This window comes from Cupriavidus consociatus, assembly GCF_017814975.1.
GTDB classification, from domain to species: Bacteria; Pseudomonadota; Gammaproteobacteria; order Burkholderiales; family Burkholderiaceae; genus Cupriavidus; species Cupriavidus consociatus.
This window is the reverse complement of the sequence record NZ_JAGIQA010000003.1, coordinates 115,344-171,349: the sequence shown is the minus strand read 5'-3', so window position 1 is coordinate 171,349 and position 56,006 is coordinate 115,344. Positions and strand designations below refer to the sequence as shown.

At 66.3% G+C, this 56,006-nt stretch carries 52 protein-coding genes (2 of these 52 cut by a window edge); 21 read left to right on the top strand and 31 right to left on the bottom strand.

What is annotated here, in order from left to right:
* Positions 1-517, bottom strand: the 5' end (the start) of a protein-coding gene (locus tag J8I82_RS05915) for an AraC family transcriptional regulator (RefSeq protein ID WP_209755289.1). The gene continues 518 nt to the left of window position 1, outside the view; 517 of the gene's 1,035 nt are visible here — the first part of the coding sequence; it begins with the start codon at positions 515-517; the stop codon falls past the left edge of the window.
* A 192-nt stretch (positions 518-709) separates the two neighbouring features.
* Between J8I82_RS05915 and J8I82_RS05910 the strand changes: the two genes are divergently transcribed.
* Genes J8I82_RS05910 through J8I82_RS05900 form a run of 3 tightly spaced genes read left to right on the top strand, consistent with a single transcriptional unit; the run spans position 710 to position 4,221 of the window.
* Positions 710-1,690 (top strand): quinone oxidoreductase family protein, encoded by a 981-nt coding sequence (locus J8I82_RS05910; RefSeq protein WP_209755288.1) that lies wholly within the window; start codon positions 710-712, stop codon positions 1,688-1,690.
* 12 nt (positions 1,691-1,702) lie between these two features.
* A complete protein-coding gene (locus J8I82_RS05905; RefSeq protein WP_209755287.1) occupies positions 1,703-2,551 on the top strand; it encodes a TauD/TfdA dioxygenase family protein in 849 nt (282 codons plus the stop codon).
* 23 nt (positions 2,552-2,574) lie between these two features.
* Complete coding sequence (locus tag J8I82_RS05900; RefSeq protein WP_209755579.1) at positions 2,575-4,221, top strand: fatty acid--CoA ligase; 1,647 nt, start codon at positions 2,575-2,577, stop codon at positions 4,219-4,221.
* A gap of 75 nt (positions 4,222-4,296) precedes the next feature.
* Here J8I82_RS05900 and J8I82_RS05895 read toward each other — a convergent pair whose 3' ends face one another.
* Together J8I82_RS05895 and J8I82_RS05890 are read right to left on the bottom strand one after the other, a co-directional pair.
* Entirely contained in the window at positions 4,297-4,758 is a 462-nt protein-coding gene (locus J8I82_RS05895; protein ID WP_209755286.1) for a carboxymuconolactone decarboxylase family protein, read from the bottom strand.
* A gap of 9 nt (positions 4,759-4,767) precedes the next feature.
* Positions 4,768-5,184: a cupin domain-containing protein gene (locus tag J8I82_RS05890; RefSeq protein WP_209755285.1), complete on the bottom strand. Its 417-nt coding sequence runs from the start codon at positions 5,182-5,184 to the stop codon at positions 4,768-4,770.
* An 87-nt stretch (positions 5,185-5,271) separates the two neighbouring features.
* Between J8I82_RS05890 and pdxR the strand changes: the two genes are divergently transcribed.
* Positions 5,272-6,687 carry a MocR-like pyridoxine biosynthesis transcription factor PdxR gene (gene pdxR, locus J8I82_RS05885; RefSeq protein ID WP_209755284.1) on the top strand — a complete coding sequence of 472 codons (1,416 nt, stop codon included), beginning with the start codon at positions 5,272-5,274 and terminating at the stop codon, positions 6,685-6,687.
* Between the two features lie 162 nt (positions 6,688-6,849).
* On the opposite strand, the gene J8I82_RS05880 is transcribed toward pdxR, so the two are convergent.
* The 4 genes from J8I82_RS05880 to J8I82_RS05865 all read right to left on the bottom strand — a co-directional run bounded on the left by J8I82_RS05880 (position 6,850) and on the right by J8I82_RS05865 (position 10,048).
* Positions 6,850-7,827, bottom strand: coding sequence for a tripartite tricarboxylate transporter substrate binding protein (locus J8I82_RS05880; protein WP_209755282.1), 978 nt, complete (start codon positions 7,825-7,827; stop codon positions 6,850-6,852).
* A gap of 124 nt (positions 7,828-7,951) precedes the next feature.
* Positions 7,952-8,650 carry a DsbA family oxidoreductase gene (locus J8I82_RS05875; RefSeq protein ID WP_209755280.1) on the bottom strand — a complete coding sequence of 233 codons (699 nt, stop codon included), beginning with the start codon at positions 8,648-8,650 and terminating at the stop codon, positions 7,952-7,954.
* A gap of 57 nt (positions 8,651-8,707) precedes the next feature.
* Positions 8,708-8,908 carry a DUF1289 domain-containing protein gene (locus J8I82_RS05870; protein ID WP_209755278.1) on the bottom strand — a complete coding sequence of 67 codons (201 nt, stop codon included), beginning with the start codon at positions 8,906-8,908 and terminating at the stop codon, positions 8,708-8,710.
* Between the two features lie 84 nt (positions 8,909-8,992).
* Positions 8,993-10,048: a beta-keto acid cleavage family enzyme gene (locus tag J8I82_RS05865; protein ID WP_209755276.1), complete on the bottom strand. Its 1,056-nt coding sequence runs from the start codon at positions 10,046-10,048 to the stop codon at positions 8,993-8,995.
* A gap of 270 nt (positions 10,049-10,318) precedes the next feature.
* Between J8I82_RS05865 and J8I82_RS05860 the strand changes: the two genes are divergently transcribed.
* Positions 10,319-11,317, top strand: a complete 999-nt coding sequence (locus J8I82_RS05860; protein ID WP_284182958.1) for an AraC family transcriptional regulator — start codon at positions 10,319-10,321, stop codon at positions 11,315-11,317.
* A 95-nt stretch (positions 11,318-11,412) separates the two neighbouring features.
* Here the strand turns inward: J8I82_RS05860 and J8I82_RS05855 are convergent, their stop codons facing one another.
* The 6 genes from J8I82_RS05855 to ilvC form a co-directional block, all read right to left on the bottom strand.
* Positions 11,413-11,586 (bottom strand): hypothetical protein, encoded by a 174-nt coding sequence (locus J8I82_RS05855; protein WP_209755272.1) that lies wholly within the window; start codon positions 11,584-11,586, stop codon positions 11,413-11,415.
* A gap of 214 nt (positions 11,587-11,800) precedes the next feature.
* A complete protein-coding gene (locus J8I82_RS05850; RefSeq protein WP_209755270.1) occupies positions 11,801-13,177 on the bottom strand; it encodes a CitMHS family transporter in 1,377 nt (458 codons plus the stop codon).
* 221 nt (positions 13,178-13,398) lie between these two features.
* On the bottom strand, positions 13,399-14,439 hold the full coding sequence (locus tag J8I82_RS05845) for an isocitrate/isopropylmalate dehydrogenase family protein (RefSeq protein WP_209755268.1): 1,041 nt from the start codon (positions 14,437-14,439) through the stop codon (positions 13,399-13,401).
* A 264-nt stretch (positions 14,440-14,703) separates the two neighbouring features.
* Entirely contained in the window at positions 14,704-15,696 is a 993-nt protein-coding gene (locus J8I82_RS05840) for a PDR/VanB family oxidoreductase (protein ID WP_209755267.1), read from the bottom strand.
* Between the two features lie 73 nt (positions 15,697-15,769).
* Positions 15,770-17,326 (bottom strand): Rieske 2Fe-2S domain-containing protein, encoded by a 1,557-nt coding sequence (locus J8I82_RS05835; RefSeq protein ID WP_209755265.1) that lies wholly within the window; start codon positions 17,324-17,326, stop codon positions 15,770-15,772.
* A gap of 127 nt (positions 17,327-17,453) precedes the next feature.
* A complete protein-coding gene (gene ilvC, locus J8I82_RS05830) occupies positions 17,454-18,470 on the bottom strand; it encodes a ketol-acid reductoisomerase (RefSeq protein ID WP_209755263.1) in 1,017 nt (338 codons plus the stop codon).
* A gap of 177 nt (positions 18,471-18,647) precedes the next feature.
* Here ilvC and J8I82_RS05825 point away from each other — a divergent pair, with 177 nt between their 5' ends.
* On the top strand, positions 18,648-19,331 hold the full coding sequence (locus J8I82_RS05825; RefSeq protein WP_209755260.1) for a GntR family transcriptional regulator: 684 nt from the start codon (positions 18,648-18,650) through the stop codon (positions 19,329-19,331).
* A gap of 17 nt (positions 19,332-19,348) precedes the next feature.
* Here the strand turns inward: J8I82_RS05825 and J8I82_RS05820 are convergent, their stop codons facing one another.
* Both J8I82_RS05820 and J8I82_RS05815 read right to left on the bottom strand, forming a co-directional pair.
* Positions 19,349-20,668 carry an MFS transporter gene (locus J8I82_RS05820; protein WP_209755577.1) on the bottom strand — a complete coding sequence of 440 codons (1,320 nt, stop codon included), beginning with the start codon at positions 20,666-20,668 and terminating at the stop codon, positions 19,349-19,351.
* A 124-nt stretch (positions 20,669-20,792) separates the two neighbouring features.
* Positions 20,793-21,635, bottom strand: a complete 843-nt coding sequence (locus J8I82_RS05815) for a class II aldolase/adducin family protein (RefSeq protein ID WP_209755258.1) — start codon at positions 21,633-21,635, stop codon at positions 20,793-20,795.
* A gap of 165 nt (positions 21,636-21,800) precedes the next feature.
* Between J8I82_RS05815 and J8I82_RS05810 the strand changes: the two genes are divergently transcribed.
* The 5 genes from J8I82_RS05810 to phaZ all read left to right on the top strand — a co-directional run bounded on the left by J8I82_RS05810 (position 21,801) and on the right by phaZ (position 26,746).
* Entirely contained in the window at positions 21,801-22,700 is a 900-nt protein-coding gene (locus tag J8I82_RS05810; RefSeq protein WP_209755256.1) for a LysR substrate-binding domain-containing protein, read from the top strand.
* Positions 22,701-23,158: 458 nt separating this feature from the next.
* A complete protein-coding gene (locus J8I82_RS05805) occupies positions 23,159-23,623 on the top strand; it encodes a MaoC family dehydratase (protein WP_209755254.1) in 465 nt (154 codons plus the stop codon).
* 48 nt (positions 23,624-23,671) lie between these two features.
* Positions 23,672-25,342: an alpha/beta fold hydrolase gene (locus J8I82_RS05800; RefSeq protein ID WP_209755251.1), complete on the top strand. Its 1,671-nt coding sequence runs from the start codon at positions 23,672-23,674 to the stop codon at positions 25,340-25,342.
* Between the two features lie 79 nt (positions 25,343-25,421).
* Positions 25,422-25,853 (top strand): phasin family protein, encoded by a 432-nt coding sequence (locus J8I82_RS05795; protein ID WP_209755249.1) that lies wholly within the window; start codon positions 25,422-25,424, stop codon positions 25,851-25,853.
* A 59-nt stretch (positions 25,854-25,912) separates the two neighbouring features.
* The gene (gene phaZ, locus J8I82_RS05790; RefSeq protein WP_209755247.1) at positions 25,913-26,746 is read left to right on the top strand and encodes a poly(3-hydroxyalkanoate) depolymerase; all 834 of its coding nucleotides are present in this window, start codon (positions 25,913-25,915) and stop codon (positions 26,744-26,746) included.
* A 128-nt stretch (positions 26,747-26,874) separates the two neighbouring features.
* Here the strand turns inward: phaZ and J8I82_RS05785 are convergent, their stop codons facing one another.
* The 3 genes from J8I82_RS05785 to J8I82_RS05775 form a co-directional block, all read right to left on the bottom strand.
* Complete coding sequence (locus tag J8I82_RS05785; RefSeq protein ID WP_209755245.1) at positions 26,875-28,041, bottom strand: porin; 1,167 nt, start codon at positions 28,039-28,041, stop codon at positions 26,875-26,877.
* A 92-nt stretch (positions 28,042-28,133) separates the two neighbouring features.
* Complete coding sequence (locus J8I82_RS05780) at positions 28,134-28,703, bottom strand: RBBP9/YdeN family alpha/beta hydrolase (protein ID WP_209755243.1); 570 nt, start codon at positions 28,701-28,703, stop codon at positions 28,134-28,136.
* A 9-nt stretch (positions 28,704-28,712) separates the two neighbouring features.
* The gene (locus J8I82_RS05775) at positions 28,713-30,053 is read right to left on the bottom strand and encodes an MFS transporter (protein ID WP_209755241.1); all 1,341 of its coding nucleotides are present in this window, start codon (positions 30,051-30,053) and stop codon (positions 28,713-28,715) included.
* Positions 30,054-30,341: 288 nt separating this feature from the next.
* Between J8I82_RS05775 and J8I82_RS05770 the strand changes: the two genes are divergently transcribed.
* A complete protein-coding gene (locus J8I82_RS05770) occupies positions 30,342-32,069 on the top strand; it encodes a SulP family inorganic anion transporter (RefSeq protein WP_209755239.1) in 1,728 nt (575 codons plus the stop codon).
* 75 nt (positions 32,070-32,144) lie between these two features.
* The gene (locus J8I82_RS05765) at positions 32,145-32,546 is read left to right on the top strand and encodes a hypothetical protein (protein WP_209755237.1); all 402 of its coding nucleotides are present in this window, start codon (positions 32,145-32,147) and stop codon (positions 32,544-32,546) included.
* 21 nt (positions 32,547-32,567) lie between these two features.
* Here the strand turns inward: J8I82_RS05765 and ppk2 are convergent, their stop codons facing one another.
* Positions 32,568-33,335 (bottom strand): polyphosphate kinase 2, encoded by a 768-nt coding sequence (ppk2, locus tag J8I82_RS05760; protein WP_431831531.1) that lies wholly within the window; start codon positions 33,333-33,335, stop codon positions 32,568-32,570.
* A gap of 489 nt (positions 33,336-33,824) precedes the next feature.
* Between ppk2 and J8I82_RS05755 the strand changes: the two genes are divergently transcribed.
* From J8I82_RS05755 to J8I82_RS05745, 3 genes are read left to right on the top strand one after another with little or no spacing between them, the layout of a single operon-like run.
* The gene (locus J8I82_RS05755) at positions 33,825-35,246 is read left to right on the top strand and encodes a DUF3300 domain-containing protein (RefSeq protein ID WP_245179466.1); all 1,422 of its coding nucleotides are present in this window, start codon (positions 33,825-33,827) and stop codon (positions 35,244-35,246) included.
* 15 nt (positions 35,247-35,261) lie between these two features.
* Positions 35,262-36,173, top strand: coding sequence for a DUF2950 domain-containing protein (locus tag J8I82_RS05750; protein WP_209755230.1), 912 nt, complete (start codon positions 35,262-35,264; stop codon positions 36,171-36,173).
* A 54-nt stretch (positions 36,174-36,227) separates the two neighbouring features.
* The gene (locus J8I82_RS05745) at positions 36,228-36,482 is read left to right on the top strand and encodes an RNA-binding protein (protein ID WP_209755228.1); all 255 of its coding nucleotides are present in this window, start codon (positions 36,228-36,230) and stop codon (positions 36,480-36,482) included.
* 63 nt (positions 36,483-36,545) lie between these two features.
* Here J8I82_RS05745 and J8I82_RS05740 read toward each other — a convergent pair whose 3' ends face one another.
* Genes J8I82_RS05740 through ligD form a run of 3 tightly spaced genes read right to left on the bottom strand, consistent with a single transcriptional unit; the run spans position 36,546 to position 40,828 of the window.
* The gene (locus J8I82_RS05740) at positions 36,546-37,364 is read right to left on the bottom strand and encodes a tetratricopeptide repeat protein (RefSeq protein ID WP_209755226.1); all 819 of its coding nucleotides are present in this window, start codon (positions 37,362-37,364) and stop codon (positions 36,546-36,548) included.
* Positions 37,361-38,257, bottom strand: coding sequence for a non-homologous end joining protein Ku (ku, locus tag J8I82_RS05735; protein WP_209755224.1), 897 nt, complete (start codon positions 38,255-38,257; stop codon positions 37,361-37,363). Before ku ends, J8I82_RS05740 begins: the two co-directional genes overlap by 4 nt.
* A gap of 30 nt (positions 38,258-38,287) precedes the next feature.
* Positions 38,288-40,828, bottom strand: a complete 2,541-nt coding sequence (ligD, locus tag J8I82_RS05730) for a DNA ligase D (RefSeq protein WP_209755222.1) — start codon at positions 40,826-40,828, stop codon at positions 38,288-38,290.
* Between the two features lie 298 nt (positions 40,829-41,126).
* Here ligD and ilvD point away from each other — a divergent pair, with 298 nt between their 5' ends.
* The 3 genes from ilvD to J8I82_RS05715 all read left to right on the top strand — a co-directional run bounded on the left by ilvD (position 41,127) and on the right by J8I82_RS05715 (position 44,763).
* Positions 41,127-42,986, top strand: coding sequence for a dihydroxy-acid dehydratase (gene ilvD / locus J8I82_RS05725; protein WP_209755221.1), 1,860 nt, complete (start codon positions 41,127-41,129; stop codon positions 42,984-42,986).
* Positions 42,987-43,178: 192 nt separating this feature from the next.
* Positions 43,179-44,231 (top strand): alpha/beta fold hydrolase, encoded by a 1,053-nt coding sequence (locus tag J8I82_RS05720; protein WP_209755219.1) that lies wholly within the window; start codon positions 43,179-43,181, stop codon positions 44,229-44,231.
* Between the two features lie 82 nt (positions 44,232-44,313).
* Positions 44,314-44,763, top strand: a complete 450-nt coding sequence (locus J8I82_RS05715) for a DUF3574 domain-containing protein (RefSeq protein WP_209755217.1) — start codon at positions 44,314-44,316, stop codon at positions 44,761-44,763.
* On the opposite strand, the gene J8I82_RS05710 is transcribed toward J8I82_RS05715, so the two are convergent.
* Positions 44,760-45,182: an NUDIX hydrolase gene (locus J8I82_RS05710; protein ID WP_209755215.1), complete on the bottom strand. Its 423-nt coding sequence runs from the start codon at positions 45,180-45,182 to the stop codon at positions 44,760-44,762. The genes J8I82_RS05715 and J8I82_RS05710 overlap by 4 nt on opposite strands.
* Before the next feature lie 568 nt (positions 45,183-45,750).
* On the opposite strand from J8I82_RS05710, the gene J8I82_RS05705 reads away from it, so the two are divergent.
* Both J8I82_RS05705 and J8I82_RS05700 read left to right on the top strand, forming a co-directional pair.
* Positions 45,751-46,323, top strand: a complete 573-nt coding sequence (locus tag J8I82_RS05705) for an AraC family transcriptional regulator (RefSeq protein WP_245179464.1) — start codon at positions 45,751-45,753, stop codon at positions 46,321-46,323.
* Between the two features lie 320 nt (positions 46,324-46,643).
* Positions 46,644-47,546 carry a LysR family transcriptional regulator gene (locus J8I82_RS05700; RefSeq protein WP_209755211.1) on the top strand — a complete coding sequence of 301 codons (903 nt, stop codon included), beginning with the start codon at positions 46,644-46,646 and terminating at the stop codon, positions 47,544-47,546.
* Positions 47,547-47,567: 21 nt separating this feature from the next.
* On the opposite strand, the gene J8I82_RS05695 is transcribed toward J8I82_RS05700, so the two are convergent.
* From J8I82_RS05695 to J8I82_RS05660, 8 genes are all read right to left on the bottom strand, one after another.
* Positions 47,568-49,100 carry a class I adenylate-forming enzyme family protein gene (locus J8I82_RS05695; RefSeq protein WP_209755209.1) on the bottom strand — a complete coding sequence of 511 codons (1,533 nt, stop codon included), beginning with the start codon at positions 49,098-49,100 and terminating at the stop codon, positions 47,568-47,570.
* Positions 49,030-49,644, bottom strand: a complete 615-nt coding sequence (locus J8I82_RS05690; protein WP_209755207.1) for a hypothetical protein — start codon at positions 49,642-49,644, stop codon at positions 49,030-49,032. The genes J8I82_RS05695 and J8I82_RS05690 overlap by 71 nt, the downstream gene beginning before the upstream one ends.
* Before the next feature lie 50 nt (positions 49,645-49,694).
* Positions 49,695-50,993 carry a CaiB/BaiF CoA transferase family protein gene (locus J8I82_RS05685; protein ID WP_209755206.1) on the bottom strand — a complete coding sequence of 433 codons (1,299 nt, stop codon included), beginning with the start codon at positions 50,991-50,993 and terminating at the stop codon, positions 49,695-49,697.
* A 76-nt stretch (positions 50,994-51,069) separates the two neighbouring features.
* The gene (locus J8I82_RS05680; RefSeq protein WP_209755204.1) at positions 51,070-52,227 is read right to left on the bottom strand and encodes an acyl-CoA dehydrogenase family protein; all 1,158 of its coding nucleotides are present in this window, start codon (positions 52,225-52,227) and stop codon (positions 51,070-51,072) included.
* 59 nt (positions 52,228-52,286) lie between these two features.
* Positions 52,287-53,273, bottom strand: a complete 987-nt coding sequence (locus tag J8I82_RS05675) for a Bug family tripartite tricarboxylate transporter substrate binding protein (RefSeq protein ID WP_209755201.1) — start codon at positions 53,271-53,273, stop codon at positions 52,287-52,289.
* 109 nt (positions 53,274-53,382) lie between these two features.
* Positions 53,383-54,591, bottom strand: coding sequence for an acetyl-CoA C-acetyltransferase (locus J8I82_RS05670; protein WP_209755199.1), 1,209 nt, complete (start codon positions 54,589-54,591; stop codon positions 53,383-53,385).
* Between the two features lie 46 nt (positions 54,592-54,637).
* On the bottom strand, positions 54,638-55,954 hold the full coding sequence (locus tag J8I82_RS05665) for an acetyl-CoA hydrolase/transferase family protein (RefSeq protein WP_209755197.1): 1,317 nt from the start codon (positions 55,952-55,954) through the stop codon (positions 54,638-54,640).
* A gap of 14 nt (positions 55,955-55,968) precedes the next feature.
* Positions 55,969-56,006, bottom strand: the 3' portion of a protein-coding gene (locus tag J8I82_RS05660; protein ID WP_209755195.1) for a MaoC/PaaZ C-terminal domain-containing protein. Its footprint extends 856 nt past the window's final position; 38 of the gene's 894 nt are visible here — the last part of the coding sequence; its start codon lies beyond the right edge, outside the window — the gene reads right to left on this strand; its stop codon occupies positions 55,969-55,971.

The following is a 56,006-nucleotide window of genomic DNA, read 5'->3' as shown; positions in this document are numbered from 1 at the left end:
CCCGCAGGTCATCTGGCGCCGCGTGCGTGAAGTTGATGCTCAGCGGGCGCCAGTGCGAGCCGAGCAAGGCCCGGCACAGGCGGAACACCACGCCCAGCGCCAGTTCGGTGCCCTGGCGCGAAGGCTGGTCAAGCACGATTTCCTGGCGGATGATGACCGCGCCGCCAGCCTCTTCCAGCAGGATCGACACCGATTCGTTGACCAGGTGCCGGTAGCGGATGATCGTGGCGAGCGCGGCGCGCAGCGTGGGCTGCTGGCTGATCAGCAGGCTCATCACGCCAAAGTCCGACAGCTGCCGTGATTCCGCCATGCGCAGGCCAAAGGTCGGGCAGTCCGCGGCCTTGGCGGCGGCTTCCAGCAGCGTGGCGCAGGCGCCCACCGGGATGCGCTGGTCCGGCTCCGCCAGCAGCGCCCGGCTGAGCCTGGCGGTGCGCAGCAAGGGCTGCGTATTGAGGCCGAGCGCGCCGGCCACTTCAAAGAAGTTGGTCAGTGCAGCCGCACGTACCAGGGTGTCCAAGGTTGTCTCCCGCTTATGGCGGCTGGCCCTCGGTAAGGCCGCCGCATTGTCTTTGCAGCGGCATGATAGGCGGGCTTGGCATGAAATGCAAAGCCGCTGGAGCCTATTGCAAAGCCAACGGGGCCGCTGCGACCTACATTGCATGCATGCGCGGCACACACCGGTGCCGCAGTGATCCAAGGAGACAAGTGCATGGCAAAGATCGTCCGCATGTATGAGACTGGCGGCCCCGAGGTATTGCGTTATGAAGACGCGTCGGTGGGAGAGCCCGGCGCAGGGCAGGTGCGCATCCGCCACGTGGCGGTGGGCCTGAACTACGCGGACACCTACTTCCGCAATGGCACCTACCCGGTGCCGCTGCCGTCCGGCATGGGCGTCGAGGCCGCGGGCGTGGTCCAGGCCATCGGTCCGGGCGTGACCAACGTCGCCGTGGGGGATCGCGTCACGTATACGGGCTTCATCAACACGCTGGGCGCCTACAGCACCGAGCGCCTGGTGCCGGCGGCACCGCTGATCCGCCTGCCGGATACCATCGGCTTCGAGACCGCGGCGGCAATGACCATGCGCGGCCTGACCTCAGCGTACCTGATGCGCCGCATCCATGCGTTCAAGGCCGGCGACGCCATCCTGCTGCATGCCGCGGCCGGCGGCGTCGGACTGATCGTCTCGCAATGGGCCAAGCTGCTGGGCCTTACCGTGATCGGCACGGTGTCGAGCGAGGCCAAGGCCGAAGTGGCGCGCGCCCATGGCTGCGACCACATCATCAACTACAGCCATGAAGACGTGGCCAAGCGCGTGCGCGAACTGACCGACGGCGTCGGCGTGTCGGTGGTGTTCGACAGCGTCGGCAAGAGCACCTTCGCGGCATCGCTGGATTCGCTGCGGCGCCGCGGCACCATGGTCTGCGTCGGCACCGCCTCCGGCCCGATCCCGCCGTTCGACCCGGTGCTGCTGGCCATGAAGGGTTCGCTGTTCCTGACCCGGCCGGCACTGGCCGACTACATCTTCGATCCGGCAGAGAAGGCACAGCTGGCCGGGGAACTGTTCGATCACGTCGGCTCGGGCCGCATCCGGATCGAGATCAACCAGCGCTACGCGCTCGAAGACGCGGTGCAGGCGCACCACGACCTGGAGTCGCGCAAGACCACCGGTTCGTCGATCTTTGTCATCTGAGGAGCCAATGCCATGCGAGTCCAACAACTCACTTGCGCGCTGGGCGCCGAACTGAGCGGCGTCAACCTGGCCGATGCCGTGCGCGACGACGCCTTGTTCGCCGAGATCCGCGCATTGCTGCTGCAGCACCGCGTGCTGTTCCTGCGTGACCAGAAGCTCAGCCGGGCCGAGCATGTTGCCTTCGCCAGCCGCTTCGGCGAACTGGAGGATCATCCGGTGGCCGGCAGCGATCCGGAACACCCGGGCCTGGTGCGCATCTACAAGACGCCCGACCAGCCGAACGACCGCTACGAGAACGCCTGGCACTCCGACACCACGTGGCGCGAGGCGCCGCAGTTCGGCGCGGTGCTGCGCTGCGTGGAATGCCCGCCGGTGGGCGGCGACACCATGTGGGCGAACATGGCGCTGGCCTACGAACGGCTGCCCGACCACGTCAAGGCAGAGATCGCCGACCTGCGCGCGCGCCACAGCATCGAAGCCAGCTTCGGCGCGGCCATGCCGATCGAGAAGCGCCTGGCGCTGAAGGCGCAGTATCCCGATGCCGAGCATCCGGTCGTGCGCACGCACCCGGACACCGGCGAGAAGGTGCTTTACGTCAACGCCTTTACCACGCACTTCACCAACTACCACACCGCCGCGCGCGTGCGCTTCGGGCAGGACGCCAATCCGGGCGCCGCCGACCTGCTGCGCTACCTGGTGAGCCAGGCCTATATCCCCGAGTATCAGGTCCGCTGGCGCTGGGCGCCCGACAGCATGGCGATCTGGGACAACACCGCGACGCAGCATTACGCGGTGATGGATTATCCGCCGTGCCACCGCAAGATGGAGCGGGCCGGCATCATCGGCACCAGGCCGTACTGAACCCTGGATTCGAGCAAATGAACATGCAAGACAACCTGATCACACCGGCCAAGTCGGCCTACGCCTATCCGCTGCTGGTCAAGCAGCTGCTGACCAATGCCCTGAGCCTCTACGGCGACCAGGAGATCAGCTACCGCGGCGAGATGCGCTACACCTTCCGCGATTTCCGCCACCGCATCGGCAAGCTGGCCTCGGCGCTGGCTGCGCTGGACATCCGCCACGGCAGCACCGTGGCCGTGATGGACTGGGACAGCCACCGCTACCTGGAATGCTATTTCGGCGTGCCGATGATGGGAGCGACGCTGTTCACCGTCAATGTGCGGCTGTCGCCCCAGCAGATCCTGTACACGCTCAACGATGCCGGCGCCGCGATCGTGCTGGTGCACCCGGACTTCCTGCCGGTGATCGAGCAGATCCGCCCGCAGCTCACCGGCAACCCGCGCTTCGTGCTGCTGGCCGATGGCCAGGACGTGCCCAAGTCCAGCGTGCCGTTCGCCGGCGAGTACGAAGCGCTGCTGGCGCAGGCGCCGGCAGACTTCGAGTTCGCGGACTTCGACGAGAACACCAAGGCGGCCACCTTCTATACCACCGGCACTACCGGCGATCCGAAGGGCGTCTGCTACAGCCACCGCGAGATCGTGCTGCACACGCTGGCATCGGCGACGAGCCTGTGCTCGCCGCGCGAAGGGCAGCGCATGCATCGCGAGGATGTCTACATGCCGATCACGCCGATGTTCCACGTTCTGGCGTGGGGCATTCCGTATGTTGCCGTGATGCTGGGGCTGCGCACGGTGCTGCCGGGCCGCTACGTGCCCGACCAGCTGCTGAAGTTGCGCGACACCGAGAAGGTCACGTTCTCGCACTGCGTGCCGACGATCCTGCAGATGCTGCTGCAGGCCTGCGCCGACGGCAAGCCGGACCTGTCCGGGTGGAAGATCATCATCGGTGGCTCGGCGCTGCCGCCCGCGCTGTGCGAGGCGGCGCTGGCTCGCGGCATCGACATCTTCGCCGGCTACGGCATGTCGGAGACCGGCCCGATCGTGTCGCTGGCGCAGCTGCCGCCCGGCTGCGTGCCGAAGGACCGAGCCGAGGAAGTCCGCATGCGTTGCTCCACCGGCCGTCCGGTGACGCTGGTGGACTACCGCATCGTCAGCGAAGACATGGAGGACCTGCCGCGCGACGGCAAGAGCCGCGGCGAGATCGTGCTGCGCGCGCCGTTCCTGACCAAGGCGTATTTCGGCAAGCCGGCGGCATCGGAAGACCTGTGGGCCGGCGGCTACCTGCACACGCAGGACGTCGCGGTGATGGGACAGGACGGCTTCGTGCAGATCGTCGACCGCATCAAGGACGTGATCAAGACCGGCGGCGAGTGGGTGTCGTCGATCGAGGTGGAGAACCTGATCACTGAAGTGCCCGGCGTGCTCGAATGCGCGGTGATCGGTGTCCCCGATGCCAGGTGGGGTGAACGGCCGATGGCATTCGTGGTGCGCAAGCCGGGCGCCAACGTGGATGCGGAACAGGTCCGCGGGCACCTGCTGGGACACGTCGAATCGCAGCGTATCAGCAAGTACGCAGTGCCCGAAGCCGACCGCATCACGTTCGTCGAGGCGATCCCGAAGACCAGCGTCGGCAAGATCAACAAGAAGCAGCTGCGGGAAGACGTAGCCTGAGAGGGAAGGTAAGGAGCTTGGCGCCAGTCCTCAGGCGGGGACTGGCGCTTTTTTTTATTCAATGCCGGAAGGACGTCAGGCCTCGGTCTTCGAAGCCAACGCGGAATCCGGTGCGCGGCGGAAGCTGATGGCAAGCCGGTTATAAGCGTTCATCAGGCTGATCGCCATGGTCAGGTCAGCGAGTTCCTTCTCGCTGAACACCGCGGCCGCGGCTTTGAAGTCCTCCTCGGGCACATGTGTGTCCGCCACCAGGGTGACCGACTCGGCCCATGCGAGCGCGGCTTTCTCGCGGTCACTGAACAATGGACCTGCTTCATGCCAGGCTTGCACGAGCGCGAGCTTTGCAGGCGTGACGCCCTTCTTGGCAAGGTCACGCGTATGCATGTCGAGGCAATATGCGCACCCGTTGATCTGGCTCACGCGCAGATAGACCAGTTCGACGAGCACGTCTTCAAGGCCTGATTGCATGACATAGCCGTACACGGCGCCAAATGCCTTGACACCGCCCGGCGATGCCTTGGTGTAATCCAGTCTCATTTCAAACTCCTAGTGGTCGTTGATCGTCAGTGCCTTGTCGGCCGAGTCGACTACGAACACGGCCAGCAGCTTTGCCGGCTTGGTCTTGCTCGCATTGCGGCTCACCGGATGGCGGGAGCCGGGCGTCTCGAAGAAGCTCTCCCCCGCCTTGTACACACGTTCCGGCTCGTCATTCACCTTGCTCGCGATGCTGCCCGAGACAACGTATGCATAGATGAACGACGACTTGGCATGGGTATGCGGCAGCGAAGCGCCGCCAGGCGGATAGAGAACCTCCACGGCAATGAGCGACTTGCCCGGGATATTCGGAATCTCCCTTGAAAAATTCGGCTTGACCGTGTCGCCAGTACCGTGAGCCGCGGCGACCCCGGTGAAGGCTATCCCCGTCGCTGCCAGCAGGGAGAGAAGAATGCGTTGCAGTTTCATGATTGGCTCCTTGGAGGCTAGAATCATGCGCTCCACCTGGTTCACAAAAAAGAACCAAAAACGCAATTTCTGAATGCACCAGCGGCGATGACGAAGATCCTGGGCCTGAAACTGGACCGTGCGTCCAAGACTTCACTGGCAGATCAGATACGGCTTGGTATTACCGGTGCTATCGAGAGTGGCGTACTCGTTCCGGGTGCCCGATTGCCGTCGTGGATAGACCTTGCCGCGCAGCTTGGCGTGTCGCGAGGCACCGTCAAGACCGCGTACGAGCGGCTGACCGATGCGCAACTGGTCGTTTCGTCGCGTGCCGGCGGGACCAGGGTTTCCGACCATACCGCGGTCGCAAGGCCCGTCGCGGTACCGGCGCGCTCGGTCGAGACGGATCTGCGCTCGGAGTTGTACCAGCACTTCCTGCCCGGCCCCGCGGTCTTTCAGATGGGCGTGCCGGCATCGGACTGCTTCCCGGCCACCTTGTTCGCAAGGCTGCGATCGCGTGCGGCACGTGATGAGGTGGAGGCGCCAGCGGCCTACCCGGATCCGCGCGGCGAACATGAACTGCGGCGGGAAATCGCGGCGCACCTGGCCTTGTCACGGGGTATTGAATGCCAGCTCTCGCAGGTCTTCATTACCGCCGGCTTTTCGGGGGCGCTCGGTGTCGCGCTGCGGGTGATTCAGGCGGAAGGCCGAAAAGCCTGGGTCGAGAACCCGGGATTCCTGCCCAGCCGCAGGGCCATGGCACTGTGCCAGCTCACGACGGTTCCCGTCCCGGTCGACGAAGATGGCATCGACGTCAGCTATGGCGAAGAGCATGCACCGGATGCCGCGGTGGCCCTGGTCACCACAGGACAACAGGCGCCCCTGGGTCCGACGCTATCGCTCGGTCGTCGCGTGCAACTCCTCGAATGGGCAAACCGCGCGGGTGCCTGGATCATCGAAGACGACTACCTCGGCGAACTCCAGCTCAGGCGCCGGGCGGCTCCCGCACTGGCATCACAGGATCGGGCGGGACGGGTCATCCACATAGGGTCTTTCAGCAAGACGCTCAGCCCGACGCTGCGGCTCGGCTTCGTCGTCGTGCCGACCGGCCTGGTGTCGCGCTTCGAAGAAGTCGTCGCCTGCCTTGCTTCCGCGCCCGGCCCCGCGGTGCAGAGGGCGACGGCCGAGTTCATGCGGGATGGGCACTATATGCGGCATCTGCGTCGTATGAAACGCATTTATGCAGCCCGGAGCGATGCGCTTCTGGCAGCGCTCGGTGTCCGGGGATTCCACGCCTATCCGGCGGGCCTTGCCGTCGTGGCGAGGCTGCCGGACGGCGCCGACGACAAGCGGATCGCTCGGGAAGCCTATGCCTACGGGCTGGCGCCCGCACCGTTATCCGGCTGGTATTGCTCTGCCGCCACGCAGCGGTCTGGCCTGCTTCTTGGTGTCGCCACAGCGATTGAACAACAGGTTCCGGCTGCCTGCGATCGCTTGCGACAGCTGATCCGCAAGTTTTCCTAGCGCAGCCTCACTGGCAGCGCCCTGGGACTGGTGGTACAGCGTTTCTCCCGGTTCCTGGTGCATGGCTGGCCAGGGCGCAGGCGACCGATTGGACTGTGAAGACCTTGCGAAACGCAATGAAGAACGCCTCCCGAAGGAGGCGCGAGGCGCTGCCAGGCAAGGTCAAGGCTGGATATTGAACGCCTTCACAATCGCCCCATTGCGCTCGAACTCGTCGTGCAGCGACTGCCCGAGCTGCTGCAACGACTGCGCCGCCATCGGCTCGTAGCTCAGCGCCTGCATCCGTTCCTGCATCTTGGGCGTCGCCGCGGCCTTGTAGGTGGCGGTCTGGATCTTCTGCGCCAGTTCGACCGGCACGCGCGCGGAGGCGAGCACGCCGACCCAGTTGCTGAATTCCACGTCGGGATAGCCCAGTTCCGCGAAGGTCGGCACCTGCGGCAGCAGCGGCGAGCGGTTCTTCGACGCCACGGCGTATGGCTGCAGCTTGCCGGCCTTGATCATCGGCAGCGATGTCACCATGCCGTCGTACATCACGGCGATCTGGCCGCCCATCACCTGGGCCAGCGCCGGCGCCGAGCCGGCGAACGGCACGTGCTGCAGGTCCATGCCGGCCTTCTGGTTCACGATCACGCCCGCGTAGTGCGACGCCGTGCCGGCGCTGTAGGAAGCGAAGCTCAACTTGCCGGGATTGGCACGCGCGTAGCTCACCAGGCCGGTGAAGTCCTTGGCGGGCAGTGTGGGCGAGCCCACCAGCAGCAGCCGCGACCGCGCCACCGCGGCCAGCGGCCGGATGTCCTTCATGGTGTTGTAGGGGGTCTTCAGCACGTGCGGCACTTCGGTCAGCACGTTGCTCGCGGCCACCATGATGGTCTGGCCGTCGGGCGGCGCGGCCAGCATCGCGCTGATCGCGATGCCGCCGCCGGCGCCTGGCTTGTTGTCGACCACCACGGGCGTGCCGAGATCGGCCGAAAGCTGGTCGGCCAGCAGGCGTGCGATCACGTCCATGGTGCCGCCGGCAGGCGCCGGCACCAGCATGCGCACGGGCTTGCTGGTCCAGGCCATCGCAGCCGGCATCGCCAGCGCGAGCATGGCGGCAACCGCCGCGTGGCGGGGACGGAACAGGGTGGGGCGGGTTGGCATGGTTGTCTCCGTTTAAAGATATGTGATGGAACTGGCCCATGCCAGCCTTCTCGCCGGGATAGTCATGGGATCAGGTTGAAGAGATCGGTGGCGCGCGCCGGTTCGTGTACCGGCGCGGGCAGGTTCAGCCGGCAGCCAGGGTGGCGCGCTGCTTCGCGCGCGCAAGGGCCCGCTGCATGGCTTCGACCAGCACCATCGGCGGCCGGGCGCCCGACACGCTGTGCGTGCCGTTGAAAACCACATGCGGCACGCCGAAGCCGGCGCGCAGCGCCCGCTGCTCCGGATCGTGGAGCGGCGGCAGCCAGTCAAGGTCAGGCGGGCCGTCATTGGCGCTTGCGTCAGGCAAGGCGATGCCGCACGCTGCCGCCGCGCGCCGCAGGACCTGCGGGTCGCCGATGTTCTCGGCGCCGACGAAGTAGCGCGTGAACAGCTCGTCCAGCAGTGCCGAAGCGGTATCGGGGCCGGCTTGATTCACCGCGTGGCGTACCAGCCGGTGGGCCAGCAGCGTGCTGGGAAAGGTCTCGATGCGGTCCAGCGCCAGCGTGATGCCGGCTTCGCGTGCCGCGGCGCAGACTTGCGCCTGCCGCGCTGCCAGGGCCTCGGGTCCTCCCAGCCGTGCCAGGTAGAACTCGCGGTAAGGCCGGCCTTCAGGTGGCGTGGTCGGGATCAGCGGGTAGGAGTGCCAGGCCACCCGGACGGCAACGTTCGGGTGCTCCCGGGCAAGCCATTCGATGGCGGTTTCCAGGTGCTTCTTGCCGATCATGCACCAGGGGCAGATCAGGTCGAAGTAGGCATCGACCGTAAGCGTCGTGGGGTTGTTCATGGCAGCAGCTTGATGACGCCCGCCGGCGCGTGCGTGCCTGCGGCGGGCGAGGGGGAATCAGGGCGCGGACGCGGCTTGCGCGCGGCGCCAGGGCTGGCGGGCCGGCAGCTCGGCCAGCACCTCGGCGCGCCAGGCCTCGGTCATGCGGTCCCAGGTGCCGATTTCCAGTGGTGTCCTGCCGCAGCCCTGGCAATACTTGCCGGCCACGTCGAGGCGGCAGATGTTGAGGCACGGATTGGCGGCGGGGGCAGGAGTCATGACTTCAGCGGTGTCGTGGTTTGCTAGGTGCGCGGGCGGCGAACGCCCGGCCGGAGCGGGACGCCCGCGGCCAGGCGATGCGCGTCAGGCTGCGCGCTGCGGCAGGTTCTTCTGCCCGGCCTTGCGGTTGGGCGCCATGCCGTGCGCCGCCAGGGTTTCCTCGGCGCTGTCGTACCACGTGCCGATGCGGTAGATCTCCCGCGCTTCCTTGCCCGAGGCGATCTCGCGGCCGAGTTCCCTGGCCACGCGCACGCACTGCTCGATCTGCTGCACCGACGTCATGCGGTTGCCGTGCTGGTCGATGATGGTGTCCTCGATGCCGCAGCGCGGGTGCAGGCCCATGGACATCGCCATCATGTTGAACGGCAGCACGTTCTTCAGCAGCGATTCCGCGGTCAGGGTGCAGCCATCCGGCGCACGATGGATGAAGTTGAAGAAATTGAACGGGTTGGGGCCGTCGAAGCCGCCGCCGATGCCGATCCAGGTCAGGTTCAGCGGGCCCATGTAGGTGCCGTTGCGGACCAGGCGCTCCAGCGTTTCCAGCGCGTGGATGCCGGTGAGCTGGAAGTGCGGCTGGATGCCGGCCGCCGACAGGCGGCGCAGGTGCTCGGCCACCCATTGCGGGCCGGCCGGCACGGTCATCTCGCTGTAGGCCGCCTGGTAGGCCGGATTCTCGAGCGACGTACCCTTCAGGTATTCGGGGTACAGCAGCTCCATGATGTTCATCTGCGTGGTGTTGATCGCCACGGTCACCTGGTCGGGCTTCGGTGTCAGTTCGGCCAGCATGTGGCGGGTGTCGTCCGACAGCCACTTGGCGGCTTCGCCATCGCTTTCCGGGGCGAACGAGATCGAGCCGCCCACCTGGATGATCATGTCGGGCACCGCGGCGCGCACGCCGGCGATCAGTTCGTTGAACTTCGACAGGCGCTTGGAACCCTTGCCGTCCAGTTCGCGCACATGCAGGTGCAGCACGGTGGCGCCGGCGTTGTAGCAGTCCACGGCCTTCTGCACCTGCTCTTCCATGGTGACCGGAATATCTTCCGGGAAATCCTCGGGCATCCACTCCGGGCCATAGGGGGCCACGGTGATAACGACCTTGTCCATGTTCTCGGGATGCAGGGAATCGTCGAGGAATTGCATGCTATTGCTCCTGGGTGTAGTCGGCAAGCGGTCCAGCCAGAACCTGCTGGTTCGCGGTCCGTCAGCCTGTTTTCATCGTCATTCGGATGTCCCGAAGTATCGGCGAACGGCATGAATCAATTTGACGATCCGGGACGATCGCTTGACATTTCGGGACAGTCAGGGAAAACACGATGTGCGCGGCCGGGGCAACGTTGCACAGTGTCGGAGCGATGGCGCAGAAGCGCCGTATTTTCGTTCCCATCCGCGGCATCCGATGCCGGTTTTCCAGTGAATTTCCTGTCTCCCACCGTCCCGGTTTCCTTCGTCCACGGCTTCCTGCCCGGTGCCGATCCCGCCTTGATCGCGCAGCTGGCGGCGCGCTCGGGCATTGCCGCGGAGCTGATGGACGAGCCCGCGGCGCGCGTGACGCAGGAGCAGTTCTCGACCTTGTACCGGCTGCTGGCGCACGAGCTCGACGACGAGATGCCCGGCATCTTCAGCCGTCCGCTGCGCAACGGCACGCTCAAGTACCTGTGCCTGAGCTTGCTGGATGCGCCACGGCTCGAAGTGGCGCTGCATCGCTTCGGCCAATTCTTCCGCCTGCTGCTGGACGAATTCCGCGTGGAGTCGCGGCGCGAAGGAAACGCCGCGCATGTGGAACTGGTGGAGGCCGCGGCGGGGCCGGCCGTGAGCCCGATGGCGCGCGAGCTGATGCTGAAGCTGGTGCATGGCGTGGCGTCATGGCTGATCCGCCACAAGATCCCGCTGGAGGCGGTGCAACTGCCGTCGGGGCGGCCCGCGCGGGCCGGTGACCATCTCTACCTGTTTCCCGGCCCGGTGCATTTCGGCGGCGAGCGCGGCGGCATTGTCTTCGACGCGTCATTCCTCGACATGCCGGTGCGGCAACGCAAGGCCGACCTGGAGAAATTCCTCGCACGCGCGCCCGAGGACTGGATCTTCGTCACGTTCGCCGAGCCCATGACCTGCCATCGCGTCAGGCAGTACGTGGCGGATTGCCTGCCCGTAGCGCCGACCATCGAAGCCGTGGCCGCGGCGCTGCACTGCTCCGTGCGCACCCTGTGCCGCCGGCTGTCGGCGGAAGGCACCACCTTCCAGGCGATCAAGGACAGCGTGCGGCGCGACATCGCCATCCAGCGCCTGACGCGCTCCAATGACGCGATCACGGCTATTGCCTTCGACGTGGGCTTCGACAATCCCACAGCCTTCCACCGGGCGTTCCGGCACTGGACCGGCAGCACGCCCAACGCCTACCGCCGCACACCGTAGCGCCTGCGATCGGAATTCGCGAGACCAGGTTTTCCAAAAAAACAAGGACCTGGCATGCATTTGCACAGCCAGGCCCCTTGCGCCAATATCCGGGACTAGCGCACGCGTCCGGCGCGGTCTTCGCCTGCTTGATTTGCTGACTGGACGACGGCACTGATGGCATTGATGCCGGCAGTCACCTTCTCATAGAGCGGCACACCACCGAAAAACAGGTAGCCCAGGAACACAATCACCCCAAGTGCGGCAAAGAGCAAGTCACGATCGTACACGGCCTTCCCTCACAGTTCATTACAGCACTGTTCTAAGTTTCATTTAAGAAACGTAGCGGGAGAAGGTAGAAATGTCTGCGGCATAACGGAACCTTTGCGTGCTTCGTCGGAAGCAGGTTTCGAGCAGCGCAGCGAACGCGTTCTCGTCAAGCCCAGCGGCACAGGGAATGGCACAGGGAATGGTGCGGATGGCCTCGTCCATGCGCGCTTTGTCTCAGGCCGCCTGGCCAATAACGGGGATCACGCCGAAGGCAACGGTGGCCAACATCATGACTGCCGCAGCCGACAGCGCCCATAGCAAGGTGTAGCGCTGGTGATCGCCAAACTCGACCTCGGCCAGGCCGACCAGCAGATAGGTCGATGCGACCAGCGGGCTCAACAGGTGGACCTGCTGGCCGATCAGCGATGCGCGGCCGATCTCGGCGGCACTGATGCCATAGACGGCGGCGGCTTTGGCCAGGATCGGCAGGATGCCGAAGTAAAAGGCGTCGTTCGAGATGAAGAACGTGAACGGAATGCTCAGCACGCCGGTCACGACAGCCATGTACGGGCCCATCCAGTCCGGCACCGCGCCGATGACGCTGTTTGCGATCGCGTCAACCATCTTCGTGCCCGACAGGATGCCGACGAAGATGCCGGCGGCGAAGATCAGCGACACCACCGGCACGACGTTGGCCGCATGCGCGGCGATTCGCTCCTTCTGTTCGTGCAGGGTCGGGTAGTTGAACATCAGCGCGATGGCGCTGGCCACGATAAACAGCGCAGGCAGGGGAAAGATGCCGAGGATCAGCAGCGCCATCAGGCCGATGGTCAGCAGGAAGTTGAACCACAGCAGGTTCGGCCTGGCGATCTGCGGATCGCCGGCGCCAGGCTCCTGCATGTCATGACCCGCAGGACCCGAATCAACCGAAGTGCCCGAATGAACCGAAGTCACCGAATGAACCGGCGGAGCGGTCCCGGCGCTCATCAGCGCGATGCTGCCGAGCCGGTCGCGTTCGCGGCGGCCGAGCAGGAAGGCCACGAACAGACCCCACATGCCGGTGACAATCATCGGCAGGATCATCGGCACGAAAAGCGCGCCCACGTCCACGCCCAGTGCGCTGGCGGCACGCGCGGTCGGGCCGCCCCAGGGCAGGATGTTCATCAGCCCGCCTGCCATCATGATCACGCAGGCCAGCACCAGCCGGCTGATGCCCAGCCGCTTGTAGAGCGGCAGCATGGCGGCGCAGGTGATCATATAGGTGGTCGAGCCGTCGCCGTCGAGCGACACCAGCACGGCCAGCATGAAGGTGCCAATAATGATCTTGACCGGATCGCCGCCTACCATCTTGAGGATGCAGCGCACCACCGGATCGAACAGGCCGGCATCGATCATCACGCCGAAATACAGGATGGCGAACATCAGCATCACGCCGGTCGGCGCCAGCTTCTTGACTCCATCCAGCATCATCGGGCCGAGCTCCGGGCCAAAGCCGCCGATCGCGCCGAACGCAATCGGGACGAGGATCAGCGCCACCATGGCGGAGAGCCGCTTGGTCATGATCAGTGCCATGAACACGACCACCATCGAATAGGCGAGCAGGGTCAACATCGTCTTCTATATCTCTTTGCCGGCCAGGCCGCGTGGGTGGCTGGACGGACGTGCGTGCGCCTGACTGGCGCACTAAGTTCAGGGCGCGGTCATCCCGCCGGCGCGGCAGTGCGTGCCGGAGCATGAAATGACCCTGGAGGATGGCAGTCCTGAACGCGGGCCGCCGCGCTGGCGGCTTGTCGCGTTCCGCAGGGGATGCCGCGTGCTGCCGGGGCGGGAAGTCAGCCGGCGGAAGCGATGCGTTTCACTACCGCGTCCGCGAACTGCAGCGTAGATGCCGAGCCATGCAGGTCGCCGGTCTTCACCTGGTCTTCCCTGACGGTGAGCTCGATGGCCGAGCGCAGCCGCGTGGCAAGGTCCTGGCGTCCGACGTGGTCAAGCATCAGCCCCGCCGCCAGCATCAGCGAGATCGGGTTGGCAATGCCCTTGCCCGCGATGTCGGGTGCCGAGCCGTGGACTGCTTCGAAGATCGCCACGTCGTCGCCGATGTTGGCGCCCGGTGCCATGCCGAGCCCGCCTACCAGGCCGGCGATCTGGTCCGACAGGATGTCGCCGAACAGGTTGGTACAGAGCAGCATGTCGAAGCGCCACGGATTGAGCACCAGCTGCATCGCGCAGGCGTCTACGATGATGTCGTCCATCTCGACGCGGCCGGCGTAGTCGCTGGCGACTTCCCGCGCCGCTTCCAGGAAGATGCCGGTGAGCGCCTTCAGGATATTGGCCTTGTGCACTACCGTGATCTTCTTGCGGCCGTTCGTGACGGCGTACTCGAACGCAAAGCGGGCAATGCGGCGGCAGGCGTCGCGCGTGTTGGTGCCCGTGGACACCGCCACCGCATGCGGGTCGTCGCCGACCGGGATGTAGTAGTCGTGCGCCACGTAGAAGCCGCCGACGTTCTCGCGCACCAGCACCAGGTCGATGTTGTCGAAGCGGCCGGGGACGATCGTTCGCACCGGGCGCACATTGGCGTAAAGGTTGAACGCTTCGCGCAGGCGCACATTGACTGAGCGGAAGCCACCGCCCACCGGGGTGGTCAGCGGCCCCTTCAGCGCAAGGCCGGTGCGGCGGATGCTGTCGAGCGTGTCTTCCGGCATGGGCTCGCCGCTGTATTCGACGCCGGCCATGCCTGCGCGCCGGATGTCCCAGGCGAACGGGGCACCGAGCGCGTCCAGTACCCTGACGGTGGCGTCCACTACTTCGGGACCGATCCCGTCACCGGGGATCAGCGTGGCCGGGATCCGTTCGCGTGCACCGTCTTCCATTTGCATCTCCTGTCGTAGAGTGAGAGTCGCTGGCCGGCGTCGCCTGATCCAGCTGATCAGGGCCCAGATTCTAGGAGGGGAAGGCTGTCAGCAAACTGTCAAAGTCACGGATTTCTTATCAGGGTTAACGCGGAAGCCGAATTGGCGGCACGTGCAAGTGCGGGGGCCACCACGGGTGCGGCCGCGGAAGCCAGGCCACAGAAAAGAAGAACAAGTGCGAATGTGCTGCTGTCGCTTCGCATGGCCGGGCTCCGTCGAACATGACTACAGATCCAGGACAAGGGTGCCGCCGCAACCTCGTGACACGCATGGCGTCATAAAGCTTTCACGCTCGCCATCATCCAGGATGAAGTCCTGGTGGTCGACTTCACCTGAAAGATGCCGCACCTTGCAAGTGCCACACAGGCCGGATTGGCACGAAGTCTCTACGGGCGCACCGGCTTGCTGGAGAACTTCGGCCAGGTTCTGGTCCGGTGCGACAGTCAGCGTCAGGCCCGAGCGAGCCAGTTCGACTGCATAGCCTTCCATGGGAGGACTGCCTTCACTGGGCGCCTTTTGCACCGGGGCCTTGAAGTGTTCGCAATGTACGGAAGCCGGCGGCCAGTGCGCCGCAGCCTGCTTGCAGGCCTCCATAAAGCCGCCGGGCCCACAATAGTAGACATGGGTATCGGGCTCTGGGTGTTCGAGCAGCTTCGCAATATCCAGACCGTTCTTTGGATTGCCACCGTCAAAGTGGCATTGGACCGTGCCAGTCCTCGCCATGCCCCGCAGCTCGGCTTCAAAGGCGGCGTACTCGGGGCCTTTGGCGCAATAGTGCAACGCATAATCCCTGCACTCGGCCTCGAGCTGGTGAACCATGGCTTTAAGCGGGGTGACACCGATGCCACCGGCGATCAGGATGACCTTCCTTGCGCCCTCGGCGAGCGGGAAATTGTTGCGAGGCACGCCCACCCTGACCCGGTTGGGAACACGCAGGGTTTCGTGCATTCCGCGGGATCCGCCGCGTCCAGACTCATCGCGCAGGACAGCCACGACATAGCGATGGCGTTCTTCAGGACTGTTGCACAGCGAGTATTGCCGGATGACACCCGGGGCGATGTGAACATCGATGTGAGCGCCGGGTGTGAAGGCGGGCAGCTCGTTCCCGTCGGGATCAACGAACTCGAAAGAATTGATCCCGGCGGCTTCCATGCGAACCTGCCGGAGGACCAGTTCAAGGTGGGTCAGCGCTTCGCGCTCATTGGTGGGGGCGTTCATGTGGAACCTCAAGTCTCCAGGTACACCTGCCGGGCGGTTCAGTGCCGCCCGGCGATTTCAGTCAACGGCTCGTTCAAGCCTTGAGGCTTTGCTCCAGTTCATCGAACTTCGCCTTGACGAACGCCGCGCGAGCCTCGCCTTTGAGACTGTCGGCCTCGGTCAGGATGGCGACCGCCTTGCGCGCCAGCAGGCGCCGGTTGGCGACCTCTTGCTCCATCGTGTCGGCCTGAGGCAGCTCGAAGACGTTGCCCGAGCAGTAGCTGTTCGGGGCGCCGTTGACCGCTCGCAGCCATTCCGCAAAGCCCTGGGCCGCGGCGGCGGCGTTGTTGCCGCGCACGGCATCGCGCAGCATCTTGCGGAAGGCAAACAGGCCAGCGTCGAACTTGGTCGGATTTTCCAGGGAATGCACCGCGATCGGACGCTGGCTGATGATGGCTTCATAGTCGCCCGGGGCATACTGCGCATTCTTGTAGTTCTCGCGTTCGCGGTGGTTCGACGGAATCGGCGGCATGTCCTCGAGCGTGTACTTGCCGAAGCGTTCAGGGCGGCGCATCGCGACCTGGCCGTCAAGAAAGTCGATGCTCTCGTAGCCGACCAGGCGTTTGTCGCCCACGCCGCGCGTGTCGATGCCAGGCCCCATCACGCGCCAGCCGATCATCTTGCTGTTCTCGTCGTCGACGGGCACCGTCCAGCGGATGATGTGGAACCGGCTGAACAGCTTCTTCTGCGAGCCGTCCTCCGATGTGTACGCGTGCAGGCTGAGATTGGGCAGCACCTGGTGCTGGATGCGCAGGAACATCTTGTCCTTGTCCACGCGGCGCGCGCCGGCGCAGGCCAGGCCGCGGCCGCCGTGGACGGGAATGAACTGCATGTCGGGCGCGACTTCCATCGATGCGGCGCCGACCTCGTCGAAGGTCGTGCTCTGGAACTTGCCACCCACCACGTTCTTCGCGGCGTGCAGCGCGGTCGGGTGGAAGTTGTCGGCGGCGTTGTCCTGCACCTGGAGCCAGTTGCAGTGCTGGAAGTTGCTGTAGGCCACCAGCTCATCCGTCGGCAGCACCGTGAAGTCCTGCTCCCACTCCGGGAACGGCGGCTCTTCTTCGGGCGGACCCATGTAAGCGAACACCAGGCCGTTGCGCTCGATGGCCTTGTACGCGCCCTGGCGGATCGAGCAGGCGTATTTCTCCGCTTCCTTCTCCTCGCCTTCGGGGAAGGGCACATGCAGGCAGGCGCCGTCGACATCGAACACCATGCCGTGGTAGCAGCACTTGATGCCGCGTTCCTGGATCGCGCCATATTCGAGCGATGCGCCGCGATGGCAGCAATGCGCATGCAGCAAGCCCACGCGGCCGCTGCCGTCGCGGAATGCGACCAGTTCCTCGTTGAGGATCTTCAGGAAGCGCGGCGTGTCGGTCAGCTCCATCGACATGCAGACCGGATGCCAGAAGCGGCGCATGTATTCGCCCATCGGTGTCCCGGGGCCGGTTTCGGTCAGTTCCGGGTCGTGGTCGGGCACACGGTTGGTGTAGTAGCCGCCGAAGGGGATCAGCTTCTTGACGACGGGGGTGTTGGCGGCATTGCCTCCCGTGGTCTTGCCGGCGTCATGCTTGTCGAAAGGTGTGGTGGGCATGGTAAGTCTCCTGTGGGTTTCGGACTATCTTTGACTACTGAGTTCTGAACTCTGTATACAGAGTTTAGTGGCGTGGTTTCGCCGTGTAAGTTGGGGTATACGTTGAACCGGGGCCCTTATTGAGTGATCAGTTCCTGGCTTTGTCGACCATGGCAGACTTGCGAATCCACGGCATCATCTCGCGCAGCTTTTCGCCAACGACCTCGATCGGATGCGCTGCCGTCAGCCGCCGGCGGGATTGCAGAGTCGGGCCTCCGGCGTGGCTCTCGAGGATGAATGATTTTGCGTACTCGCCCGATTGAATTGATGCGAGCACGGCCTTCATGGCGGCACGGGTGTCATCGGTGACGATGCGCGGGCCGGTCAGGTATTCACCAAACTCGGCGTTGTTGGAAATGCCGTAGTTCATCGTGCCGATGCCGCCTTCGTAGATCAGGTCGACGATCAGCTTGAGTTCGTGCAGGCACTCGAAGTAGGCCATCTCCGGGGCATAGCCCGCTTCTACCAGCGTATCGAATCCGGCCTTGATCAACTCCACCGTACCGCCGCACAGCACCGCCTGTTCACCGAAGAGATCGGTCTCGGTCTCCTCCCGGAAATTGGTTTCGATTACGCCAGAACGCCCGCAGCCGATGGCCGCGGCATAGGCCAGAGCGATATCCCGCGCGCGGCCGGAGCGGTCTTGCGCGACGGCGATCAGGCCCGGGACGCCGCCGCCTTCCGCGTATGTCGCGCGTACCGTGTGACCCGGCGCCTTGGGCGCGATCATGACGACATCGAGGTCCGTGCGCGGTATCACCTGCCCATAGTGGATGTTGAAGCCGTGCGCGAATGCCAGCGTGGCGCCAGGGCGCATGGCCGGCTCGATGACCTCCCGATAGACCTTGCCAATGGTCTCGTCGGGGATGAGAAGAATGACAAGGTCAGCGGCGGCGGCCGCTTTCTCCATCGTGGCGACCTGCAGGCCTGCAGAGGCTGCTTTTCTCCAGGACTCGCCCCCCTCGCGCAGCCCGACCACAACGTTGATGCCGCTGTCCTTCAGGTTCAGGGCATGGGCATGGCCCTGGGAGCCATATCCGATCACGGCGACCTGTTGATCGCGCAGAAGTGACATATCAGCATCTTTCTCGTAGAAAACGTTCATGGGTCTGTTCCTGTCGATTACTATACTTTGAAATCTGAACTCTGTATTCAGAGTTCAGATTGTTGGTGCCAAGGCTTCGCAAAGTCAAGGAGGTTGTTGGAAGCCAGCACGATGGCATTGCATGGAGAGCGCCGTTCAACCAGAATGCACTGAATACAGAGTGCAAAGGGCAATGCCATGGCAACCACTTTTCCAAAGATTCAATCCCGTCCCGACTTTGTGGATGAGGTGTACAAGATGCTTCTTGATGCCATCAGCGATGGCACGCTGGCACCCGGAACCCGCCTCACGCAAGAGGAAATCGCCGAGCAGATGCAGGTGTCGCGTTCCCCGGTCATCCAGGCGCTGAGGATCCTCAAGAAGGATGGTTTCGTTCAGGACGCGCCTGGCCGCGGGGTACTGGTCACGCCGCTCGACGCGGTCTCGATCGGGCATCTGTATGAAATCCGCGGTTCGCTGGACGCGCTGGCTGCGCGGCTGGCGGCACAGCGGCATTTCAAGGTCGATCCAAAAATCATTGCGAACGGCCGTCGCGCGGCGCAGGGCAAGGATGTGAAAGCCATGATCGATGCGGATATGGCCTTCCATCACGCCATTTACCGCGCGGCAGGCAATCCATTCCTGGAGCAGAGCGCCCAGAACTACTGGGTGCATCTGCGGCGGGCCATGGGAGCCGTTCTGCAATCCTCGGCGCAGCAACGCAAAACCATCTGGGACGAACACGAAGCGATTGCGGAGGCCATTGCCGCGGGCGATCCCGCCCGTGCCGCCGAACTGACTGATCTGCACACCACCCGCGCCAGGGAAAACCTGGCCAGCCGCCTGGACGAGTATCTGGGCGACACGCGCCAGACGGCATAGTCAGGGGGGCGCCAGCGTTACCGGTTGTCCCGCCTGCCGATATTTACGAGGCGCGCGGGCACCGTGAACACCAGCAGGCCGCCGATCACCAGGCTTCCAGCCAGTACCAGCACGCCGTTGCCCGTCGTGCCGGTGTTCGTTTGCACCCAGCCGATAAGGTAGGGGCTGATGACACCGGAGATGCTGCCCACGGAATTCGCCAGCGCGATACCCGCTGCAGCGGCCGCGCCGCCGAGAATCGCCGGGGGCAGCGTCCAGAACTGCGAGATGGTGGTCATGATCCCCATCGTGCCGATCGTCAGTGCCAGCATTGCCACGGCCGTATTGGTTGCGTATGCCACACTGACGCACAGGCCGAGCGCACCGATTGCCCCGGGCAGGGCCAGATGCCAGCGACGCTCACCGCGGGTATCCGAACTTTGGCCGACCAGAATCATCGCGGCGGTCGCCGCGGCATAAGGAATTGCGGATAGCAAGCCAATGTCGAGGGGATCCGAGACGCCACTGGCCTTGACGATGGTCGGCAGCCAGAAGCTCACCCCATATAGCCCCATGGTGAAGAAGAAATAGATCAGGCTGAGCAGCAGGATGCGGGGGTTGGTCAGGCCGTCCCGTATGGAATGCAGCGCATGCCCTTTGCTTTCCGCTGCAAGGTTCTTCTCGATCATCGTGCGCTGCTCGGCACTGAGCCATCTGGCATCCGCGACCTTGTCATCCAGGTAGAAGTAGGCCATGACGCCGACGAGCACCGTGGGAATACCCTCGAGCAAGAAGAGCCATTGCCATCCAGCCATGCCGTGCGAGCCGTGCATGGCGCTCATGATCCAGCCAGACAGCGGGCCGCCGATGACGCCGGACATCGGAATGCCGGTCAGAAACAGCGCGGTGACCTTGCTTCGGCGCGATGCCGGAAACCAGTAGGTCAGGTAAAGCAGAATTGCCGGGATGAAGCCCGCTTCCGCCACGCCTAGCAGGAAGCGCATGATGTAGAAGCTTGTCGGGCTCTTCACGAACATCATGGCCGCGGAGATCAGGCCCCAGGTCACCATGATGCGTGCGATCCAGCGTCGCGCGCCCACGCGCAGCAGGATCAGGTTGCTGGGCACTTCGAACAGAAGGTAGCCGACAAAGAAGATGCCCGCCCCAAGCCCATAGATCGCGTCGCTTAGGCCAAGGTCCTGCATCATCTGCAGCTTGGCGTAGCCGACATTGATGCGGTCAAGGTACGCGCACATATAGCAGAGGAACAGGAACGGCAATAACCGCCACATGACCTTTGCATAGGTAGCCGATTCGGTGGCGACGTAAGGCGTCACCACGGTGGTTGTGGTTTGCATGGGGTGTCTCCTTGGGGCTGTATTTATCGATCTGGAGGGAAGCCGGCCCTGGCATTGCGCCACGGTGGGTTGGGGCCGGTTGCCGAGTCCGCGCGGACGCGGACCCGGCGTGCGATGCCGGTGCTTAATCGAACATGTCTGGCTGGGTCACGCGCAGGTGGTCCCAGATCGGCTGGAAATGCAGCCAGCCGATGTAGTCGCTGCCGACGTGCTCGCGGCTGTAGCGGGCGCGCTCGGGCGTTACCAGGCGGGGCGTGATGCCCGTCGCCTCGATCATCAGTTGCTGCTTGCAGCAACGTTCCAGGGCGATGAACCAGAAGGCCGCCGCTTCAATGCTGTGGCGGCTCGCCGTGAGCAGGCCGTGATTCTGGTGAATCGCCGCCTTGACGCCCTTGAAGGCGTTGGCCACCTTGTGGCCGCCTTTGACTTCGACGGCAACCTTGCCGGCCTCGTCGCCGATCACCACGTGATCCTCGTAGAAGGCCGCTGCGTCCTGCGTGATCGGGTCCAGTCCCTTGCCCAGCGAGGCAAACGCCGTGCCGTACTCGGTGTGCGCGTGGCACATGGCAACGATGTCCTGGTGCATCTCGTGCACCGCGGCGTGCAGCACGAAGCCGGCGCGATTGATGGCATAGTCGCCTTCGACCACACGGCCCTCGTGGTCGGCGCAGATGAGGTTCGAGATATTCACCTGTGCAAAGTGAACCGCCATCGGGTTGGTCCAGTACAACTCCGGATGCTCGGGGTCGCGCACCGTCAGGTGGCCGGCGAAGCCGTAGTCGAAACCTTCCAGCGCAAAGGCGCGGCAGGCCGCGACCAGGCGCTCCTTGCGATGCTGCCGCGCTTCGGCGGGCGTGGCAAATGTCGGAACGCAGGGATAGATCAGCCCCATCTGTTCCGGCTGGTAGATGGAGGTGCGCTCCGTGTCGTTGAAGACCTGCGGGGCGCGCTCAAGTACTGCTGCCATGTCGACTCCTCGGTAGAAATGTGTAAGGACTGGTTGGTGTTCGCAAGACGCGCGTTTCATGGCGGGACGCCTGCGGTACGCCTTCATAGTCGTCGCGAGGAAGTTGATTGACAAACGATGGGTGTTCATGAAAGCATGAACCACACTCATGTATAAAGCTCTGCGATGAGACGTGTTCCAAACTTTGTGCTGCTTCGCGCCTTCGAGGCTGCAGCACGACTGGAGAGCTTCACGCTCGCCGCCAAGGAGCTTTGCCTGACGCAATCGGCGATCAGCCACCAGGTCAAGGAATTGGAGGAGTACTTCGGACGAAGGCTTTTTGACCGGCGCACGCGCCGCGTTGAGCTGACACCGGAAGGCAAGCGCCTGCAGGAAAGCCTGTCGCGTGTTTTCGATGTGATCGAGGCCGCTTGCAATGAGGTCGCGCTCGCGCCTCAATCGCAAGTGCTTGCGGTCTACTGCGCGCCCAGTTTTGCCGTGAAATGGCTCGGTCCTCGGTTGCCGCAGTTCATGCAGACGCATGGCGACATCACGATCCGGCTGTCGTCGGGGGCCGAAGCGATCGACCTGACGCGCGCCCGCGAAGTGGACGTTGCCATTACGTACGGTTCGGCGCATTCCCGCGCGGGCCTTATCGTTCGTCCCTTGGGAATGGAGCGCATCCTCCCGCTATGTTCGCCTTCGCTGCTCGATGCAAAGGAGTCCTTGCGCACTCAGATGGAAAAGCTTCCGCTGATTGATTCGCAACTGAGCCGGGTGACCTGGGCAGATTGGTTTGGTGCTAACGGCATGGTCTGCCCGACGCGACCGCGGGCGTCATTCGACCGGGGGGCGCTTGCCATCTCTGCAGCGGTCGATGGCATGGGCATCGCTTTGGAGAGCATCCGGCTGGCAGAGCGGGAGCTGTCAAAGGGCGACCTGATTGCACTGGGCGAGGAAGAGTTCGAGCACGTTGCGCGTGAGACCCATTTCCTTTCTTTCCGGCAGAACGAAGCGCATTTGCACAAGGTCAGCGCATTCGTCCAGTGGCTGCTCGAACAGCTTGGCGTGCGAGATCGTCTGTAGCGCTTTCCTCAAGTTCATCTCGTCGAAGTGACTTCAAGCCATCGAGATCTGAAAGGTGCCATCAAACGCCACCTGGACGATTGGCAGAAAGTTTACTGAGCACGGCCCCTTCGCTTCGTCGCGCCAAGAAGGCGATGCTGGCCGACAGCACTTCTTCTGACTGGCCGCACCGAGTCCCTCCGCCGCACCCCCAATCCAGCAAATTCCGCTTCCTGCGGCGCCGCACCGGGCTGGCAATGCCGGCCGCCTGACTGACAAATCCTGCCATTCCGTGCGCCCGCGGCTGCGCATTGCACGCGCGCCATGCCACGGCCCTGCAAAGCAGGCAAGCATTGTCAGCAATTGGGCCGGTTTTGGTAGCTGTCTTTGCGCGCCGCGCCCCTACGATGCGACAGACAGACAAGCGTGCGTCCGAAACGGTCGGTATGCACGGATAACCACGGTAAGCAAGGAAACATATGGCAATTGAAGGCTACAGCATGAGCACGCTCGGCGCATTCGTCGGCAAGGAACTCGGCGTGTCGGCGTGGATGGAAGTGGACCAGGCGCGTATCGATGCATTCGCGCAATGCACCGGGGACCAGCAGTGGATCCACGTGGACGTGGAGCGCGCGCGCCGGGAGAGCCCGTTCGGCGGCACCATCGCGCACGGCTATCTGACGCTGTCGCTGCTGGCAGGAAAGCTGGTCGACATGGGCGTGGTGCCTGCGGATGCGCGCGCCGCGGTCAACTATGGCGTGGAGAAGACGCGCTTCCTGGCGCCGGTCAAGGCCGGGGCACGCGTGCGCAATCGCGTCCGGCTGATGTCAGCCGACAGCAAGGGCGACGGCCGCGTGCTGTTGCGCACGGAAAACACGATGGAAATCGAGGGCGAAGCCAAGCCGGCCATGGTGGCCGAAGCCCTGGCGCTTGTCATGGCGTGAAGAAGCAGCAATAGCAGAAGCAGGAAAGCAAGAGACAGGAGAAGCAGAATGACAAGTACAGCCAACATGGAGGCGCCAACCGATTTTCTGGCAGGACCCAATCCCTTTGTCGGGATCCGTCCCGAGGATTTCATCACGGCCGCCCGGCAGATCGGCGCACAGTGCGTGCAGGAGCCGGTGCTGGTGCTCGAGCAGCAGGCGCAGCTCACCCATGACCTGGTCAGCGTGCTGGACGGCTCGGCACCGATGCCGTCGGCACGCGACCGCAGATTCAGCGACGACGCCTGGCGCGACCTTCCGCTGTTCCGGATGTCGCTGCAGGGCTACCAGGCCTGGCGCGACGCGCTCGAGGGCACGGTGCGGCGTTCGGTGATGGATCCGCGCAGCAAGCATCGCGCGCAATACTTCATGTCGCTGCTGGCCGACGCACTGGCGCCGACCAACACCCTGGCGGGCAACCCGGCGGCGCTGCGCAAGACCTTCGAGTCGTGCGGCATGAACCTGGTCAGCGGCATGTTCAACCTGGCCAGCGATGTCCTGACCAACGGCGGCATGCCCGCGCAGGTCGACAAGGACGCATTCAGCGTCGGCACGAACCTGGCCACCACGCCTGGCGCGGTGGTGTTCCGCAATGAAGTGCTGGAGCTGATCCAGTACGCCCCGACCACCGCGAAAGTGCATGCCCGGCCCCAGCTGATCGTGCCGCCGCAGGTCAACAAGTTCTACGTATTCGACCTTGCGCGGGGCAAGAGCATGGTTGAGTACATGCTGAGCCAGGGGCTCCAGGTCTTCGTGGTCAGCTGGCGCAATCCCACGGCGGCGCAGCGCGACTGGAATCTCGATACCTATGTCGGCGCGCTGGTCGAAGCGATCCATGTGATACGCGATATCACCGGCAGTGCCGATGTCAACCTGCATGGTGCCTGCTCCGGTGCGATGACGATGGCGGCGCTGCTGGGCTATTGCGCAGCCAGCGGCGAGAAGCTGGTGCATGCCGTCACGCTGATGGTGGCGGTGTTCGGCCTCGATGCCGAGTCGCAACTCGGGCTGTTCAGCACGCCCGAGGCGGTCACGGCGGCGCGGCACGGCAGCGCGTCGCGCGGCGTGCTCGACGGCGAGACGCTGGGCCGGGTCTTTGCGTGGCTGCGCCCCAACGACCTGGTGTGGAATTACTGGGTCAACAACTACCTGCTTGGCAATGCGCCGCCCGCGTTCGACGTCCTCTACTGGAACAACGACACCACGCGCCTGCCGGCCGGCCTGCATGGCCAGTTCCTGGACATGCTGACGTTGAACCAGCTGGCCACGCCGGGCGCGCTGCAGGTGCTCGGCCACGCCATTTCGCTGTCCGACGTGGACTGCGACAAGTACGTGCTGGCTGGCATGACCGACCACATCACGCCGTGGAAGGCGGTGTACCGCTCGGCGCAAGCGTTCGGCGGGCGCACCGAGTTCGTGCTGAGTTCCAGCGGCCACGTGCAAAGCCTGGTCAATCCGCCGGGCAATCCCAAGGCGAAGTATTTCTGCAACGGCACGCCCGATGCGGAGCCCGAGACCTGGCTGGATGGCGCGACCGCCGAGCAGGGCTCGTGGTGGGCGCACTGGACCCAGTGGCTGAAGAAGCGCTCCGGCCCGAAGCGCAATGCGCCCGCTGCGCCTGGCAGCCTGCGTTTCGCCCCCTGCGGCGAAGCGCCGGGCCGCTATGTGACCGAGGCGTAGCGCCTGGCGTGACGCCTCAACATCGCAACACCGCAACAACGCAATCTGAATTCCCAACCAACTGTCAGGAGAAAGCAATATGGAATCGACCAATACCGCAGGCGCATCGGCCGCGCAGGCCCCGCACAAGAAGCTGTTCGACTTCGTGCGCAACAACCGCCTGGACCCGGCCGCGGTCCTGGAATCGCGCCGCAAGGACATCGAGGCGCTTGCCAGCGTCAACGTCATGCTGCTGGGAGGCCTGCAATCGCTGGTACGCCAGCAGGCCGAGTTCCTGTGCGACGCCGCCGCCGACCTGCAGGCGTTGTCGCGCGGCGGCCAGGCTGCCGATGGCAAGGCCCCCGCGAAGCTGGCGGAAGCGCTGCCGCGCTCGCTGCAGAAGGCGGTTGCCGGCGTGCGCGGCCTGACCGACACGCTGTACAAGGCGCAGGCAGACAGCATTACCGTGGTCGGACGCCGCCTCGCCGAGAATGTGGAGGAGGTGAAGGGGATTCTGCGCCCGAAGCAATAAATTGCGACGGGCATGGCCGCGCGCCGGCCATGCCCGTGTGCACTCTCCAGGACAAGCTGATGACAACAACAGACGCCGGCACGCATGCCGGCCAAACGCTGCAGGTGCTGACCGTCGACCTGGACGGCCAGGTCGTGCGGGCCGGCATCCGGCCCGGCAGCGATACCGGGCCGCCGCTGCTGATCTTCAACGGCATCGGCGCCAATCTCGAACTGCTCGCCCCCTTTGTCGATGCCCTCCCGGGCATCGAAGTCATTCTTTTCGACGTTCCCGGCGCCGGCGGCTCGCCCGCGCCGATGGTGCCGTACCGCTTTTCCAGTCTATGCGTGCTGGCCGACCGCCTGCTGTCGCACCTTGGCTATACGGGCCAGGTCGATGCGCTGGGCGTGTCGTGGGGTGGGGCGCTGGCGCAGGAGTTCGCCCGTCTTTATGCGTCGCGGTGCCGGCGCCTGGTGCTGGCGGCCACGTCGCCCGGCGTGATCATGGTGCCGGGTCGCCTGTCGGTACTCGCCAGGATGATCGGCGTGCGCCGCTATACCGATCCGCAATACCTCCGCCGCGTCGGCGCCGACCTCTACGGCGGCGCTTTCCGCCACGATCCTTCCCTGCTCGACGAACACGGCCGGCACATGCAGCCGCCGCCCGGCCGCGGCTATCTCTACCAGCTGCTCGCGGCATGGGGCTGGAGCAGCCTGCCGTGGCTGGGCGCGCTGCGCCAGCCTACGCTGGTCATGCACGGCACAGACGATCCGATCGTTCCCGCGGTCAATGCCAGGATCCTGGCCGCCCGCATTCCTGACTCGACGCTGCGCATGGTCGATGATGGCCACCTCTTCCTGGTGACCGGGCCGGAGCACGCGGCCGGCATCGTCCACGGCTTCCTGCGCCGATAGGCGGCGCGCGCAAGGCGCGCGCTGCATTTCCATCGTCAAGTTCCACCGTCAAAAAAAAAGCGGCCGTCCCGGAACCCGGGCGGCCGCAAAGAGCATCGGTTGCAGGATCGATGCCGCGAGACGCGTTGTCAGAACTTGTGGCGGATGCCCACTGCCGCGCCGAACATGTTGCTTTGTCCGTTGGCCAGCGCGTAGCTGTTGCCCAGCGACAGGCTGTTGGCGTAGGCCGTGGCCAGCGATTCCAGCATCAGGCCGGCGTTCTTGGCGTAGGCCGTGGTCAGGTACACGTCGGTACGCTTGGAGAAGGCGTAGTTGGCGATGAAGGCGACCTGCCACGGGTTGGGGACATGGGTATCGCCGTACAGGGTCTTGACGTTGTCGTAGGCGTATTCGAGCGTCAGGCCGATGGCCGGGGTGACCTGGTAGGTGCCGCCGATCCAGTAGAAATCGTCGCGCTGGATCACCACGTCCGCCGCGTTCTTGTTCTGGCCCCAGCGATAGCCGCCCATGATCTTTGCCGGGCCATACGAATAGCTCGCGCCGACCACGGCCTTCTTGACCTCGCCGTTGCTCGTGCCGATGGTCGGGTTCCACTGGTCGTAGCCGAAGGTCACGCCAAACGGACCGCCCTGGTAGGCCACCGCGGCGCCCCAGGCGGTGTCGCGCCGGAACTGCCCGGGCACTTCGCCGTTGCCGCCGATCGGCGTGGCGATACCCACGGTCGCAGGCAGGGCCAGGCCGGTGCCGAAGGACCAGTGCGCCAGCGCCGTGACCGGGCCGAACTGGCCGGTGTACTTGACGGTGTTGTCGGCGCGGAAGTTCGGGCCGGACTGCAGCACCACCGGCTCGTACTGGGTGGCATAGGCGGCCGGCGAGAAGTTCGCCAGCGCCTCGAACATCGAGGTGTACTGGCGGCCCAGGCTGATCTGGCCGATGCCTGCCTTCTGCAGGCCGACAAAGGCCTGGCGGCCGAACAGGCGGTTGCTTTGCTGCATCGTGCCGGTATCGAGGTTAAAGCCGCTTTCCAGCACGAACAGCCCTTTCAGGCCACCGCCGAGATCCTCGGTGCCGCGCATGCCCCAGCGCGAGCCGGAGATGCCGCCCGAGTTCATGCGGTAGACGTCGTTTGCGGGGCCGCGGTTGAACTGGTTGCCCGCCACTGGCACCGCGCCAACATGGTTGGCGTATTCGACGTTGATGTCCACCACGCCATACAGCGTGACGGTCGATGACTGCGCGAGGGCGCTGCCCGAGCAGGCTAGCGCCGCGGCCGCAGCCAGGGTCCTGATCTTCATGGATTCTTCTCCACTTGTTTCCTTTGGTTGTTGAGATGCGGATATTTCCGTCTGCTTTGGTATTGCCGGGTACTGCAAATCAATGCGCTGGGTCAGCCGGCGCGCAGCAACTCGTCAATCAACGCGGTCGCGCGCGGCCATGGGCCGTAGCCCGCGGCGGGATTGAGGTGGCCGACTTCGCCCAGGTCGACCAGCCTGCTGCCCCAGTCGCCGGCCATTTCCGCGGCGCGCTGGTAGGTCGCCAGCGGATCGTTGCGGCTGGCGGCGAGGATGGTCGGGAAGGGCAGGGGACTCCTGGGAATCGGCAGCCAGCCGTGCTGCGCCAGCGTGGCGATGTCCGGGTAGCCCGCCGGCATGGGGGATTCGAGGTCGGCGGGCGTGGCCAGCAGTGCGCCGCGGATCTCGCGGCGGTGTTGTGCGGCCCAGTGCGCGGTGATCATGACGCCGGCGCTATGCGCGACCAGCACGACCGGGCCGTCGATCCCGGCCAGGGCGGCGTCCAGCGCGGCGACGCGGGCATCGCGGCTGAGCTTGTCGTGCTCCAGCGGCGGCACCGAGCGTGCGTTGGGCAACTGCGCCTGGAGCAGGGTCTGCCAGTGCTCGGCAACGTGGTCGCGCAGGCCGGGTACCAGCAGCACGGTGGTGTCAGGGGAAAGGCTCATGGTTTCAGGTCAGTGAGAAGTAGCGGGAGCGGCAGCATCGTGCCGGCACTCCAGGCGGCGCAGGTCGCCTGCGTAATAGCGGCGGCCGGCAAGGAAGGCGGCGGCGGCAACCAGCGATGCCAGCGGCACCCACTGCAATGCGCCGCGCAGGCCGATGTGGTCGGCGAGCAGGCCGGTGACGAAGGGCCCGGGCGCCAGGCCCAGCAGGTTGTTGGCCAGCGTCAGCGTGGCAAAGGCGGTGGCGTGGATGGCCGGGCGCGTCAGGTTGGCGACGGCGGCGCTGGCGGGGCCGGCGGCGCCGCCGACAAACAGCATGCCCGCACCGATCAGCGCCAGTTGCAGGCCGCCCGCGGGCAGCCGGAACGCCGCCGACAGCAGGATGCAGCAGGTCAGGCTGTAGGCCACCGCGACCACCCACTTGCGGCGCGGCGCGTGGCGGGCGATCCAGTCGGTCATCGCCCCGCACAGCACCATGCCGATGCCGCCTGCCAGCACGAAGCCCGCCGCGACCGCGCCGGCGCGATCCGTCGCCATGCCGTAGTAGCGCGCCAGGTAGCTCGGCATCCAGGTGATCAGGGCGCCCATCACCAGCAGTTGCATGGCGCTGCCGACATAGGCGCAGAGGATCGAGCGCGCCGAGAACAGGGCGGCGAGCAGCGCACGCAGGGCCATGGCGGGCTCGCGCGATGCGGTCTCGGTGTCCTCGCCCAGCGCCTTGCGCCGGGCCTGCAGCCGCGGTTCGGTCACGATCAGGCGGAACACCGCCACCAGCACCAGCCCGAACAGCGCCATGCCGGCAAAGGCCCAGCGCCAGCCGAAATGGGCCGACAACGCACCGCCCAGCGCCATGCCCAGCACCGAGCCGAACGCGCCGCCGGCGATAAAGGCCGAACTCAGGCTCGCCCGCAGGTGGCGCGGGAATACCGACAGCACCACGGCGATGCCGACGCTGCCGTAGGCCGCCTCGCCGATACCCACGCACAGGCGTGCGATGAACATCTGCCCGAAGCCATTCGCCAGTGCGCAGCCCAGCGTGGCCAGGCTCCATAGCGCCGCCATCAGCACCAGGCTCCTGACCCGGCCCCAGCGGTCCGCCAGGATAGACAGCGGGAACGTCAGCAAGCCGACCATCAGGGCCACGATGCCGCCCAGTGCACCAAGTTCGGTGTCACTCAGCGACCACTCGGCCTTCAGCAGCGGGAATACCGCGTTCAGTACCTGGCGGGACATGTAGTCCGACAGCAGCAGGCCAAAGCTCAGGGCAAAGACAATCCAGCCGTACAGGCCGGATGGCGATGCCTTGCCCGAGGGCGTTGCAATTACGCGATGGGTAGTGGGTTGCCCGATCATGAAAGCTCTTCCAGTAGTGCACGGCAACGCCAGCAGGGGAAGACAGTGCTCATGCGGGCGGTGGGCGCAGATTGGTTGCGACCCGCGAAGTATCCAAGATTGGCGGTCTCTGGTTTGGCTTTCCGGGACAACGCTTTTGCATTCAGGGACAGTGCGGGAAAACGAGGGGGCGCTGGCCGTGGCAGCTGCTCGCGCCCTGGCGCCGCCGGCATGTCACCACGCCCGCTGCATGGCAAGACCGTGCCGCCAACGCCTATAGTCGAGGTGTGACGCATGAGAAGGCTGCCCATGGAATCCCGGAAACTGACGCCCCTGGCAGGACGCGACGCCGGCAAGGCCGCCGGGTGGCTGCGCTGGCTTCCAGGCGTCCAGATGCTGAAGTCCTATCGGCCGGACTGGTTGTCGCGCGACCTGGCGGCGGGGCTGGTGCTGACCACCATGCTGATGCCGGTCGGCATCGCCTACGCCGAGGCCTCCGGCGTGCCCGGTGTCTACGGGCTCTACGCCACCATGGTCCCGCTGCTGGTCTACGCCTTGTTCGGGCCGAGCCGGATCCTGGTGCTGGGTCCGGACTCGGCATTGGCCGCGCCGATCCTGGCCGTGGTCCTGCAGGTTGCCGGCGGCGATCCGGCGCGCGCTGTGCTGGTGGCCAGCATGATGGCCGTCGTCTCCGGCGTGTTCTGTATCGTGATGGGGCTGCTTCGCCTCGGCTTCGTCGCCGAGCTATTGTCCAAGCCGATCCGCTACGGCTATATGAACGGCATCGCCCTGACCGTGCTGGTGAGCCAGTTGCCCAAGCTGTTCGCCATTCCGGTCGAGGATGCCGGGCCGCTGCGGGAAATGGTTGCGCTGGGCAGCGCCATCCTGGACGGGCAGACCAACTGGTACAGCTTTGCCGTCGGTGCCGGCAGCCTGGCGCTGATCCTGGCGCTGAAGCGCTTCGAGCGCGTGCCGGGCATCCTGATCGCGGTGATCCTCGCCACGCTCGCGGTCAGCATGTTCGGCCTGGACCAGCATGGCGTGAAGGTGCTGGGCAAGACACCGCAGGGGCTTCCTGCCTTTGTCCTGCCGTGGCTGGACGGCGCCGACGTGATGAAGATCGTGCTGGGGGGATGTGCGGTTGCGCTGATCGCCTTCGCGGACACCAGCGTGCTGTCGCGCACCTATGCCGCACGAACCAATACCCGCGTGGACCCGAATCAGGAGATGGTGGGGCTGGGTGCCGCCAACCTGGCCGCGGGACTGTTCCAGGGCTTTCCGGTCAGCAGCAGCGCCTCGCGCACGCCGGTGGCCGAAGCCGCCGGCTCCAAGACCCAGGTCACCGGCGTGGTCGGTGCGCTGGCCGTGGCCATGCTGCTGATGTTCGCGCCCAACCTGCTGCAATACCTGCCGAGCAGCGCACTGGCCGCAGTGGTGATCGCCGCGGCCATCGGCCTGTTCGAGTTCTCCGACCTGAAGCGCATCTACCGCATCCAGCAGTGGGAGTTCTGGCTGTCGATGGTGTGCTTCGCCGCGGTGGCCGTGTTCGGCACCATTCAGGGAATCTTCCTGGCCGTGGTCATCGCCGTGATCGAATTCCTCTGGGATGGCTGGCGGCCGCACTATGCCGTGCTGGGGAAAGTGGAGGGGCTGCGCGGGTACCACGATACCGGGCGCTATCCGGAGGCCAGGCGCATCGACGGACTGGTGCTGTTCCGCTGGGACGCGCCGCTGTTCTTTGCCAACGCCGAGTTGTTCCAGGAACGGCTGATGGAAGCGATCGACGCCTCGCCGACGCCCGTGCGCCGCGTCGTGGTTGCCGCCGAGCCGGTGACCAGTGTCGACGTCACGTCGGCCGACATGCTGCGCGAGCTGAGCGGCTGTCTGCGCGAGCGCGGCATCGACCTGCATTTCGCCGAGATGAAGGATCCGGTGCGGGACAAGCTCAAGCGCTTCGAGCTGATGGAAGCGTTCGGCGACAAGTTCCACCCCACCGTGGGTAGCGCGGTCGATGATTACCTTGGCAAGGAAGACTGATGCCGTTCCCGGCCGGCGCCAGCGCTTGCGGGTCGCACGCCACGTTCGCCACGGCACCACGTCGAAGGAGCCGACATGAAGCGCCGATTCCGGGTCTTGCACGCGCTGGCATGCGCCGGCGCATGCCTTGCCGGGCTTGCGCCGGCAGGGACGGCCATTGCCTACTTTGATCACTACCTAGCCGGCACCGTTGTCGGCACGCTGACGCAGAAGCAGTTCGACGTGCTGAACGACGTCTTCCGCCGGACGCTGGAGCAGGGCGCCGACGGCGCGCGCGTTGCGTTCACGCTGCCGCCTGACGCGCGCGAGCGCAAGGTCGAAGGTGCGTTCACGCCGCTGCGTTCCCGGCAGGACCATGGCGACCGGTGCCGGCAGCTTTACAGCGAGTTTCGCCGTGCCGGCGTGTCCGAGAGCTGGACCGGCTGGTACTGCAAGGAAAAGAGCGGCGACTGGAAGTCGCGCAGGCTGCGGGACTAGGCCAGCGCTGGCTACCCTGGCCTAGTAGCGCGATTCCACATACCGGTAGGGGTAGTCGGGCTCCTGGTATCCGTGCGCCTTTTGCCGGGCGGGCAGCTTGACCGGCTTGCGCTCGACCTGCTGGTACGGGATCTGGTCCAGCATGTGCCGGATGATATTCAGCCGCGCCCGCCGCTTGTCGTTGGAATCGGCCACAAACCACGGCGCGAAGTCGCTGTCGGACGCAGCGAACATGGCGTCGCGCGCGCGGGAATAGTCGTACCAGCGGCTGTACGAGCGCAGATCCATGTCGGTGAGCTTCCAGGTCTTGCGGTCGTCGTGGATGCGTCCCTTCAGGCGGCGGGTCTGCTCTTCCGGGCTGACCTCCAGCCAGTACTTGATCAGGATGATGCCGGAATGGACGATGGCCCGCTCCACCAGCGGGACGGCCCGCAGGAACTCTTCGGCCTGGGTCTCGCTGCAGAACCCCATCACGCGCTCGACGCCGGCACGGTTGTACCAGCTGCGGTCGAAGATGACGATCTCGCCAGCCGCTGGCAGGTGCGGCAGATATCGCTGCACGTACATCTGGCTCTTTTCGCGCTCGGTCGGGGCCGGGAGCGCGACCACGCGGAACACGCGCGGGCTCACGCGTTCAGTGATGGCCTTGATGGCGCCACCCTTGCCGGCGCCGTCGCGGCCTTCAAACACCACGCAGACCTTGGTGCCGCTGGCCTGCACCCATTGCTGCAGCTTGACCAGCTCGCCATGCAGGGGCCGAAGCTCCTTCTGGTAGGCCTTCTCGGACATGCGTTCGCGCGGCGCCTCGCGCGCTTCGTCCTGCCGGTCCTCGGCGTCATCGCGCGGGCGGGGCGGCTCGGTATCCGCCTCGGACTGCTCCCTGCCCTTGTCGTGGCGCTTGTCTTTATGCTTGGCCATGGTTCTCCTCCATTGGGTTCGAGCATCGGGAGAGGCGGCAAGGCGTACGGCGGCCCGGCCTGTGTCATGCGGCACCTGGTGCTGGCGTACGCGCCAACAATCCTCACAATAGCAATAACCACGCGTATTGGACCCGTTCTCCAGGCCGCGGGCGACAAAAGTTTTTCCTATTTCACTTTCCCAAATTTTTCAACTCTGGAGGCGACACCGGCACCTATAGTTTGACAGGGCAATACGTCGTGATCGCTGATTACCTTTTTCTGGCCTGGCGCGGACAGCGCGCGGACGGCAGGCCAGAATGTTGAGCCCCGCACGGCGCCCGGCGACGGGGCAAGGGAGACGGCCATGGAGGGGCGGGGAATGCGTCTTTGGCGCCGTGTCGGCGCCTGCCTGTGCGCCGGCCTGGCATGGCTGGCACTGAATGCCCATGCGCAGAATGCGCCAGCCCAGCCGGCACCGTTCAAGCCGGAAGAACTGGAGGCGCTGGTCGCCCCCATCGCGCTCTATCCCGATTCAGTGCTGTCGCAGGTGCTGATGGCCTCCACCTATCCGCTCGAGATCGTGCAGGCGGCCCGCTGGGTCAAGGCCAATCCCAAGGTGAAGGGCGATGCAGCGCTGAAGGCGGTCGAGAGCCAGTCCTGGGATGTCAGCGTCAAGTCGCTGGTGGCTTTCCCGCAGGTGCTGGAGCCGATGAGCGACAAGCTCGACTGGACGCAGAAGCTGGGCGACGCGTTCATTGGCCAGGAGAAGGAAGTGCTCGACGCCGTGCAGCGGTTGCGGGCGCGCGCGCAGCAATCGGGCAATCTCAAGTCGAACGAGCAGCAGAAGGTCATTGTCGAACCTGCGCCAGCGCCGCCGCCGTCGCAGTCAGCGCAGGCGGCACCGCCGGCGCAAACCATCGTGAGGATCGAGCCGGCGAACCCGGAAGTCATCTACGTACCGGCCTACAACCCGACGGTGGTGTACGGTGCCTGGAGCTATCCGGCCTACCCGCCGTATTACTGGCCGCCTTACCCCGCATACTATCCTGGTGCCGCGCTGATGACCGGCTTTGCCTGGGGCGTCGGCCTGGCCGCTGCGGGCGCCATTTTCGGCAACTGCAACTGGGGCGGAGGCGACGTCAACATCAACGTCAACAAGGCCGCGAATATCGACCGCAATTTCGACCGCACCAAGGTGCAGGGCGGAGGGAAATGGCAGCACGACGCCTCGCACCGCAAAGGGGTGGCGTACCGGGATAACGCGACGAGCGAGAGGTTTGGCGGGCGCGATGCGGCTGCCGCCAACCGCCGCAACGAATTCCGCGGCCGTGAAGGCGCGGGCGGCGTGTCGGACCGCATGGCCGGCGGGGATCGCGGCGGGCGCGGTGACCTCGGCGGCGATCGCGGTGACCGTGGCGGCGTTGGCGACCGTGGTGGCGTTGGGGATCGCGGCGGTGTTGGCGATCGCGGCGGCGCGGACAGGGCTGGCAATCGTGGGGGAGCGGGCGATCGCGCCGGCGTGTCCGATCGCGCCGGGGCGTCTGACCGGGCTCGCGCTTCGGACCGGGCCGCTGGCGGTGGTCGCGACAACGCGTTCCAGGGCGTAGGCGGCGGAGGTGCGACCGCGCAGCGTGACTTGGATCGGGGCCGCGCCAGCACGCAGCAGGCCTCGTTCCGCGACGGTGGCGGGCAGCGCGGCGGCGGTGGCGGCGGCTTCAGTGGTGGCGGTGGCCGCGGTGGCGGTGGCTTCGGCGGCGGCGGTGGCCGCGGTGGCGGTGGCGGCCGTGGCGGACGGCGTTGAGCGGGGGATAGCGACATGCAGCGCACGCAACGATCGGGCCTGGCCTGGCCCTGCCGCAGGGCGTTGTCCCTCGGGGGGCTGCTGCTTGCCCTGGCAACGACGCCGGCCCAGGCACAAAAGAGTTTCGCTACGCCCGAGGCGGCAATGAACGCATTCGGCGAAGCGGTTGCCACCAGCGACGACGCGGCGATGAAGTCGCTGCTCGGCGCCCGCTATACCGACCTGATCCCGCCGGTCGGCGCCGAGATCCGCTACAAGTTCCTGGAAGCCTGGCACCAGTCGCACGCGATTCGCCCCGACGGGCCCGACCGCGCCCGCATTGCCGCGGGCAATGACGGCTGGACCATGCCGGTTCCGCTGGTGAAGACTGCAAAGGGCTGGCATTTCGACACGCGCGCCGGTGTCGAGGAGATGCGCCTGCGCCGCATCGGCCGCAACGAACTGGCGGTGATGCAGACCTTGCTCGCCGTGCGCGACGCGCAGGCCGAATATGCGCAGCTGATGCGCCAGGACCGCGGCGTGACGGTGTACGCATCGAAGCTGGTCAGCTCGCCCGGCAAGCACGATGGCCTGTACTGGCCAACGCGACCCGGCGAACCGGAAAGCCCGCTTGGCCCCGCCTTCCTCAGCGCCGAGCATCGCAGCGCGCCGGGCGGGGGCTACCATGGCTATCACTACCGGCTGCTGACGTCGCAGGGTTCGCACGCGCCGGGCGGGAAGTATGACTATGTCGTCGATGGCAAGCTCTTTGGCGGGTTTGCCGTGATCGCGTGGCCGCTCCGGTATGGAGATACCGGCATCAAGAGCTTCATCGTGAGCCATGACGGCCGCGTCTACGAGCGCGACCTCGGTCCGGACAGTGCGGCAAGGGCCCGGGCGATCCGCTCGTTCGATCCCGGCCCGGGGTGGACCGAGGTCAAGCCATGACGCCCCCGGGCGAGGGAATGTCCGTCGCCCTTGTACTGACTGCGGAGGTGATCCATGTCCGTTCTCATGCTTAGCAACCTCGATGCCGCCGTCACCGACGAAGAGATCGGCGCCTTTCTGGTGAAATACGGCTTCCCGGAATACAACACCATCGAGCACATGGATGGCGACGGCAGCCGGCCTGCGGTCAGGCTGACCTTCGACACGCTTGACGACGAGACCCTGGACAAGCTCAAGGGCCGCATCCACCAGATGTTCTGGCATGGTCACAAGGTCAGCGCGCTGGTGATGCGCGAGCGCTTCAGCTGAAGCGGCCGCTGCTTCGCGGAGGCTAATAGGCCTCGTTCGTCCCGGGGCCGTGCGCCCGTCCTGCTAGTCCGCCCGGTTGAGCTTGCGATACTGGTTGAAGTGCCGCACCGCCTTCTGGAAGTGTCCCAGCTCATGATGCAGCCGCGCGGCGTTGTAATGCGCATCCGCATCGCCGGGCGCAAGCTCGATGCAACGATCGTACGCCGCCAGCGCCGACTGGGGCGCACCGATATCTTCCAGCGCGACGCCCAGGTTGAAATGCAGCTGCGGTGCCTCCGGCAGCCAGCCCAGCGCGCCTTCATAGAGCGCGATCGCGTCGTCGAAGCGCTGCTGGTCGGACAGCAGGCAGCCCAGGTTCAGGTAGGCGTCCAGCATGCCGGGCGACAGCGACAGCGCGCGCCGGTAGCCGGCTTCCGCGGCCACGGCATCGACGGGCTCGATCGCCTGTGCGCGCGCAAAGGCGTCGTCGGCCGCTGTTTCGCTGGCGGCGGCACGCGCCAGTTCCACCACGCGCATTTCATCCGGCGCCGGCTCGAATTCCATCAGCCGCTGCCCGCTCTCCACCAGCCACGCGCCGTGCCGGTCGCGCACCGAGACCTTGCCGCTGCTGGCGGACATGCGCACGCCCGACAGGTGCCGGTCCGGCGCGAGCCGTTCCAGCCGCTGCAGCGCCCGCAGGATCTGCGCCGGCGCGACGCGTGCCTGGTGTAGCGAGGCAGCCGTGCGGATCAGCACCACGTCCTGGAACGAGAACACATGCTCGCCGCGCGGGCCGCGCGCGGGCGTGACCAGCCCGGCGCTGACCAGGCTGCCGATCAGCCGGCGCGACACGCCCAGGCGCGCCTCCAGCGCCCGCGTGGTCAGGCCTTCGCCGCGGTTCACGCCGATTTCTTCGCGGTGCGCCGGATCGGCGTGGGCGCTGCCGGGGTTGCGGCGCGCTTGCCGGGACGGCGGGCGGACGCAGTGTCGGCGGCGGCCTTGCCTTTGGCCGCCGGCGCTGCCTTCTTCGACAGGCTGGCGCGCAGCGCATCCATCAGGTCGATGACCTCGCCGCCGGCGGCAACCTCGGCCGGCTCCGGCGACACGATCTGCTTGCCGGCGATCTTGGCATCGATGGCGGCGAGAACCCTCGCCTTTTCTTCGTCCTGGTACTGCGTCGGGTCGTATTGCTCTTCCGATGCCTGCTCGATCAGCTGGACCGCGAGTTTCAGTTCGGCATCCGAGACCGCTACCTCCTCGATATGCAATTCCGCGATATTGCGCACTTCGTCGGCGAACAGCAACTGCTGGAACACCAGTCCGCCTTCGACCGGCCGGATCTGCACGATATGCGATTTGCCTTTGGCGGCCCACTTGGCAATCGCGCAGCGTCCCGTCCTGGCCATGGCTTCGCGCAGCAGGCTGTAAGGCTTGCCGCCGCGCTTGTCCGGCGCGATGAAATAGGCCTTGTCGTAGTACAGCGGATCGACGCTCTGCTCGGGAATGAACGCGACGATATCGACCATGTGGCTGGCGCTTTCTTCCAGCGCCTTGAGTTCGTCGGGCGAGAAGGTCACGAAGCGGCCCTTTTCGAATTCATAGCCCTTCACCATCTCGGCCCGCTCGACAACCTGTTGCGTCTGCTCGGAGATGTACTGCTGCTTCAGGCGCGAGCCTTCCTTGCTCAGCAGGTTGAAGCGCACCGCCGAGCTGGTTTCGGTGGCCGTGTAGAGCTTGACGGGGATCGATACCAGGCCGAAGGAGAGGGACAGCGAGGCGAGGGAACGGGCAGGCATGGAAGTCTCCGCAATGCAGTACGGCTGGAATCAGCTTAAGCGCTCGATGGCGGCGGTCAAAGTCTGGCGCGTGTCCCAATAGGACTGCCACGGGTCCGCGACCTGGAAGCTGAGGTACTCGCGCGCATCGCGGATGGTCCACTGTGCGCCACTTTTCAGCTTGCCAAGTTGCTCCCACGACACCGGCATCGAGACCCCGAGCCCCGGCCTGGCCCGCGCCGAGAAGGCGGCCGCCGTGGTCTGGGAAAAGCCGTTACGCAGGTAGTCGACAAAAATCCGCCCCTTGCGGTTGGCCGCGCCCGGGCGGGCGGTGAAGCGCCGGGGCAGGGTGGCGGCCAGGTGCTGCACGGCCGCCCGGGAGAACGCCTTGACTTCATCGTACGAGCGGCGCGGCGCCAGCGGCACCACCACGTGCAGGCCCTTGCCGCCGCTGGTCTTCAGCCAGGACTGCAGGCCAAGTTCATCGAGCAGCGTATGCACAAGCATGGCCGCTTCGAGCATCGATTCCCACGGCACGCCTTCGCCGGGATCGAGATCGAAGATGACCCGGTCGGGGCGGTCGATCTGGCGTGCGGTGGAGTTCCAGGTATGGAACTCGACCACATTCATCTGGGCCGCCGCGACGATGGCTTCGGCCGAGTCGGCCGTCAGCAGCGCGCCGTGGCCGGGCCAGAGCGAGGCCGGGCGCTCGGTCAGCCCGGGCATTGCCGTTTCCGCGTGCTTCTGGAAAAACGTTGGCGCGTCGATGCCTTCCGGCGCGCGTACCAGCGACAGCGGGCGGTCGGCGAGGTGCGGCAGCATCATGCTGGCGACGCTCTCGTAGTAGCGCACCAGTTCGACCTTGGTGATGCCCCTGGAGCTGTCGATGACGCGTTCGGGGTTGGTGACCTTGATGGCGGCCATGCCATGCGGCGTCACGGCGGTCTGGACCGCTTCGCGCCGGATCGACCTGGCGGGCCGGTCGGTGCGCAAGCCCTTGAAGGAGGCATGGCGGACCTGGCCGTCCGGCGTCCAGTCGGAGAACTCGACCTCCGCCACCAGCGTTGGCTTGACCCATCGCGGCACGGCGGGGCGGCGACCGCCCCAGCGCCGGCTGCCACGCGCCTCGTTGGAGAAAGGGCTGTCGTCGACCTGCAATGCCGCCAGCCGCTTGTGCAGCTTCGCGGCCATCTCGCTGTCCCAGCCGGTGCCGACGCCGCCGACGTAAAGCAGGTCGCCCTTGTCGCCCTCAGCCTTGTCGCCCTCGCCATATACGCCCAGGTGCAGCCTGCCGATTTCAGTCTTCGACCCTTCGCGGTCCGAGAACCCGCCGATGACGAATTCCTGGCGCAGCTTGCACTTGATCTTCAGCCAGCTCTGCGTGCGCGCGGAAACGTAGGCGGCGTCCGCCCGCTTGAACATCAGGCCTTCCAGCCCGAGCTGGCACGCCGCCTGGAACATCTGCGCGGCAGGTGCTTCGAAGGCCTCGCTGAAGCGGACCCGGTCACTGCCCGTGCCGACCAGCGTGGCCAGCTTTTCCCGGCGCTGCGTCAGCGGCAAGTCGCGCAGGTCGCGGCCTTCCCAGTAAGGCAGGTCGAAGGCAAAGAAGACAATGGCGTCATGGCGTTGCCCGTCGATGGCATTCTGCAGAGCATTGAAGTCCGGCATGCCGTCGCGCAGCACGACGATCTCGCCATCGAGCCAGCCTTGCGAGATATCGAGCGTCTCGATCTCTGCGGCCAGCGAGCCAAGCTTGCGGGTCCAGTCATGTCCGTTGCGGGTGAACAGCGTCACCCGCGCATCGTCGATCCTCGCCAGGATGCGGTAGCCGTCGAACTTGGTTTCGATGATCCAGCCGGCGCCGTCCGGCAGCGTGGGCGAAGGCGTTGCAAGCTGCGGGGCCAGCCTGGCCGGGAGCGGCGCGCGCGGGGCGTGCCGGATGGCCTCGGCCGCATCTGCAACCGGGCCTTGCCCGGATTGGTTCAGGGCGCCCAGTGGCCTGGCGATGACGCTGTCCGGCAGCGCGGCCAGCACGTCGAACTCCGACAACGGCCGCGCCCACGCGTCGCGCTTCTTGAAGAGGATCCACTGTTCCGACTGGTCGCCCGGCCTGGCGATGCGGACCAGCTCCCAGCGGCCGGCCAGCTTCTCGCCGAACAGGTCGAACACCAGCTTGCCGGCTGCCATGCCGTCACGCGCGTCGCCGACCGGCGCCCACGTGCCGCGGTCCCAGACAATGACGGAGCCGGCGCCGTACTGTTTCGGCGGAATCTCGCCTTCGAAATCCGCATAGTCGAGCGGATGGTCTTCGACATGGATGGCAATGCGCTTTTCGGCAGGATCGTAGCTGGGCCCCTTGGGCACCGCCCAGCTCAGCAGCACGCCGTCCAGTTCGAGCCGGAAATCGTAGTGCAGCCGCCGCGCCCAGTGCTTCTGCACCACGAAACGCAACGGCTGCGCCTTCCCCCTGCGCCGTATGCCGGCGGGCTCGGGGGTGATGTGGAAATTCCGCTTGTGCTGGTAATCCTGAAGGCTGTCCGGCCGCTCCGCAGCGCGGCGCCTGGCCGTTGTCGCCCTTGGGTTCGTTGCCATAAGACTTGCGCGCCTCAGCCGCGCCACGAGGGCGCCCGCGATTCAAGTCTAGGGGCGCGCCCCGGGTGCGGTGTATCGGGCGGTGTCTTACGCAGGATCACGCAGGATGGAAGTGCATTTTTCGGCATCTTTGTGATCCTTCCCATCGGCCGCCCGCGCCGGAACCTGAGACACGAACTGTTATGGGATAATCCCCGGTTTGCCCAGGGCGCAGCTCAAGAGGTTGTCCGCACGGGCGCGCGCAAGGCCGTTCATCCCGTGGCCCGCAACCTTTCTGGCGACATTCCTTAGCAAAACAATGCCCACATACCGTTCCAAAACCTCCACCGCCGGCCGCAACATGGCGGGGGCCCGCTCGCTGTGGCGTGCCACCGGCATGAAAGACGAAGATTTCAACAAGCCCATCATCGCGGTGGTCAATTCGTTCACCCAGTTCGTGCCCGGGCACGTGCACCTGAAAGACCTGGGCCAGCTGGTCGCGCGCGAGATCGAGGCTGCCGGCGGCGTGGCCAAGGAATTCAACACCATCGCGGTCGATGACGGCATCGCCATGGGCCACGACGGCATGCTGTACTCGCTGCCCAGCCGCGACATCATTGCCGACTCGGTCGAGTACATGGTCAACGCGCACTGCGCCGATGCCATGGTGTGCATCTCCAACTGCGACAAGATCACCCCGGGCATGCTGATGGCCGCGATGCGCCTCAACATCCCGGTGATCTTCGTCTCCGGCGGCCCGATGGAAGCCGGCAAGACGCGCCTGGCAAACCCCGTCACCAAGGCCGTCGAGTTCAAGAAGCTCGACCTGGTCGACGCCATGGTGATCGCCGCCGACAGCGCCTACTCTGACGCCGACGTGGCCGAGGTGGAGCGCTCCGCATGCCCCACCTGCGGTTCGTGCTCGGGCATGTTCACGGCCAACTCCATGAACTGCCTGACCGAGGCGCTGGGCCTGTCGCTGCCGGGCAACGGCACGGTGGTGGCGACCCACGCCGACCGCGAGCAACTTTTCAAGCGCGCCGGCAGCCGCATCGTGGAACTGGCACGCCAGTACTACGAGCAGGAAGACGCGCGCGTGCTGCCGCGCTCGGTGGGCTTCAAGGCGTTCGAGAATGCCATGACGCTGGATATCGCCATGGGCGGCTCGACCAACACCATCCTGCACCTGCTGGCGATCGCGCAGGAAGCGGGCATCGACTTCACCATGGACGACATCGACCGCCTCTCGCGGGTCGTGCCGCAGCTGTGCAAGGTCGCGCCCAATACCAACAAGTACCACATCGAAGACGTGCACCGCGCCGGCGGCATCATGGCGATCCTGGGCGAGCTGGAGCGCGCCGGCAAGCTGCATACCGACGTGCCGACGGTCCACGCCCCGTCGCTCAAGGATGCGCTGGAGCAGTGGGATATCGGCCGCACGCAGGACGAAGCGGTCCGCCATTTCTACATGGCCGGCCCCGCCGGCATCCCGACGCAGGTGGCGTTCAGCCAGAATACCCGCTGGCCGAGCCTGGACCTGGACCGTGCGGAGGGCTGCATCCGTTCCTATGAGCATGCTTTCTCGAAGGAAGGCGGCCTGGCCGTGCTGCGCGGCAACATTGCGCGCGACGGCTGCGTGGTGAAGACCGCCGGCGTGGACGAGAGCATCCTGGTGTTCGAGGGCACGGCGCATGTCACCGAGTCGCAGGATGAGGCGGTCGAGAACATCCTGAACGACAAGGTCAAGGCCGGCGACGTGGTGATCGTTCGCTACGAAGGCCCCAAGGGCGGCCCCGGCATGCAGGAAATGCTGTATCCGACCAGCTACATCAAGTCCAAGGGCCTGGGCAAGGCGTGCGCGCTGCTGACCGACGGCCGCTTCTCGGGCGGCACCTCGGGCCTGTCGATCGGCCACTGCTCGCCCGAGGCGGCAGCCGGCGGCGCGATCGGCCTGGTGCGCGATGGCGACAGGATCCGCATCGACATTCCCAACCGCTCCATTGACGTGCTGGTGTCCGACGAGGAACTGGCGCGCCGCCGCGAGGAGCAGGACGCCCGGGGCTGGAAGCCGGTCAAGGCGCGTCCGCGCAAGGTGTCGGCCGCGCTGAAAGCCTATGCCAAGCTGGTCATGTCGGCCGACAAGGGCGCCGTGCGCGACCTGTCGCTGCTGGACGACTGACGCCGCGGATTTGGCGCCGGCGGGAAGGGCCGCTCTCCGGAGCGGCCTTTTTTCGCCCTGTTTTTTGTATCGGCGTATCTGGCATCCGCACCCGGATACACAGCGATACAAGACGGCGGGGTGCCCGACACATTGCGCTTGCGAGCGCCTCCTAGACTGGTGGCTGGTTCGATCACCCGATAGGAGAGAAGGATGTCAAACACCATCGACCTGCCGCGCCGCGGCTTCCTCGGTGCTGCCGCGCTGACGCTCGCCGCCGCGCACGCCGGCCTGGCACAAGCCGCCCGTCCCGAGGCCGGCCTAGCCAAGACCGCGCCGTTGCCGTCGACCACGCCAGGCACCCATACGAAGTTCGCGGCGCTCCGCCAGGTCAATGCCGGCGTGCTGAACGTCGGCTATGCCGAAGCCGGGCCGGCCGACGGGCCCGTCGCGCTGCTGCTGCACGGCTGGCCGTATGACATCCACAGCTTCGTCGACGTGGCGCCGTTGCTGGCGGCACGCGGCTATCGCGTGATCATTCCCTATCTGCGCGGCTTCGGTTCGACTACCTTCCTGTCGTCCGCCACGATGCGCAACGGACAGCCATCGGCGATCGCAGCCGACATGATCGCGCTGATGGATGCGCTGCGCATCCAGACCGCCGTGGTCGCCGGCTTCGACTGGGGCGCGCGCACCGCCGACATCATGGCCGTGCTGTGGCCGGACCGTTGCCGGGCACTGGTCTCGGTCAGCGGCTACCTGATCGGCAGCCAGGCCGCCGGCAAGAAGCCGCTGCCGCCCGAGGCAGAACTGCAATGGTGGTACCAGTTCTACTTCGCCACCGACCGTGGCCAGGCCGGCTACCAGCAATACACGCACCAGTTCGCCAAACTGATCTGGAAACTGGCGTCGCCGAAGTGGGAGTTCGACGATGCCACCTTCAATCGTAGCGCCGTCGCGTTCGACAACCCCGACCACGTGGCGATCACCATCCACAACTACCGCTGGCGGCAGAGCCTTGCCGCCGGCGAGCCGCGCTTCGACGAGTTCGAGAAACGCCTTGCCACCGCGCCGACGATCAGCGTGCCCACCATCACCATTGAAGCCGACGCAAACGGCGCGCCGCACCCGGCGCCCAGTTCGTATGCGAGCAAGTTCACCGGGCGCTACGAGCACCGCCAGCTGAGCGGCAAGATCGGCCACAACCCGCCGCAAGAGGCGCCGGTGGCGTTTGCGCAGGCGGTATTGGACGTCGACAGCCGCTGATGCCACAGGAGCTGCCGGAAAGCTGGCGCATCCGGCATCCCTTGCCATTTACGCGGGCCGGGCGCTGCACTACTCTGCACGGATGCGGATTCGCTGCTCGTCTTTATCTCGTCCCGGGAATGCCATCGCCATCGCCATCTCCATCGCGCTGGCGCTGGCGTTCGCGCTTTCCGGTTGCGCGGCCTTGCCGGCTCCCGCATGCGCGGCCGGAGAACAAGCCGCAATCGCCGAACTGATCTACTTCGGCATGGAAAAGCCCGGCGGAACGGTGTCCGAGGCGGAATGGGACGCCTTTGTGCAAGGCTCCGTGGCACCGCGCTTCCCGGACGGCTTCACGGTCTGGCCGGCGTCCGGCCAATGGCGCGGCGCGGACGGCAAGGCCGTCAGGGAAGCCACGCGCGTGCTCAGTCTGGTGCATGCCCCCGACCAACGCAGCGAGGCGGCGGCACGCGCCATCGCCAGCGAGTACAAGGTCCGCTTCCGGCAGGAAGCGGTGCTCAGGGTGCGCGGCCACGCCTGTATGTCGTTCTAGGACTTTCCTGTCCGTGCCAGCCGCATTTCGATGGTGGACAGCGCGTCCTTGTACAAGGAATGCCACTGATCGGAGAGGGCCTCTCGCAAGGGGTGCCAGAAAAACCTGAACACGTGGCCGTCATCATCGGCCGTGCGATGCTCCCAGGTGTCCGGCAGCGGCTGCGATGGCTCGCAGAGATGCAGCGACCATACCTGTTGTTCGTAACCGGATTCCCACAACCCCAGGTCGGCAGTCACCAAGCCAGAAATGCCGGACTCCTCGCGCAGCTCGCGCACGGCGGCATCTGCCGGAGGTTCACCCGGCTCGATCGTGCCTTTGACGATCTGGAATCCGGAGAGGGGGTGCTCGAACGCCAGGATCTCGAGACCGTTCTGCGTGCGTCTCAGGACAATCGGACAGGCTTTGGTCGGCTTCATCTGGAAGTCCTGATAGAGAATTCGCGTGAACTGCAGCAACCCTCGCGGTTGCGCTGTTCCGGTTGGACCGCGGGAACATGGGAAGAATCCGGGCCTTCAGTGGCCTCGCAGGCACCGCGCCTGCCGGGTCACGCAGCGCCGTTCGATGGCCACTGTTCGATCGGTCGATACAGCGCCGGCTGGTCAGGACACCGGCATTGTTGTTCATGCAACTGTAACAAGCCACCGGTAACGCAGCGTCCGTCCATCACCGGATACCAAAGGGCGCTTCGCCCGGCCAGCGCCACCACACCGGGCGCTGACGGCGCGTACGCCTGCCACTGGCGTGCTGGCACTTCGCGCCCGCCGCGTTCCGCCTGCTGGCGGATGACGGCAGCGCGTGGTCGACCTGTGGGCCTATCGCGACTGACCGCCGCGGAGCGCGCCAGCATCCGCGATGCGGGCCTGTGTGGTGGCGGCGAATGCGGCGTTCGGAAATTGCAGAGGCAGGAATTCTCGCGGGCGGCGATGATAGCCATCGTCACAGACCGATTTCCGAGCCATCATGCGCGTCCATCTGCAGTCCCCCATGCATATCAGCCTGCAGCGGCTGCTGCTGGCATTTCCGCTGTCGGTCGCTGCCACGCACGGGCGGGTGGTGGTCAGGCGGCGCGGCTACGAGCGCGTGCTGCTGCCGGGCCAGGAGATCGCCGTGGCGGCCTTCGAAGCCACCGAACTGCACCTCGACGGCAGCGGCGCGCAACCCGCTGCTTGCTGTCTCGAACTGCACGGCGTGATGCCCGCGGCGGCACAGGCAGCGCTGCATCTCCGCATCTGCAAGCGGGTATTCCTGCAGCCGCAATATGCCTGGAGCGCAGCATTCATCGCCGAACGGCTCGGCATGTCCACGGCGCAGGTGCGCCGCACGCTGTTCGCGCAAGGCACCGCGCTGACCGACCTGTGCCGGACGCAGCGGCTGATGCGCGTGCTGTTCGAAACCATGTCGGGGCACGTGGCGACGGCCGACCTGGCGCGCTTTGCCGGCTGGCCCGCCAATAGCGACCTCCACTGTGCTTTCTATGACCGCTTTGGCCTGTCCATGGATGCGGCGCGCCGTCTCGCGCTGCACCGCGGTCCGGAAAGGCAGCGTTCGGTAGCGTGAGCCGCGTCGCGCGTTTTCCGCACCGCATTTCCCGCCGACGCGGGCCGGCATTTTCGAAGCACGGAACACCGCGGGGGCCTGCGTTGACTGGCAGGCGCGCGGCGGCCACGATCGCTTCCAGCATGGGATGTCCAAGGTGCTTGAAGGAATCCGCGTCCTCGATTCCGCGCCCTCCCGGGATTTCCAGCCAGACTTGCCGGCCCGCGGACAGGCCGCCGACGCCGGGCGATATTCGCCCCGGCGGTGCGGCATTCGCACCGGCATCGTGTACGGGCGCCGCCATTGCGCGATAATCCCGTAACACGCTAGGGAACGATGTAATGCGCTTTGATCTGGTCGATCTGAAACTGTTTACGCATATTGCCGAGGCCCAGAGCCTGACCGGCGGCGCGCAGCGTTCCCACCTGTCGCTGGCCGCGGCCAGTACCCGCATCAAGAACCTGGAGGAGTATGTCGGCGTCAAGCTGCTGAGCCGCAGCAGCCAGGGCGTGAAAATCACGGGTGCCGGCGAGACCTTGCTGGCCCACGCGCGCCGCGTGATCCGGCAGCTGGAGCAGCTCAGCGGCGATCTGCAGGAATACGTGGCCGGCGTAAAGGGGCATGTGCGCGTCTTTGCCAACACCACGGCGATGAGCGAGTTCCTGCCCGCGGTGCTGCGCACCTACCTCGTCAACAATCCCGACGTGACCATCGACATGCAGGAGCGGCTCAGCCCGGACATCGTGCGTGCGGTGCAGGAGGGGATGGTCGATATCGGCATCATCGCCGGCAATGTGCGCACCGAAGGGTTGGAGGTCATGCCCTACCGGCGTGACCGGCTGGTGCTTGCGACCGCACTGAGCCATCCGCTGGCCGAGCGCGACACCGTCGACTTCATCGATACGCTCGACTACGACTTCATCGGCCTGCCGGAAGCCAGTGCCATTCATAACTTCCTCAAGCGCGCCGCCGCCGACCTGCAGCGAGAGCTGCGCTGGCGCGTCCAGGTCAGCAATTTCGAGACCGCCTGCCGCATGATCGAAGCCAATGTCGGCGTCGGCGTGCTGCCCGAGAGCACGGCCGCGCGGCACGCCGGCACGATGGCGCTGCGCATCGTCCAGCTCAACGACGAATGGGCCGAGCGCAAGCTGCAGGTGTGCGTGGCGGATGTCGGCGCGTTGCCGCTGTTTGCGCGCAAGCTGGTCGACCTGCTGGTCGAGGACGGGCTCGGGCGGCAGGACTGATCGACCCCGCCGCGGTTACCGCTACTTCTGCCGCGAAACCATCTGCCTGAGCTGGTGCTTGAGCAGCTTGCCGCTGGCCGTCGTCGGGATGGTGGCGACGCGCAGGATTTTTTCCGGGCGCTTGTACGGCGACAGACGGTCGACGAGGTAATCGTGCAGCGCCTGCGCATCGAACTTCTCGCCATCCTTGATCTCGACAAAGGCAATCACCTGCTCATTGCCGTCCGCTGCAGGCTGGCCGACCACGGCCGACACGCGTACCGACGGATGCGAGTTGATCACCGATTCGACCTCGATCGGATAGACGTTGAAGCCCGAGTGGATGATCAGGTCCTTGGTGCGGCCCACGATGAACAGCGCGCCGTCTGGCCCCAGCCGGCCGAGGTCGCCGGTATTGAGCCAGCCGCCGGGGCGCAGCGCTTCCGCGCTCAGTGCCGGCGCGCGGTAATAGCCGCGCATGACACCGGGGCCCCTGACCCACAGCTCGCCGGGTTCGCCGGCCGGCACCGCCTGGCCATCGGGCCCGACCACCTGCAGTTCGGCGCCCTCGACGATCTCGCCCGCCGAGCAATCGCCGCGCGGCCGGTCCATGCGCGTGACGAACAGCGAGCCCGCGTACTCGGTCATGCCGTAGCCATGGTGCAGCGGCTGGCCGAACATCGCTTCGACTTCCTGCTTGAGCGTCGGGTCGAGCGGCCCGCCGCCGGTGTACAGGTAGCGCAGCCTGGGCGATGGCGCCAGCGGCACGCCGCTCGCACGCACATGCGCGAGGATGCGGCTGAACATGGTCGGCACACCCTGCAGCAGCGTGATCGCCCCGTGCCGGATCGCCGCGGTGACGTCCGCTGCATTGAAGCGTGCGCTCAGGTAAAGGCTGGCGCCGGCCTGGAAGGTCGACACCAGCAGCGTGCCCAGTCCGAAGACATGCGACATCGGCATGACTGCATAGGCGCAGTCGTCCGGCTGCATGCGGCGCGATTCCACCGTGACGCGGGCAAAATGCAGCAGGCCGCGGTGCGTCACCATCACGCCCTTGGGCTGCCCGGTGGTGCCGGAGGTATAGATCAGCGCGGCGACCTCGCGTGCCAGGGCTTCGGGCTCGCGTTCGCTGGCGCGGTCGGGGGCGCTGGCCATCAGCGGGCCGAGTCCGGCCGGCGCGATTTCGCGGGCACGGTAGCGCACGCCGTGCCGCAGCGCATCGGGCGAGGCGCCGTGGGTAAACAGCATCAGTCGCGGCTGGCAGTGCGAGCGGATCACTTCGATCTCGCGCTCCGACAGGCGCGCGTTGACCACCACCGGCCATGCGCCGAGTTCGGATAGTGCGAAAACCAGCGTGATCACGGCGAGGGAGTTCTCGGCCACGACCATGACCCGGTCGCCGGTGCCGACCTCCTGCGCCTGCAGCCAGTCCTGGGCGTGGCCGATACCCTGCCACAGCTGCGCGAAGGTCACGATACGGCCATCCTCGAAGACGGCCGCGCGGTCAGGGGCCGCGGTGGCCCAATGGCGGGGGATATCGCTGATCCGTTGCGGGTTGGCTCGGTCCGGAGGCATCGCGCGGAAAGTCCTTGTGCGGGGTAGAAAACCGTCCGGAAAACCGGACGACGCCAGTGTATGTGCGCGGCAGGTGCGCTGCAATCGCGGATCGGTGAAGGCCGCTTTCGAGCTTGCCGAAAGCGCGCGCGTCAGGCCAGCTGCTGTTCCAGCCACTGCGGCACGAACGCCGCGGCGCGCGTGGCGGCAGGGGCCGGCCGCCTGGTGCCGGACCGTGCCAGCGCGTGCAGCGACAGTCCGAACCAGTCGTAGAACGCCGCCTCCAGGTCGCTGCGCGGCGGCCAGCCGATACGCCGGCGGGCGTGCCGCCGGGCCGCAAGCGCATGCCGAGGCTGCAGCGTGCCGGCTGCAGCGCGCCGCCGTCGAGGTACAGGTCGACCGTTTCGAACGGCGCCACCACCAGGGACTGTCCGGGTACGGCCAGGCGCTCGAAGCCGCGGCGCCGCACCAGGGTCTTGCCTTGCGTCGCGGCGATCACCAGCGGGAACGCCGGCAACAGCCGCGACACCTGCGTAGGCGAGAAAGCCTGGAGTTCGATGCGCATGGTCTTCGGGCAACCGTGTGAGGGCCTGGGCGGCTTGTCGTCGTATCGGCTTACACCACGCCCCTGGTGCGCAGCGCCTGCACCTGCTCAGCATCGAGCTTCAGGTAGTCGCGCAGCACTTCCTCGGTGTGCTGGCCCAGCGCCGGCGGGGCATAGCGCAGCGTGGCCGGCGTCTCCGACAGGCGCAGCGGGCTGGCGGCGGTCACTACCCGATTGACGCTCTGGCCGGCGGGCGGCGGCTCGCCCGGATAGCGCGACTGCTCGATGCGCAGGCCGCGCGACCGCACGTGCGGGTCTGCATACGCCTGGGCGATATTGTTGATCGGGCCGCACGGCACGGAATTGGCTTCGAGCAACGCGACCCATTCGGCGGTGGTGCGGGTGCGCGTCAGCTCCATCATCATCGCGATCAGCACCTTGCGGTTGTTGACGCGGCCGGTGTTGGTGGCATAGCGCTCGTCGCGCGCCCAGTCCACCCCCGCGGCCTCGCAGAAGCGCGCGAACTGCCCATCGTTGCCGATCGCCAGCAGCATGTTGCCGTCGGCGGTGGGGAAGTCCTGGTAGGGCACCACACTCGGATGGATATTGCCCTGGCGGCGCGGCACGTCCTCGGCATTGAGGAAGCCCGCGCCCTGGTTGGCGAGCACCGCCATCGCCACGTCCAGCAGGGCGATGTCGATATGCTGGCCGCGGCCGGTGTAGTGGCGCGCTTCCAGCGCGCTGAGGATCGCGGTGGTGGCGTACATGCCGGTGAACAGGTCGATCACCGCCACGCCCACTTTCATCGGACCGCCGCCGGGTTCGCTGTCGGCATGGCCGGTGATGCTCATCAGGCCGCTCATGGCCTGGATCAGCAGGTCATAGCCGGGGCGGGCGGCGTACGGGCCGGTATGGCCGAAGCCCGTCACCGAGCAATAGACCAGGCGCGGATTGATCGTGCTCAGGCTCTCGTAGTCCAGCCCATAGCGCTTGAGGCCGCCGGTCTTGAAGTTCTCGACCACGACATCGCTGTGGCGGGCCAGCTCGCGGATCAGTGCCTGGCCTTCGGGCTTCGACATGTCCACGGTGACCGAACGCTTGTTGCGATTGGCCGCGGTGAAATAGCTGGCCTGCCGCGTGGGCACGCCATCCTCGCCGGACAGGAACGGAGGGCCCCAGTGGCGGGTATCGTCGCCTTCGCCGGGTTTCTCGATCTTGATGACATCGGCGCCCATGTCCGCCAGGTTCTGGGTGGACCACGGCCCGGCCAGCACGCGCGACAGGTCGAGCACGCGCAGGTGGCTCAGCGCGCCCGTGCGCGGCGAAGGGGGCGGCAGGTCGGGAAGGGAATTGGCGGCGGAATCGGTCATGGAAATCGTGGCGGTTGCTTCTTGGCTGCCCGTCCCGCGGGACGGGCAGGTTGGGGGCATCTCGGCGGCCCGGCCCTCAGGCGCCGCGCGCCTCGCGGATCATGTTGCGGGCGATGATGACCTGCTGGATCTGCGTGGTGCCTTCATACAGGCGGAACAGGCGCACGTCGCGGTAGAAGCGCTCGATGCCGAACTCCGAAATATAGCCGGAACCGCCGAGAATCTGCACCGCGCGGTCGGCCACGCGGCCCACCATCTCGGTGGCGAACATCTTGCAGCAAGAGGCTTCGGTGGAAACGTTCCTGCCTTCGTCGCGGCGGCGCGCGGCGTCGATCACCATGCATTCGGCGGCGTAGAGTTCGGCCTGGCTGTCGGCCAGCATGGCCTGGATCAGCTGGAACTCGCAGATCGGCTGGCCAAACTGCTGGCGCTCGAGCGCGTAGTTGAGCGCGTCGCGCAGCACGCGCCTGGCCACGCCAACGCTGACCGCCGCGATGTGGAGCCGGCCCTTGTCCAGCACCTTCATCGCGGTCTTGAAGCCCTGGCCCTCCTTCAGGCCGATCAGGTTGGCCGCCGGCACGCGCACATTCTCGAAGATCACGTCGCAGGTATGCGCGCCTTTCTGGCCCATCTTGAGGTCGCGCTTGCCAAAGCTGATGCCCGGCGTCTTCGCGTCGACGATGAAGGCCGAGACCCCGGCCGAGCCCTTGATGTCCGGATTGGTCCGGGCCATCAGCGTAAACATGCCGGCCTGCGGCGCGTTGGTGATAAAGCGCTTGGTGCCGTTGACCACGTAGTGGTCGCCATCCTTGATGGCGGTGGTGCGCAGCGAGCCAGCGTCCGAGCCGGCATCCGGCTCGGTCAGCGCGAACGAGGCCAGGATCTCGCCGGTGGCCAGGCGCGGCAGCCACGCCTGCTGCTGCTCGGGCGTGCCGTCCATCAGGATGCCCTGCGAGCCGATGCCGAAGGTGGTGCCCAGCAGCGAGCGGAACGCGGGCGAGGTCTGGCACAGCTCCATGACCACGCGCGCTTCCTCTTCCATGGTCAGTTCCAGCCCGCCGAAGCGCTCGGGGATGGTCATGCCGAACAGGCCCATCTCGCGCATGTCCTGCACGATGTCCTGCGGGATCTCATCGGTTTCGGCAACCAGTGCCTCGGCGGGCACCAGGCGCTCGCGCACGAAGCGCCGCACGCTGTCGAGCAGCGCTTCCAGGGTGTCGTTATCGCGGATCATGTCGGGTTTTCCTCAGTGTCGGGTCGATGTGCGGGGGCAGGTGAGGGTGCGGGCGGGGCTCAGTCCAGCGTCACGCCCTTGAGCACGCCGGCCCACTGCGCGCGCTCGCGCGCTGCGGTGCTGACGACGTCCTGCGTGGTGCCACTCCACTGCTCGTAGCCGAGTTCGGCGTAGCGCTTCTTGAGCTCGCCGTCTTCCACGGCTTGCTTCACCGCCGCTGCCAGCTTCTGCGTCAGCTCCGGCGACAGCCCCTTCGGCGCGTAGATGGCGTACCAGCCGCCAGCCTCGTAGTCCTTCAGTGCGGGGATGCCGGCCTCGCGGAAGGTCGGCACGTTGGGCAGCGACGGGCTGCGCCTGGGGGAACCCACGGCGATGGGCTTGACCTTGCCGCTCTGCACGTAGTTGCTGGCGGTGCTGATGATGTCGAACATCACGTCGATCTGGCCGCCGATGGTGTCGGTCATGGCAGGAGCATTCCCCTTGTAGGGGATGTGGTTCAGCTCGACCTGCGCCTGCCGCGCGAACAGCGCCATGGCGACGTGGTTGGAGCTGCCGACGCCGGAGGAGCCGTAGCTGAGCTTGCCGGGATGGGTCCTGGCGTAGGCGACCAGTTCCTGCGTGCTCTTGAACGGTTCCTTGGTATTGGCCACCAGCATGTTGTAGTAGCGCGCCACCGGTGCCACCGGCGTCAGGTCGCGGGCCGGATCGAACGGCAGGCTCTTCATGATGTTGGGCGCCACCGTCAGCGCGGCGCTGGCGGCGAACCACAGCGTGGAGCCGTCCGGCTTGCCGCGCACCACTTCATACCCGGCCAGCGTGGCATTGGCGCCGGGCTTGTTGTCGACGATGACGTTGGCGTTGAGCGTCTTGCCCAGCGACGCCGCGAACAACCGCGCGGCCTGGTCGGCGGGGCCGCCCGCGGCATAGCCGACCACGAGGCGGACCGGCTGGCCGTTGCCCTGCGCGGCTGCAGGGACGCTGGCCAGGGTTGCGGCGCTCAGGGCCAGTCCGGACAGCAGCAGATGGCGGCGTGAGGTGGAAATCAAGATACTTCTCCTACGTGATGCGGATAAAGCAGACAGCCATGCATGAAGGCAGGCACGGCTCCTCGCCTTCGATGGGGCCGTGCGGTACTGCGGACATGAAAGGGCGCGATCAGCAGCGCTCGAACACCGCGGCGATACCCTGGCCGCCGCCGATGCACATGGTTTCCAGGCCATAGCGGCCGCCACGGCGCTGCAGTTCGTGCAGCAGCGTGGCCAGGATGCGCACGCCGGTGGCGCCGATCGGATGGCCCAGCGAGATGCCCGAGCCGTTGACGTTGAGCTTCTGCTCGATCGCGTCCTGGTCGTTCCATTCCCAGCCCTTCAGCACGGCCAGCACCTGGCAGGCAAAGGCTTCGTTCAGCTCCACCAGGTCCATCTGGTCCAGCGTCAGGTTCAGGCGCTTGAGCAGCTTCTTCACCGCAGGCACCGGGCCAATGCCCATGTGCGACGGCTCGCAGCCCGCCGCGGCCCAGCCCACCAGCGTCGCCATCGGGGTCAGGCCCAGTTCGGCCAGCTTGTCTTCGGCCACGATCAGGCAGGCGGCCGAGGCATCGTTCTGCTGGCTGGCGTTGCCGGCGGTGACGGTGCCGTTCGGCATCAGCGCGCGCAGCTTGCCCAGGCTTTCCATCGAGGTGCCGGGACGGAAGCCCTCGTCACGCGCGAACGTGACCGGGTCGCCCTTGCGCTGCGGCACCTGCACCGGCACGATCTCGGCGTCGAAGCGGCCGGACTCCCACGCCGCCGCGGCACGTTCGTGGCTGCGCACGGAGAAGGCGTCGGCCTGCTCGCGGGTAATGCCGTAGTCGCGCGCCAGGTTCTCGGCGGTCTCGATCATCCCCGAGATCTTGCCGAAGCGCTCGACCGGCTGCGAGCGCTCGCGGCCGCGGTCGAGGCGGTCGTAGAACTTCACGTTGCCCGAGCGCGAGCCCCAGCGCATGTCGGTGGTGTAGTACTCGATATTGCTCATGCTCTCGACGCCGCCGGCGATGACCACGTCGGCAGCGCCGCTCTGCACCATCATCGACGCGGTGACGATGGCCTGCAGGCCGCCGCCGCAGCGGCGATCCAGCTGCATGCCCGGCACTTCGACCGGAAGCCCGGCCTGCAGCGCAGCCCAGCGGCCCACGCAGGGCACTTCGCTGTTGGCGTAGGACTGGGCAAAGACCACGTCATCGATGCGGGCGGGGTCGATGCCGCTGCGCTCGACGACGGCGCGCACGGTGGTGGCGGCCAGTTCCTCGACGGACACGGGGCGCAGGCTGCCGCCGAAGGTGCCGACGGGAGTACGGAGGGGGGTGACGATTGCGGCTCGGCGCATGGAAGTCTCCTTGGAAATTCTGTCAGGTAGCGAAGCAGGCGGCGGGTCAGGCCGCGCCCGTGGTGGCAACAAAAACCGCGCCGCACTGGCGCAGCAGGGCGTGGGCCTGGCGCTCCAGGTCCCCGCGGTGTTCGGGGGCGGCGATGTCCAGCATGCGGCGCACACGCTGCGACAGGGTCTGGCCGCGCAGGTCGGCGACGCCGTGTTCGGTGACGATCAGGCCGGCATCCGAGCGCGGCGTGCTGACCGGGCCGGACAGCTGCGCCACGATCCGGCTCGCGCCCCTGGCGGTCGCGGGCAGGGCGACGATGGGCAGGCCACCGCGGCTGCGCGCGGCGCCGCGCAGGAAGTCGACGGCGCCGCCCACGGCGCCGACATAGACCCCGGCGGCCACTTCGGCATTCACCTGCCCGGTCAGGTCGACCTCGATCGCCGAGTTGATCGCCGTGAGCTTGTCGAGGCTGGCCAGCACCTCGGGGTGATGGGTGTAGCTGGTCTCGCGCAGCTGCAGCTTCGGATTGCGGTGGGCCCAGCGGCGCAGGCGCTCGCTGCCCATCAGGATGCCGCCGATGCCGATGCCGGTATCGATGGTCTTGCGCGCGTTGGTCAGCACGCCGGCTTCGGCCAGCGCGGCAATGCCGTCGCCAACCGCGCCGCTGTGCAGGCCCAGGTCGCGGCGGTCGTGCAGCGCGGCCACCACCGCCTCGGGCAGGTTGCCGATGCCCATCTGCAGCGTGGCGCCGTCTTCGACCCAACCGGCGATATGGCGCGCGATCGCCTGTTCCGCCAGCCCCGGGGCGCTGCGGTCCAGGCTGATTGGCGCATGCGCGGCATCGACCAGCAGGTCGATCTGGTCGGCGGTGAGGTGGCGGCTGCCATAGGTCCATGGCACCTCCGGGTTCACCTCGGCGACGATCACGCGGGCCCGGTCGAGCGCCGCGGGAATGTACTCATGCACCAGGCCCATGCTGTAGCGGCCTTCGTCGTCGGGCGGCGACACCTGCACCAGCACCACGTCGGCGCGCAGCGCGCCTTCCCGGATCAGGCCGGGCAGGTGCGAATAGTGGCTCGGCACGATGTCCAGCACGCCGGCCCTGGCCAGCGCGCGGTGCGGCCCGCTGGCGGCATAGCCGAAGAAGTCGATCACGTCGGCCTGCGCCGGCTGCAGCGTGTCGGACTGGCCGATGCCGACAAACACGCTCAGCCGGCTACCCCGGGCGAGCGCGTGGCGGTGCTCGACCAGCGCGCGCGTCAGCGTCAGCGGTTCGGCGGTGGCCTGGCCCCACCAGATATGATCGCCGGGTTGCAGCAGTACCTGCAGTGCCGAGGCCAGTTCGTTGTTATCCACGGTAGCGGGATGCATGGGATGGCGCCGGATCAGGCGATCTCGGCCCAGCCGTGGCTGAGCACTACCT

Excerpts from the sequence above, each read along its gene's own strand:
- J8I82_RS05705 (WP_245179464.1), top strand. The coding sequence starts at position 45,751 with ATGCATATCAGCCTGCAGCGGCTGCTGCTGGCATTTCCGCTGTCGGTC.
- J8I82_RS05895 (WP_209755286.1), bottom strand. The coding sequence starts at position 4,758 with ATGAGACTGGATTACACCAAGGCATCGCCGGGCGGTGTCAAGGCATTT.
- J8I82_RS05685 (WP_209755206.1), bottom strand. The coding sequence starts at position 50,993 with ATGACCGATTCCGCCGCCAATTCCCTTCCCGACCTGCCGCCCCCTTCG.
- phaZ (WP_209755247.1), top strand. The coding sequence starts at position 25,913 with ATGACAACAACAGACGCCGGCACGCATGCCGGCCAAACGCTGCAGGTG.
- J8I82_RS05815 (WP_209755258.1), bottom strand. The coding sequence starts at position 21,635 with ATGGCAGCAGTACTTGAGCGCGCCCCGCAGGTCTTCAACGACACGGAG.
- pdxR (WP_209755284.1), top strand. The coding sequence starts at position 5,272 with ATGACGAAGATCCTGGGCCTGAAACTGGACCGTGCGTCCAAGACTTCA.
- J8I82_RS05870 (WP_209755278.1), bottom strand. The coding sequence starts at position 8,908 with ATGACTCCTGCCCCCGCCGCCAATCCGTGCCTCAACATCTGCCGCCTC.
- ligD (WP_209755222.1), bottom strand. The coding sequence starts at position 40,828 with ATGGCAACGAACCCAAGGGCGACAACGGCCAGGCGCCGCGCTGCGGAG.
- J8I82_RS05880 (WP_209755282.1), bottom strand. The coding sequence starts at position 7,827 with ATGCCAACCCGCCCCACCCTGTTCCGTCCCCGCCACGCGGCGGTTGCC.
- J8I82_RS05850 (WP_209755270.1), bottom strand. The coding sequence starts at position 13,177 with ATGTTGACCCTGCTCGCCTATTCGATGGTGGTCGTGTTCATGGCACTG.
- J8I82_RS05810 (WP_209755256.1), top strand. The coding sequence starts at position 21,801 with ATGAGACGTGTTCCAAACTTTGTGCTGCTTCGCGCCTTCGAGGCTGCA.
- J8I82_RS05690 (WP_209755207.1), bottom strand. The coding sequence starts at position 49,644 with ATGCGCATCGAACTCCAGGCTTTCTCGCCTACGCAGGTGTCGCGGCTG.
- J8I82_RS05770 (WP_209755239.1), top strand. The coding sequence starts at position 30,342 with ATGGAATCCCGGAAACTGACGCCCCTGGCAGGACGCGACGCCGGCAAG.
- J8I82_RS05665 (WP_209755197.1), bottom strand. The coding sequence starts at position 55,954 with ATGCATCCCGCTACCGTGGATAACAACGAACTGGCCTCGGCACTGCAG.
- J8I82_RS05715 (WP_209755217.1), top strand. The coding sequence starts at position 44,314 with ATGCGGATTCGCTGCTCGTCTTTATCTCGTCCCGGGAATGCCATCGCC.
- J8I82_RS05835 (WP_209755265.1), bottom strand. The coding sequence starts at position 17,326 with ATGCCCACCACACCTTTCGACAAGCATGACGCCGGCAAGACCACGGGA.
- J8I82_RS05670 (WP_209755199.1), bottom strand. The coding sequence starts at position 54,591 with ATGCGCCGAGCCGCAATCGTCACCCCCCTCCGTACTCCCGTCGGCACC.
- J8I82_RS05820 (WP_209755577.1), bottom strand. The coding sequence starts at position 20,668 with ATGCAAACCACAACCACCGTGGTGACGCCTTACGTCGCCACCGAATCG.
- J8I82_RS05825 (WP_209755260.1), top strand. The coding sequence starts at position 18,648 with ATGGCAACCACTTTTCCAAAGATTCAATCCCGTCCCGACTTTGTGGAT.
- J8I82_RS05840 (WP_209755267.1), bottom strand. The coding sequence starts at position 15,696 with ATGAACGCCCCCACCAATGAGCGCGAAGCGCTGACCCACCTTGAACTG.
- ku (WP_209755224.1), bottom strand. The coding sequence starts at position 38,257 with ATGCCTGCCCGTTCCCTCGCCTCGCTGTCCCTCTCCTTCGGCCTGGTA.
- J8I82_RS05785 (WP_209755245.1), bottom strand. The coding sequence starts at position 28,041 with ATGAAGATCAGGACCCTGGCTGCGGCCGCGGCGCTAGCCTGCTCGGGC.
- J8I82_RS05905 (WP_209755287.1), top strand. The coding sequence starts at position 1,703 with ATGCGAGTCCAACAACTCACTTGCGCGCTGGGCGCCGAACTGAGCGGC.
- J8I82_RS05780 (WP_209755243.1), bottom strand. The coding sequence starts at position 28,703 with ATGAGCCTTTCCCCTGACACCACCGTGCTGCTGGTACCCGGCCTGCGC.
- J8I82_RS05700 (WP_209755211.1), top strand. The coding sequence starts at position 46,644 with ATGCGCTTTGATCTGGTCGATCTGAAACTGTTTACGCATATTGCCGAG.
- J8I82_RS05775 (WP_209755241.1), bottom strand. The coding sequence starts at position 30,053 with ATGATCGGGCAACCCACTACCCATCGCGTAATTGCAACGCCCTCGGGC.
- J8I82_RS05745 (WP_209755228.1), top strand. The coding sequence starts at position 36,228 with ATGTCCGTTCTCATGCTTAGCAACCTCGATGCCGCCGTCACCGACGAA.
- ilvD (WP_209755221.1), top strand. The coding sequence starts at position 41,127 with ATGCCCACATACCGTTCCAAAACCTCCACCGCCGGCCGCAACATGGCG.
- J8I82_RS05875 (WP_209755280.1), bottom strand. The coding sequence starts at position 8,650 with ATGAACAACCCCACGACGCTTACGGTCGATGCCTACTTCGACCTGATC.
- J8I82_RS05910 (WP_209755288.1), top strand. The coding sequence starts at position 710 with ATGGCAAAGATCGTCCGCATGTATGAGACTGGCGGCCCCGAGGTATTG.
- J8I82_RS05800 (WP_209755251.1), top strand. The coding sequence starts at position 23,672 with ATGACAAGTACAGCCAACATGGAGGCGCCAACCGATTTTCTGGCAGGA.
- J8I82_RS05750 (WP_209755230.1), top strand. The coding sequence starts at position 35,262 with ATGCAGCGCACGCAACGATCGGGCCTGGCCTGGCCCTGCCGCAGGGCG.
- J8I82_RS05795 (WP_209755249.1), top strand. The coding sequence starts at position 25,422 with ATGGAATCGACCAATACCGCAGGCGCATCGGCCGCGCAGGCCCCGCAC.
- J8I82_RS05720 (WP_209755219.1), top strand. The coding sequence starts at position 43,179 with ATGTCAAACACCATCGACCTGCCGCGCCGCGGCTTCCTCGGTGCTGCC.
- J8I82_RS05865 (WP_209755276.1), bottom strand. The coding sequence starts at position 10,048 with ATGCAATTCCTCGACGATTCCCTGCATCCCGAGAACATGGACAAGGTC.
- J8I82_RS05890 (WP_209755285.1), bottom strand. The coding sequence starts at position 5,184 with ATGAAACTGCAACGCATTCTTCTCTCCCTGCTGGCAGCGACGGGGATA.
- ilvC (WP_209755263.1), bottom strand. The coding sequence starts at position 18,470 with ATGAACGTTTTCTACGAGAAAGATGCTGATATGTCACTTCTGCGCGAT.
- J8I82_RS05900 (WP_209755579.1), top strand. The coding sequence starts at position 2,575 with ATGCAAGACAACCTGATCACACCGGCCAAGTCGGCCTACGCCTATCCG.
- J8I82_RS05805 (WP_209755254.1), top strand. The coding sequence starts at position 23,159 with ATGGCAATTGAAGGCTACAGCATGAGCACGCTCGGCGCATTCGTCGGC.
- J8I82_RS05710 (WP_209755215.1), bottom strand. The coding sequence starts at position 45,182 with ATGAAGCCGACCAAAGCCTGTCCGATTGTCCTGAGACGCACGCAGAAC.
- J8I82_RS05680 (WP_209755204.1), bottom strand. The coding sequence starts at position 52,227 with ATGATCCGCGATAACGACACCCTGGAAGCGCTGCTCGACAGCGTGCGG.
- J8I82_RS05765 (WP_209755237.1), top strand. The coding sequence starts at position 32,145 with ATGAAGCGCCGATTCCGGGTCTTGCACGCGCTGGCATGCGCCGGCGCA.
- ppk2 (WP_431831531.1), bottom strand. The coding sequence starts at position 33,335 with ATGTCCGAGAAGGCCTACCAGAAGGAGCTTCGGCCCCTGCATGGCGAG.
- J8I82_RS05695 (WP_209755209.1), bottom strand. The coding sequence starts at position 49,100 with ATGCCTCCGGACCGAGCCAACCCGCAACGGATCAGCGATATCCCCCGC.
- J8I82_RS05845 (WP_209755268.1), bottom strand. The coding sequence starts at position 14,439 with ATGGAAGACGGTGCACGCGAACGGATCCCGGCCACGCTGATCCCCGGT.
- J8I82_RS05755 (WP_245179466.1), top strand. The coding sequence starts at position 33,825 with ATGCGTCTTTGGCGCCGTGTCGGCGCCTGCCTGTGCGCCGGCCTGGCA.